The organism is Cryobacterium sp. TMT3-29-2 (genome assembly GCF_004564305.1).
In the GTDB taxonomy this organism is placed as follows: Bacteria; Actinomycetota; Actinomycetes; order Actinomycetales; family Microbacteriaceae; genus Cryobacterium; species Cryobacterium sinapicolor.
In genome coordinates, this window is record NZ_SOGK01000011.1 from 1 (window position 1) to 57,256 (window position 57,256).

Sequence of the window (57,256 nt, forward strand, 5' to 3'; positions counted from 1 at the left end):
CGGCCAGCGGCCAGCGGGTGCGCTGCCGGTCGCGCGCCGGCTCGTTTGCGCGCGTCGAGTCGCCGCCGCGGCTAGCGCAGCTGGCCGACCGAGGCGAGCGCCATCCGAAGCAGCGCTCCGCGCCCGCCCTCCATCTCGGCTGCCACCGCGTCGGAGGCAGCCTCCTTCGGGGTCATCCAGGTGAGTTCGAGGGCGTCCTGGCGCGGGTCGCAGGTGCCGGTCACGGGAACGACGTAGGCCATCGAGACGGCGTGCTGGCGGTCATCCGTGAACGCGGTGATGCCCGGCATCGGGAAGTACTCGGCGACCGTGAACGGCACCGGACTGATCGGCAGCTGCGGGAAGGCCATCGGGCCGAGGTCCTTCTCGAGGTGGCGGAAGAGGGCGTCGCGCAGGGTCTCGCCGTAGAGCACGCGGCCGGACACGAGCATCCGGGTCATCTCGCCGGTCGACCGGGCGCGCAGGAGCACGCCGACCTCGACGACCTGGCCGAGGCCGTCGACGCGCACGGGCACCGCCTCGATGTAGAGAATCGGCAGTCGGCGGCGCACTTCGGCCAGCTCGATGTCGCTCAGCCAGCCCGGGTTAATATTGGGCGGCCCTGCGCCCTCGGGTCCAGGCGTCCAGTCCGGATCGGGGTCAGGGGTGCGCACGCTCATGAAACTATTCTGTCTTACCCTGCGCCCGGATGCGCCACGAGTGCCGATGTGACGGCAGAGCGGGCGCGGGCGGGGCGCTTGCGGCCACGGGGACGGGGGCGGGGACGGGGACAGCTACAGCTACAGCTACAGCTACAGCTACAGCTACAGCTACAGCGACAGCTACAGCGACAGCGACAGCGACAGCGACACTTACAGCGACAGTACGGAAACGGAAGCGCGGCCATGGCCATCACCCCGTGGGGATCGCGATAGGGTCCGCTCCCCTCGCCGGTGGACCAGCTGGTGCGGACATCCGTCGCCGCGCAGGAGTCGGTGGTCGCCGCGCAGGAGTCGGTGGTCGCCGCGATCACCGTCGCGTCCGTCGCGGAGACTCTGACTCCTGCGACCGCTGCCGGGGGCTAACTCAGGAGAAACGCGCGGACGGTTCCGACTCTCCGCAGAACTCCGCAGCGCTACGCGGAACTCTGCGCGGCCGTGGCCTCCGTTTCCGGGATCTCCTGAGTTGGCCACGGGCTGCGACGGATGCCGCCAACCATTCGGGAGTACGGCCGGCTGTGTGCGTAACTCCTGCAATTCGGCGGAGCGGCGGCCCGCTTCCGCGGAATTCGGGGCGGTCTCCGCCCTCCCACGGCAGATTGCAGGAGTTATGCACGGGTAGCGACGGACGCCGACGGATACCGCCGGCTAACGACAACTGCCGCCTCCTGTCAACCGATCCCGACGCTCCCTCGGGGAGTGGAAAGATTGATGCGTCGGCGTTTCCCGGTGTCGACCTCGAACAGGAGGACCACCATGGGCCAGAACGACAGCACCCCCACCGGCAAGGATGGCGCCGAGAGCAACAACACCGACGGCACCGAGGCCGGCGGCCGCACCCCCGGAACCCCCGTCCCGCGCGCCGAGCCCATCGACCCGGCTGCCGTGCTGTGGAGCGCGTCGGCCGCCGACCGCACCGGGCGACCGCTGCTGCTCATCCTGCACGGCTACGGTTCGCACGAGGGGGACCTCTTCTCGCTGGCGCCACATCTGCCGCTGCATCCGGTGATCGCCGCCCTGCGCGCGCCACTGCCTGCCGGACCGGGCTGGGCCTGGTTCCCGATCGGCGCCGCCGGGGCCAAGGTCAACCCGGGCTCGCCGAGCGCCGACGCCCTGGATGCGGCCGCCGGCGGAGTGCTCGACTGGCTGGACGGTCTGCCCGAGCAACCCTCGTCCATCGGGCTGCTCGGATTCTCGCAGGGCGGTGCGATGGCGCTCCAGTTGCTGCGGCAGTCACCCGACCGATTCGCGTTCGCAGTTCAGCTGTCCGGCTTTGTGGGGCGCAGCGAGCACCCGGGTGACGAGCGCCTGCTCGAGCGACGCCTCCCAGTCTTCTGGGGCCGCGGCACGGCCGACCAGGTCATCCCGCAGGATGCCGTCGACCGCACCCAGGCCTGGCTGCCCGAGCACTCCACGCTCACCGAGCGCATCTACGAGGGTATGGGCCATTCCATCTCGCAGGCCGAACTCGGCGAGATCGTCACGTTCCTGCGCGCACAGTACGACGCCTAGGGGGCCGGAGGCGCAGCATCCGTCGCCGCGCCGCCCGGCGGCTCAAACGAATTCGACGGAGATTGTGGCCAGAACAGGCCCTCCAGGCCGGATCCGGCCTCGAATGAGCAAAATCTCCGTCGAATTGGTGAGTAGACGAGGTCGACAGGGGAGGCAAGGACGACGGGGAGGCCGTGACGACGAAGCGGCAGGGGGCGGCGAAGCGGCAGGGGGCGGCGAAGCGGCAGGGGACGACGAAGCGGCAGGGACGGCAAGAGCCACGCGCGGTGGCGCGACCGGCGCAACCGGCGCGACCGGCGCAACTGGCTAGCGGCCGCGGCCGGCCTTCTCGTTCTGGGCCGCCTGGCGGGCGACGTGCGCGATCTTACGGGCGCGCTCGGCGTCGCGGTCCTTGACCCGGATCTGTTCCTCGCGCACCTCGTACTGGGTGGCACGCTCGGTCACGAGCCACGCCGGCGGCTGCTGCAGCAGGGCCTGGATCTCGGCCGAGGTGAGCGGCTCCGTCACGGCGCCGCGCACGAGACCGGAGATGGAGACGCCGAGCTTGGCGGCGACGACCTGCTTCGGGTGCGGGCCGTTCGCGCGCAGTTCGACCAGCCAGGCCGGCGGGTTGGCTTCGAGCGCGGCCAGCTCGGTGCGCGACACGGTCGCGTTCTGGAATTCTTCCGGGGCTGCTTCGAGCAGAATCCCAAGCTTCTGGGCCGCCGTGGCGGGCTTCATGGTTTGGGTCTTCTTCTCGCTCATCAGTCAAGCGTATAGCCTGAGAGCACCCGCATAGCCTGAGAGACCGCCGTTCCCCACGGATCTCCGTTCGCAGTGCCATCACGAGAAAGGATGCCGGTGACCTTTTCCATTGCCTTCGTCGCCGGTGTGACCCCGACCAAGTGGACCCGCACCTGGGCCGATCGACGCCCCGACCAGCCCCTCGAGGTCTTCCGCACGGAACCGTCCGAGCAGGATGCCGTGCTGCGCGACGGCCGCGCCCAAGTCAGCCTGGTGCGCCTGCCCGTCGATGAGACGGGCCTCAGCCTGATCGCCCTCTACCGGGAGATCCCGGTAGTTGTCGCCGCCAAGGACCACTTCATCGCCGATGCCGACAGCGTGCTCGTGGCCGACCTGGCCGACGAGCACCTGCTGCAAAACCCCGACGACGTGCCCGAGTGGCGCCTCGTGGCCACCGAGATCAGGGACGGCGCCCGCCGCCCGCTCCCGGCCATGCGCGACCTCGACGACGCCATGGCGCAGGTCGCGGCCGGCGTCGGCATCCTGATCGTCCCCCACTCGATCGCGCGCCTGTACGGCCGCAAGGATGTCGTCTCGCGCCCGGTCGAGGACGTCGCCGAGAGTCAGGTGTCCCTGGCTTGGCTTTCCAGCGAGACCACGGAAGACGTCGAGGAGTTCATCGGCATCGTGCGCGGCCGCACGAAGGACAGCTCGCGGGTCGACTCGCTGCCCGCCGGCACCGAGAAGGTCAGAAAAGAGAAGAAGACCGACAAGGCCAAGGCGGCGGCGAAGGCCGTGCGGGTCGCGGCGGCGAAGTCCAAGCCGGCCGTGGCTAAGAAGGCCACGAGCGCCCCCGGCCGCACCCGCAACACCCCGAGCCCCCGGGCCGGCAAGCGCCGCGGCGGCCGTTAGCGTCCGTGCCGCACCTCCTGCGGTGGATGCTGGCGCCCGCCCTGATGATCCAGACCGAGCTCAGCCGGCATCAGGAGTAGGCGACCGGCTGCCTCACCACCGTCCTCAGCTTCGCGGGCGCTGCACGGCGCGGGTCGCCGAGGTAGATCTCGTGGTGCCGGCCATTCAGCCGCAGCCCGTTGTTCGCCAGGAACTCCCCGTGCAGTCGCGCGAGCGCGGGTGCCTCGTCGTCGTACGGCCCGACATGCAGCAACTGTGCCGACAGCCCCTCGTCGAGCATCTCCACCCGCACCCGGACGAGTGCGGGCAGCTTCTTCTTCGCGAGCGCGCCGGCGACGGCCTCGGCGATGAAGGCATCCGTCACCCAGTCCGGCTCGGCCATCAGCAGCGTCCACTTCCACTCCGCCTTCGCGCCGGCCGTGAAAACGGATGCGTCGTCGGCGTACCAGAGGCCCTCGAGCGGTGCCACGACCATCTCCCGGCCCAGCGCGCGTTTGGCGGCGAACTTGATCGCGTAGGCGACCGCGTAGAGGGACTCGACGGCCTCGGCGTGGGCCGGGGCCGTATTCGGGTCGCCGGCACCGTCAAGGGCCAGGAACCGCTGGGCCGGCACCTCGACCAGCTCCCAGTCGCGGTTGACGGGCCCGTAGAGCGGCGGGTGGACACGCTTCACGTCCCAGGGACCGGCCCCGACGGGTGCGGTGTTGCGGGGCGCGCGCAGCTTTCCCGTGCGCCGGTCGGTACGGAACGGCACAGCGTCACTCATGGGGACTCGTCACGAGGCTCACGAGGCTCACGGGGTTCATGGGATTCATGGGATTCACTGACTCCTGCTAGCGGGAACTGATGGACGCGAACTTGCGAACGCACAGCGGAACGAACAGGACCAGCATGACCGTGATGCCGATCAGCACCGTGGCGATCGGATTCTGCATGGTCCAGATGTCGGGCACCGGGGCTGTGCCCTCGTTGCCGAACAGTTCCCGCGCGGCCTGCACCAGCGACGATACCGGGTTCCACTCCGCGAAGACGCGCAGCGGGGTCGGCAGGGTGTCGCTGGGCACGAAGGCGTTCGAGATGAAGGTCAGCGGGAACAGGATCAGGAAGGAGGCGTTGTTGATCACCTCGGGGGTCTTCACGCTCATGCCGAGCAGCGCCATCACCCAGCTGAAGGAATAGCTGAACAACAGCAGCAGCCCCACCCCGGCTAGGAATTCCGGCACCGAGGAGTTCACCCGCCAGCCCACGAGCAGCCCGGTCAGCATCATGATCACCATGGAGATCGTGTTCAGCACCAGGTCGCTGTTGGTGCGTCCGATCAGTACGGCCGAGGAGCTCATGGGCAGGCTGCGGAAGCGGTCGATGATGCCTTCCTTGAGGTCCTGAGCCATGGCGGAGCCGGAGAAGGTCGACCCGAACACGACGGTCTGGGCGAAGATGCCGGCCATCAGGAACTGCACGTAGTCGGTGCCCTCGACGGAGATCGCGCCCGCATAGACCTGACTGAACAGCAGCACGAACATGATCGGCTGGACCACCGCGAAGACGAGCATGTCGGGCGAGCGCTTGATCTTGATCAGGTTGCGCTTGGTGACGGTCCAGCCGTCGGAGTACCAGAGCGAGAGCGGGTTCCAGGTGGGGAGGGTGGCTGCGGCGGTCATTTCGCCTTCTCCAATTCAACGTCATCCGCCTTGTCAGACGCCTGGTCGGCCTTGTGCCCGGTGAGTTTCAGGAAGACGTCGTCGAGCGTGGGTCGGCGCATCCCGGCGTCGTGCAGACGGATGTCCGCAGCCCCCAGCGCCGCCAGCACCTGCTGCAGCGCCCGCGGCCCGTCGATCACCGCGACCTCGAGTCCGCGGCCGTCGCTGGTGATCGCCGGCTCCCCCGCCCCGTAACGGGCGAGGATCTCCCGGGCCGCCTGGCCGTCGCCGGCCTCGACCAGGGCCACCTCGACGCGGTGGCCGCCGATCTGCGCCTTGAGCTGGTCGGAGGTGCCCTCGGCGATCACCCGCCCGTCGTCGATCACCACGATGTCGTCGGAGAGCTGGTCAGCCTCTTCGAGGTATTGGGTGGTGAGCAGCACGGTGGTGCCGTCGGCGACCAGGCGCTTGATGACGTCCCAGAGCGCGATCCGGCTGCGCGGGTCCAGGCCCGTGGTCGGCTCATCGAGGAACAGGACCTTCGGGTTCATCACCAGCGCCCCGGCCAGGTCGATCCGGCGGCGCATCCCGCCGGAGAAGCCCTTGACCGGGCGGTTGCCGGCCGCGGTCAGCTCGAACAGGTCGATCAGCTCCTGGGCTCGGCGCCGTGACTCGGCGGCGCCCAGGTGGTAGAGCCGCCCGACCATCTCCAGATTCTCGAAACCGGTCAGGTTCTCGTCGACGGCGGCGTACTGGCCCGACACGCCGATGATGCGCCGCACGCCCTTGGGGTCGGCGACGACGTCGATCCCGTCGACGAACGCGGTGCCGGAGTCCGGCCGGATCAGCGTCGTCAGCATCTTGACGACGGTCGTCTTTCCGGCGCCGTTCGGGCCGAGCAGCGCCTTGACGGTTCCGCGCGGAACCGACAGATCAAGCCCCGCGAGCGCGTGCACCGGCCCGGACTTGGAGCGGTAGACCTTGGTCAGAGCTCTGGCCTCAATGATGGTCATGGGACATCCCTGCCTGGTCGAGGGGAAAACGAGGGGAAATTCAGCGGAGCCACGAATTCAACACTTTAATGACCTTCGCCGGCACGTACAAGCGTCACACGTGATCGCGCACCGGCAGGCGCCTGACTATGGTGTGCGCATGGACCAGGCACGGTGGGAGAAGATCCTGCAGTGGCCGCTGCTCGCAGCATCCGTGCTCTTCCTGATCAGCTATTCATGGCGGGTACTGGCAGACCTCGACGGCCCCCGCTTTCTGCTCACCGCGCTCGTGCTGGTGACGGCCTGGCTGATCTTCGCGTTCGACTATCTGGTCAACCTCTACCTGGCGCCCGACCGCGGGCACTGGTTCGTCACGCACCTGTTCGACCTGGTGGTGGTGTTCCTGCCGGTGCTGCGGCCGCTGCGGCTGCTACGGCTGGTGACGATGCTGCCGATCTTTCAGCGTTCCCCCGGTCAGGCCGTGCGCTCCCGGGTCGGCCTCTACCTGGTCGGGGCATCCAGCCTGCTGATCTGGATGGGATCGCTGGCCGCGCTCGACGCGGAGCGGTCGGCCCCCGGCGCGAACATCACCACCCTGGGTGATTCCGTCTGGTGGGCCTTCGTCACCGTCTCGACGGTCGGCTACGGCGACTACTTCCCGGTCACCGGCGCGGGCCGGCTCGTGGCCGTCGCCCTCATGCTCGGCGGCGTCACGCTCGTCGGTGTGGTCACCGCCACCCTGGCCTCGTGGATCATCGACCGCATCGCGGCCTTCGGCCAGGACCGCTGAGCCGTGCTCGGTCAGCCCAGCCGCACGAGCTGCCGCAGGTCGTCGCGCGGCAGCTCGTCGACGACGGCCGAGACCGTGAGGGAGTGCAGGAGCACGCCCCCGCCGATGGTCGTGAGGAACGCCGTGTCCGCCGCGTCACGGCCCGTGGCGATGCGCACCAGCGACTGCCGGGGCGCCAGCAGGGTCGCGTCGACCACCTGCCAGGCGTGGTCGACGAAGGCCTCGGCCACGGCGTGGAAGTCCATCGGGGCCAGACCGGGAGCGTAGACGGAGACCAGCCGGGCCGGAACGTCGCGCGCCCGCAGCAGCGCCACGACCAGGTGCGCGTAGTCCCGGCAGACGCCTTGGCGGGCCAGCAGGGTGCGCACGGCTCCGTCCGTGGGCAGGCTGGAGCCCGGCACGTAGCTGAGCTTCTGTCCCACCCAGGAGCTCACCCCGTTCAGGAGATCGGTGCCCTCGAGGCCGGCGAACTCGGCGTGGGCTGTCGGCCCGAGGCTGTCGGATTCGCAGTACCGGCTGGGCCGCAGATACCGCACCAGGTCGATGTCGGCGGTCGGCGACGGATGCGCCCGGCCGACCAGGTCCGCGTGGTATTCCACCTCGACCGGTCCGGCCGCGACGTCGGCCAGGTGCAGGAGGGTGCCGTGCTCGTCGGAGATGCGCCGCACCGGCACGGGCGCGCCGGCCTGCACGACCGTGAGGACCTCCGCCCGATCGGTGCCAGCCGGGTCGGCGGCATCAGCGGGATCGGCGGCGAAGCTGCCACCCGGACCGGCCGCGGGATCGGCAGCGACGGCGATCGACAGCACGAGGCGCGCCGGCGCGAGGGCCTCCAGAGAGAGCTGCGCGGATGCGGTGCGTTTCATTCCACGATCCTGCCACGCACCGGCCGACCTCGGCCACAGCGACTGGTGCCGCATCCGGGCCGGGGCCACACTGAGGGCCATGCTGGGTGAACTGAATGACCAGGAGATCGACAGTGTGCTGCATGATGCCGTGATCGGCCGGATCGGCTGCCACGTCGCCGGCCAGATTTACATCGTGCCGGTCTCCTACGCCTATGACGGAGAACACGTCTACGGGCATTCCGGCAGCGGGCGCAAGGTGGCGATGATGCGGGAGAACCCGTCGGTCTGCTTCGAGGTCGAGCAGGTCGACGACCTGGGCAACTGGCGAACCGTGATCGCCTGGGGCACCTACGAGGAACTGACCGGCACGGATGCCGCGGCGAGCCGGCAGATCCTGCTCACCCGGTTCGCCCCGCTGCTCGGTCCCGTCAGTGCCGCCTCCAGCGCCTCAGCCGTGCCGCGTCTCGGGCCCGACGGCACTCCGCTGCCCTACCGGCAGTCGCCCGACCCGATGCCGGCCCCGGTCGCTGCCCCGAAGCCGGGGCCGGGGCCGGCGCGCGCGCATGCCCCGCACCCCTCCGCCCCACGTCCGACTGACCATGCGGCCGGCGATTCCAGAGCGGAGGCGGTGCTGTACCGCATCCGTCTGACCCGGAGAACGGGCCGGTTCGAGCGCAGCTGAACGGCCGGGCCGGTTAGCCGGCTGCGAGGATGTCGACGACGAAGACGATCGTGTCGGTACCCGAGATGCCGGCGTCAGGCTGGCCCTCGGCGCCATAGCCGAGTTCCGGTGGAATCACGACCAGGACCTGGGAGCCGACCGTCTGGCCGACGAGACCCTGGGCGAAGCCGGGAACGACGGAGGCCAGGGAGATCGGGGTCGGACCGCTCTTGCCCCAGGTCTGGTCGAAGACCTCACCGGTGGACCAGACGACGCCCGAGTAGTGCATGACCACCGTGTTCGCGTCAGTGACCGTGGCGCCGTCGCCCTTTTTCAGGACCGAGGTCTTCAGCTCGGTCGGAGCGTCGGTTGCCGGGATCGTCACGGTGGGGGCACCGTCCTCGGCCAGCTCGACGGTCGGGAAGCCGTCTTCCGGCTTCTGCTCCTCGCCGTTCGCGCGGGGCGGGATTTCGCTCTTCACGTCGATGACGAAGATGATGTTGTCCTCGGCCCCGACCTTGAGCTCCTCGTTGCCGGCTTCGCCGAACGCGTCGGCCGGCGGCGCCACGACCGCGACGCGCGATCCGTAGGTCGCGCAGGCGACGCCCTTCATCAGCGCCGGGAAGACGCTCGATTCCTTGGCCATGGTGATGGGAGCTCCGAGGTCGTCACCGAAACCGCCGGCGTTCATCTTCTCGCCCGTCTTCGCGTTGTACACGGAGAACCCCAGTTCGACGATGTCGTCGGTCTTGACGGCGTCGCCCTTGCCCTCGGTGACGACGGAGACCTCGGTGGCCTCCGTGGTCAGCGGGGACTCGAACTTCACGGTCGGCTCCGCGCCGGCCTTGCCGGCGACCTTCACGGCCTCCGACGTCTTGCCGGAATCGACGCAGGCGATCCCCGCCGCGCCGGTTTCGTCGGAGGGAGACCCGCTGCACCCGGCGAGGGCGAGCACGGAGACCGTGGCAATGGTGATGAGGGCAGGAAGTTTACGCACGCTGATCTTTCTATTCGAGTGATCTGGTCGACATGATCCCAGGCACGCACCGGACCGAGGTGTAACTGAGTCGAAGGGCATCCGTTGGACCCTGGTCAGTATGCCCGACCGAGATCAATGCCGCCTGAGTTCCGGCTGCCGCCAGGTCAGAGGCCCTCGGCGATCGCTGCCGTGGCGACGAGCCACGCCTCACGGGTGCGTGGCGCGAGAGCGTCGTAATTCAGCGATCCACCGGCCACGAGTGCAGAGTCATACGGCACGTCCACGACCGTGCGGGTGAGCTGGCTGAAATGGTCGTGCAGTCGCAGGGACAGCTGACGATCGGCCGTCTTGGCCGGCGAAGCCAGGATCGTGACCGCCTGCGCGACCTTGTCGGCATGGCCCTTCTGACGCAGGCCGTCCAGCAGTGAGGCCGCGCCGTAGGCGGTGTCCTCGCGAATGGTGGACACGACGACGAGCTGATCGGCCGCGTCGACGGCCGCCTCCCAGTTGGAGGCCCGCATGTTGTTGCCGGTGTCGATGATCAGCACCCGGTAGAACCGGCTGAGCGCGGCATGCAGTTTGCCAAAGGCTACGTCGTCGATGCTGGCCGCGCCGGCCGGGTCGAGGTCGGAGGCGAGGGCGTCGAACCGGGCGTCGCCCTGGTTGCGCACGTAGTTGTCGAGGTCGCCGACCCGGGCGGAGCTCGAGTACGCGAAGTTGTCGAGGTCGCGGAGCAGGTCGACCGCGGTGTTGGTGTGGGCGGCGGTCTGCGCCCGCACCCCGAGCGTGCCCATGGTCTCGTTGTTGTCCCAGGCCAGGGTGTACCCGCCGCGATGGATGCCGAAGGTCGCGGCGATGAGCAGGGTGGCGGTGGTCTTGTGCGCGCCGCCCTTCGGGTTCAGAACGACGATGGTGCGCGGGCCGACCAGGCTGCGCTGCACGGAGGCGACCGCCGCGCGGTGCGACATTTCGCCGGCGCCGGGGGCCGGGGAGACGAGTCCGCCGGTGAGTCGCCGAACGGTGCCCTGCCAGCCCAGCACGGCAGGCCCGGCCACGAGCGGCGGTCGGGAATTCATGAAGTCGGCGAGGTTCGGGCCCCCACTCTCGGACGTTGCGAGGGCGAGCGAGGGGTGGTCGGTGACGCTGGCCGACGGCGCCAGAGGGGTCGACGACGTGTGGGTGTCCACCTCGGCGAGAGCGCCTCCCGACCCCGGTGCCGGGCCGACGAACTGCGTTGCGGAGCGGGGAGTGGAATAGGGGGCGGCCGTCAGGTCCAGCTCTTCGTCGTCCTCATCGTCATCGGCGGCGAGATCGAGCACGAGGCCGTCGAACGCGGTGACCGGCCGGACGTGAGTCCGTGCCACCGGTGCCGGTTCGATCCGGAGGGCTTGAGCGTCGGCGTCGGTGTCATCGGTCTCATCGGCGTCGGCGTCGAGCATGTCGCCGTTGAGAATGTGGGCATCGAGCATGTCGGCATCGCTCATCGCGTCGTCCAGCCCGACCGTGTCGACCCCGGCCGTGTCCAGCCCGGCCGTGTCCAGCCCGGCTTGCCCGAGCCCGGCGGCCTGCAGCTCCGCGGTTTCGAGGCCCGATTTCTGCTCGTCCGACGGTACGACCAGCGCGATCAGTTCGACGACCTCGGTTTCAGAGACCGCGGCTGAGACGGCGGCAGGCCCGGCGGGCCCCGACTCTGACTCAGGCTTCGATTCAGCTTCGGCTTCGGCTTCGGCTTCAGGCTGGGGATGCGCGGAGGTCGGGATGAAGGCCCCATCGTCTTCCACATCCCCGTTGGGGTGCACGATCAGCGGGGACTTGCCCTGCTCGTCTTCCGCGGTCAGGCGCACCGCACAATCGATGGCGCGCGCGGCATCCGTGACCCGGTTGATGATCTCCTCACGCACGCCGGCCTCGTCGGCCGCGGTGATGTGCGAGGTGACACCGTCGATGACCAGCTCCCCCGTGCCGTCGCTGCGGATCATCGCGCGGATGCGGGGAAGTGCGGAAACGTTCTGCGTCATGTTCGGCCTTTATTCGTCGAGCTCAGCTCAGCTCATCAAGCGTGAGCACGTCGTAGATCCGTCGAGCGTGCCCTCTTCAGCCTACGGGGTAGCGGAGTCCACCCCTCGTTTGGCCGCGCCAGGGCCACCAGGGGACCCGACGGGTGGAATCCCCGGTGAGCCGAGCCAGTGGGAACGTCAGCCGTTCGGCGTCGAACGAATTCGACGGAGATTTTCTCGACAATGTGGGTTTTCGAGGTTCTCAGGGCCGTTTCGGGCAGAATGTCCGTCGAATTTGTTCGGCCGCGATCGCGTCGGCGACTAGGCCACGTGCGGCTCCGGCATGGACCAACGGATGGCGCGCAGGCCGGCCCTCGTGGCGTGCGTGTCGTCGTGGCCGCTCTGGCGCCGGCATTCCACGAGGTCGTTCGTCGGGGTGATGTGCGGGTCGCGGCACGAGCTGGCGTAGCTGGTGTAGTCCGTTTCGAGCAACAACTGGTCGTCGGTGAGGTGCCTGTGGGTCATCGGTCTGCGTTCCTGGTTCAGGCGCACGAACCGCGTCCCCACGACGGTTGCGCGCGGTGCTGCACGTGTTCTCTAGCTCGTTCTGGTGCGGCCGGGCTGGGTGATTGTGTGACAGCGTACGTTGACTCGTGGTCATTAATCGAGTTTTGGTCACTTTGTTAACGTGATCGAAACCGCGGCGCCGCACAGGAATCCGCTCAGGGTTCCGGTCAGCGGAAAGCGCTGATCCCGGTGAGGTCCCGCCCGATCAGGAGCGACTGCACGCTCTCGGTGCCTTCGTAGGTGTGGATGGACTCGATGTCGGCGAGGTGCTGGATGACGTGGTTTTCGAGCAGGATGCCGTTGCCGCCGAGCATGTCGCGGGCCATCGACGCGATCTCCCGCGCTGCCCGGGTGTTGTGGTACTTCGCCAGTGACGCCTGGATCGGCCGAAGCGTTCCGGCGGCGTCGAGCTCGGCCAGGCGCAGGCAGTGCAGCTGCATCGATGTGAGCCGGGACAGCATCATGGTCAGGCGCTCCTGCACGAGCTGGAAACCGGCGAGCGGCTTGCCGAACTGGATGCGCTGGGTCGAGTAGTTCAGCGCCGCCTCGAACACCGCCGTTGCGTGGCCGAGGGCCGACCAGGCCACTCCGAGCCGGGTAGCGAACAGCACCGCGGAGGCATCCTTGAACGTATGGGTGCCCGGCAGCACGGCGTCCAGCGGAATCCGCACATCCGTCAGCGTGATCCGGGCCTGGTGGATGGCCCGCAAAGACCCCTTCCCGGTGATCGTCACGCCGCGGTACCCGGGGGTGTCCTGTTCCACCAGGAATCCGCGCACATTGCCGTCGTCGTCACGGGCCCAGACCACCGTCACGTCGCCGACCGAGCCGTTGCCGATCCACTTCTTCTCGCCGTTGAGCACCCATTCGTCGCCGTCGCGCTGCGCGGTGGTCTCCAGGCCGACCGAATCGGATCCGTGGTCGGGTTCGGTCAGGGCGAAGGCGCCGAGCTTCTCGGCGCGGGCCAGCGGCACCAGCCAGCGCTCCTGCTGCTCCGGGCTGCCGAACAGCGCGATGCTGCGCAGGGCCAGCCCGCCCTGCACGGCGACCACGGTGCCCATCGAGCCGTCACCGCGGGAGATCTCCATGTTGACGAGCCCGGCCGCGAGGGGCGACATCGGGGTCAGCCCGGGACCGACAACGCCGTCGGTGAGGAGGTCGAGTTCGCCGAGCCGTCGGGCCAGGTGCAGTGGGTATTCGGCCTTGTCCCAGGCCACGGTCAGTTCGTCCAGTGTCTCGGATGCGAAGCTGCGGGCGCGGTCCCAGAAGGCCCGGTCGACCTCGGGAACGTCGGCGAACATGCCGTAGTAGTCGGTGTCGAGGGGCCTGGAGACGTCGTAGTCGGGCACGGTTTCCCTTTCGTGGAGGTCGGATTCGAAGGTTTCGGGCCGACCGTACCGGCCGGGTGGAGCAGGCACCCGCGCGCGGCCGTCGGGCCCCCCGAGATGTCGAGCCGTCGAGCCGTCAAGCCGTCGAGCCGTCGAGCCGTCGAGCGCACCACTCACGGTGCCCCTGTGCGCCGGTCGGAAAATACCCAGACCCAAGTTCTATCTGACACTCAGTCTCAGGTCAAGCGGCACTCAGTGTCAGCAAGGGCGCGTCTGGGCGCGAAGGCGTTCCTCGATGGCGCGAGCCAGTTCCAGGGGATCCGTCGCGGCCGGGAAGACGGCGACGACCACGTCGCCCGAGGGCCGCGCCTCGGGGCCTGGCGCCGCGGCATCCGGGCGGAAAAGCCGTTGCACCTCGGCGAGCTCGGCGGCCAGCGAGAACGGGCCCACGCTGTCCGACGCCCGGATCAGGCGCCGAAGCACGAAATTGTGGGTGGCCGTCACGGCGGCGGCGAACCGGATGGCAGTCAGGGGCGACACGCCCGGCACGGTGCTGCGCAGGTAGCTGGCGAACATCCGTTCGTACCGGATCGCCATGATGGTTTCCCGGTCCCGCAGCACCGGTGTCTCCCGCACAACCCGGTCCCGGATCCGCACGATCTCCAGTCGTTCGCGGAATCTCTCGAAGACCATGGCGGCTGCCTCGCACACGGCCAGCCACGGATCCGGGTGCGGCACAGCGAAATACTCGTCGATGCGGGCGACCAGTTCGTCGTGGTCGGCAAAGATCACGTCGTCTTTGGACCGGAACTGCCGAAAGAAGGTGCTGCGCGAGACGCCGGCCGCCTCGGCGATGTCCACGGTGCTCGTGGACTCGTAGCCGTGCTTCTGAAACAGGCGAACCGCGATGTCGGCGACCTCGATCCGAGAGAGCGGTCGCGACGGCCCGGGCGGCCCGGCAGGCCGGGAGGGAGCAGCAGGCAGGTCTGGCATGGTCTGGCGAAATTATCACGGAATGCGAACGAACGGATGCCGCGAGCAGGCCGGCCCTCGCTTGTCCGGAGCGGCACGGACGGGCAGTCTGGCGGCGACGAAGGAGCGACCCGGTCCACTTCAGGAACGAGCGCCGGCGCCCCGGCAGGGCAGGCACCGCGCAAAGGGCTCCGTGCCCGTATCGCCGCCTGGCTCTCCGTGGCGCTGTGCCGGAGTCTCTCGCCGTAGCGATGGTCCTGGGCGATGCCCTGTTGAGGCTCAAGGGCTACGAGAGCGTCGGCGCCGAGCCGATCCCGCTCGGCAGGGTGGCGCTGGCCGGCCTTGCGGCCGTTCTCGTGCTGATCACTCCGACTATTCCGGCCACTATGCGCGGCCTGCGGGCACGACGCCTCGGCGTGACCTCAGGCATCTTGCCCGCGATCATCGGAGCCGCCGCCCTGGGGTACGGGCTGCTGACGAATACGCTTCCGCTGCTCCTCGCGAGCCTCGGCCGGTAGCCCATGCCGAAGCCGCTCTGTCAGCTCTTTTCTGGTCGCAGGACCTGAATCGGAGTAATGTTCCCGTCACGGTCAATACAGACGGCACTATTGCCGCGCCGAGAGAGAGCGCTTCACACACATGGACTTCCATCCCCACTGCCCGCAGCGTGCCTGTGTCGGAATCATGCGAACCCGGGCCCTGGCAACCGACACCCTGGCGGATGAAGAGATCTGGTTCCAGTGCGAAGATTGCGGCTCCGAGAAGCACTGGACGAACCTCGGCGAGCCGGACGCTACGCGGCACTAGGTGCCTGAGGCCTCGACGTATGCTCGTGGCGCTGCCCAGGGAATCAGCGCCGGCTGACGCGGTTGCGGTTGCGGTTGCGGTTGCGGTTGCGGTTGCGGTTGCGGTTGCGGTTGCGGTTGCGGTTGCGGTTGCGGTTGCGGTTGCGGTTGCTTACACGGAGTCCGGCATCGAACGAATTCGACGGAGATCTTTGTCTGCAACTGCATTTTCGGTGATTTCGGGGTGGGTTCGGCCAAAATCTCCGTCGAATTCGTTTAGCGGCTTTGCCGCTCGGCTGCCCGGCCCAGCCTGGTGCCGAACGTAGAAATAGATTACGAATAAACTTTTCAGGTAAGATGACAGACCTTCGATTACTTGTTCTATTTCTGGTAAACTCGGGTCTGTGAACAACCCCACCGATACTCCCGCAGCGAATGCCGTACCCGGCTCGTCTGCGGCGGCGTGGGCGGTCGCTGAGCTGCAGGCTCTCGCGGCGGGGCTCGCGGGGTCGCTGCGGTGTTCGGTGGTGGGCGGCTTCGATGACGATGGCTTGCTGCAGGTGACGACCGCGGTCGAGGTCCTTGGCCGGCGGGTCGACGCGTTGCGGGTGGCTACGGCGGCGGAGGTCGCGGACCGGTCCCGGCCCGAGCTCGGCACCGGCCGGCTCTCCGCGAGGCGCGGCTGCCGCACGCCCGGGGAGCTCTTGGAGCGGGTCACCCTGGTGTCGGGGCCGACCGCGCAGCGACGGATGCGGCTGGGCAGGCAGCTCCGCACCGGCCGCTCCCTGGCAGGCGAACCACTACCACCCCTCTTCCCGGCAACCGCGATCAGTCTGGCCACAGGTGCGATTGGCATCGACACCGCCGACGCGATCTTGACCGCGTTGACGCCGACGCTGCGATGCACCGACCTCGACTCGGTACAGGCCGCCGAGACCGAACTCGTGGCTGCGGCCACCGGCACCAGCTCGGAGACCCCCGTGCCCGCATCGGCGGAGGAGATCCGGGTGCAGGGCGCGGTCTGGAAGGCCGTGCTCGCGCCCGACGGGTCCCGGCCCGACGACCACGCCATGACCGCCCGCGGCATTCGCCTCGGCCGGGAACGCGACGGCATCGTTCCCCTCTCGGGGGCGCTGATGCCGGAGATCGCGGGCAAGCTCCGCCGCCTCCTCGACGCCTACCTCTCACCGAAAAGCGCCCCGGTCGCCTTCCACCAGGAAGAAGAAGCCGCCCAGGAACAGGAGCTGACACTGGAACAGGAGCTGACACTGGAACAGGAATTGACACTGGAACAGGAGTTGACGCCGGAACAGGTGCGGGAGGAGGCGCTGCTGGAGCGCGACGACCGCACCCCCGACCAGCGTCGGCACGACGTACTCGCCGTCATCCTCGACGTCGCCTCCCGCGCCGGCGAATCCCCGACCATCGGCGGCGCCCCCGCCACGGTCCTCGTCAGCGTCCGAGAGCAAGACCTGAACGCGGACTTCGGTCAGGGTCACGGCGTCGGCTGGATCGACGGAGTCGAAGCACCGATCACGATCAACGCCGTCACGGACCTGATCAGCACCGGCGGCCAACAAAAAATCGTCATCAACGACGAGGGACGCATCATCGCCCTCGGCTCCCCCGAACGCTGCTTCACCCCCGCGCAACGCCGAGCGATCCAACTCCGCGACGGCACCTGCATCATCCCCGGCTGCACAATCCCCGCCGGAATGACCGAGATCCACCACGTCATCCCGCACTCAGAAGGCGGACCCACCCACACCGACAACGGCGTCTGCCTCTGCTGGTTCCACCACCGCTACCTCAACGCCTCCGGCTGGGCCATCCGGATGGTCCGCGGTGCCGCGCAGATCATGGCACCACCCTGGCTCGAAACCGGGGTGCGCAAATGGCGCACCGTCACCAAGTCCCGCACCCGGATGACCGACGCAATCGAGCGGAAGAACGTGACCCACGACGACGAGTAGATGCTTCCCAGCCCCCGGGCTCGACAGCTCGACCACCGACCGGGGAACCTCCCCACGTCAGACCGCCAGATCTCGACAGACTCGACCACCGACCGGGGAACCTCCCCACGTCGGGTCGCCCGGACTCGACAAGCTCGACCACCGACCGGGGAACCTCCCCACGTCGGGTCGTCCGGTCTCGACAGGCTCGACCACCGAAGCTCGACCAGTGCCGCATGAGCCCTGGCGAGAAAGTTCTCCGGGCCCGGGCCGGCTCACTCGACCTCATCCGGAAACCCGTCTTGAGCCACGAGAGCGGGTGAAACGTCGGTTTCGGCCCCGCAGAACGACGAAGCACCCGCTCCCGCGGCCAGGCAGGGTGGGGAATGTGCGGGGCAGTGATGATGCCGGAATTGCTCTGGCCCACCGGGTGCCGTAACTTCTGAATCGGTGTTGCTCGCGGCCGCACCGAGTCGGACCGGAGTTGAACATGACCACAATCGAGCTGCTCGTCTATGCCGATCGCCTGGGCGGTACCATCCACGATCTGCAGACCCTGCTTGACGGCCCGCTCCGGGCCTACGGCAGCGTGCACGTGCTGCCGTTCTATGTTCCCTTCGACGGTGCGGATGCCGGCTTCGACCCGATCGACCATGCCGCGGTCGATTCCCGCCTGGGCAACTGGGCCGACATGCGCAGCCTCGCCGGCACGCGCGGGCTCACTGCGGACCTCATCGTCAACCACGTCTCCTCCTCTTCGGTCGAGTTCATCGACTGGCTTGCACGCGGCACCGACTCCGACTATGAGGGCATGTTCCTCACCTTCGACACGGTTTTCCCGAACGGCGGCACCGAGAAGGACATCACGGCGTTCTACCGGCCGCGGCCCGGCCTGCCCTTCACCGCCTATCAGGGCGCCGACGGCAGCCGCCACCTGGTCTGGACGACTTTCATGCCCACCCAGGTCGACCTGGACGTGAACCACCCCGCGGCGCTCGCCTACCTGCGCCGCGTTCTGCAGACACTGGCCGGCGGCGGCGTCTCGACCGTGCGGCTCGACGCCGTCGGCTACGCCGTGAAGACCCCCGGGACCGACAGCTTCATGACCGCGCAGACCCTCGAGTTCGCCCGCACCGTGGTGGCTCTGGCCCACGAGGAACACCTCGAGGTGCTCGTCGAGGTGCACGCGCACTACAGCCAGCAGCTCGCGATCGCCCCGCTGGTCGACCGTGTCTACGACTTCGCCCTGGCGCCGCTCCTGTTGCACTCGCTCGGCACCGGAACCGTCGACCGCCTCGCCGACTGGTTCCGGATCCGCCCCGCCAACGCCATCACGGTGCTCGACACCCACGACGGCATCGGCATCATCGATGCCGGCCCGATCGGCGACAAGCCCGGCCTCCTGACCCAGTCCGAGATGGTCGACATCTTCGCCCGCGCGGAGCGGGCCACGCACGGCCACTCCACCGTCGCATCCGTCGTGCCCGAGTGGTTCACCCTTCCACATCAGATCAATGCGACCTTCTACAGCGTGCTCGGCGGCGAGGAGGTTCCCTACTTCCTGGCCCGCGCCGTGCAGCATTTCCTGCCCGGCCGACCGCAGGTGTACTACGTGGGGTTGCTCGGCGGCCTCGACGACACCGAGCTGTTCGGGCGCACCGGCAACGGCCGCGACGTCAACCGCCACGTCTACACGGCGGAGGAGATCGAACAGGCCCTCACCACCGACGTGACCCGCGCGCAGCTCGGCCTGGCCCGCATCCGCAGCACTCACCCGGCCTTCGCCGGCGACTTCTCCTGGGCCGGGCTCGCTGCAGACCGGATCGAACTCCTCTGGACGGCTGCTGAAGCGAGCGCTCGGCTCACGGTGGCCACGACGCTGGGCTCCCCGACCATCCGCATCGAGCTGACGGATTCCGGACGCACGCAGGTGCTCGACACGGTCGTATCCGTCGCCGACTGGGAGCCCGCGCCGCGCTGACCTAATTCGATCGCGGGCGATCGGGCTTGACTGCGGTGTGCGCAAACCCCGAACCAGCTACTACTGCGGCGGCCCTGTCCGCGTATTCCATCAGCCTCGAGCCCTCCTCGGCGAAAGTGACCACGAACGAAATCGCTGCCTTCCTCACCGACCGGGCACTGGTGACCGTGCACATGAACGGAAATTTCACTCTCATGCGGTTGCGGACGCTGCGGCGGATCATCCTCCCTCTGAGAGAGGTCGTGAACGCGCTGCCGCGGCGAGACCTGCATTTGCTTCAGGACGAGATGGGACCGTACCTCCAGGACGTGTACGAGCACGGGCTGAGGTAAGCCACCCGGCTTTTACGCGGCCGCAGCACTGATCGTGGGACTTTCAGCGCTGCTTTGCGTTCTCTTCCGGCGCAACGACTGGATCTGCAACCGAGGGGACGATTCAGACCTCGGTCGGATTCACGCTCAGCGACAGCCCTTGTCGCTGGTGTCTCGTGGGCGGCAGCCACGCGCGCGTGCGCCAGACAAATGCAGTCGCAGCCGTCGGGTCCCCGGCAGCCGAGTCCCCGGCACCGCCATCAGCTTCGGCCGGACCGAGAAGGAGTGCATCGAACGTAGGCCGGACGGCACTGCTGGCTGTGGTGTCATCGATGGAGGGAGAATAGAACATCGTGCATCCTTCGGGGTCTGCGGCTGACAGAGGCTGTCACCATTGGGACGCCGGTTGTGACATATTTGTCACGGAATTGTGAAATGTTTTTTCTAACGGCAGAGGAAGGGCGGAGCGTCGATGCCGAATACCCCGACCCGGGCTCCGCTCGCGTCTCCGCTGGAGTCGTTCCCCGACCAAACTTTGGCGGATCGTGCCGCTGACGGGGACATTCGGGCATTCGAGGTGCTCGTGCGCCGCTACGGCCCGCTGATGCGGGTGTATGCCAGCCGTGTCCTTGGGTCGAACGACGAGATGGACGACGTCGTGCAGGAGTCCTTCATCACCGCTTGGCAGCAGTTGCCCACCCTTGAGAACGGTGCCGCCGTGAAGAGCTGGTTGATGCGTATCGTCAGCCGGAAAAGCGTCGACCGGCTCCGCGCCCGGCGGCACCATGTCGACATCGACCTCACCGACGCTCCGGCCCCAGAGCGTCATTCCCCGCATAGACTGGCGGAAGCGGAGTCTCAGACGGAGGCCCTGACGCGTGTCCTCGCCGATCTACCTGAGGACCAGCGCCGCTGCTGGATGTTGCGAGAACTCGCGGAATGCAGCTACGGCGACATTGCGGAAGAACTGGAGCTCCCCGTCTCGACCGTTCGCGGGCTTCTCGCCCGTGCACGGAAAACCCTGCTCCAGGAAATGGAGGAATGGCGATGAAATCCTCCGACAAGCTCGCCGGGCACACTTTCGAGGAGCTGAGCGACTACCTCGACCGGGACCGGTCCCCGGCCGACCCGAGCATCGACGGATCCCCCGAGTGTGAGATCGCGCTGCGCGGCATGGAGCGGCTCCGGAACACGCAGCGCGCCCTGCTCAAGAAAGACGTGGAGCTGGAATCCGAGCGCGAGGACAGCTGGGTCAGCACGATTCTGCAGGCCATCAGCATCGAGGCGCGCGCCGGCCGTGACATCCCGATCAGCCACCCCTCATCGACCGCCCGGCTGAGCGTGACGGAGGGTGCGGTGCGCGGCATCCTGCGTGCCGCCGGTGACAGCATTCCGAACATCATCGTCGGACGGTGCCGCCTCGACGGCGACGTTAGCGAGCCGGGCGCACCGGTCACCGTGCGGGTGGATGCCACGGTCCTGGAGGGCGAGATCATTCCATCGCTCGTCGTTGCGCTCCGGGAGGCGCTTTACGTCGCGCTCCACCAGCACACGGAACTCGCGGTCGAAGCCGTCGACATCACCATTCGCGACCTGTACCAACCCGTGCCCCCACGTGCGAAAGCGAGCAGTGATGAGTGACGCCCCGGCACCGGAAAAAGTGACGCCCGACCCTGCCCCCGAATCCCCGCTGCCCAGGCAACTAGACGAGCTGGTGCTGGCCGTTCCCGGCGTGGACGCGCTGTACTCGGCGGCCCCGCTCGTGGCGACCGTGGTCGCTTCCGTAGTCGCCTCCGCCGTCGAAGCCGTGACCGGCCAGCCGAAATCGAACAGCTCCGTCTCGGTCAGCGAGAAAAAAACCGGCCTGGAGATCGCGGTGAAGATCGGCGTCACCGCCCCCTACGCGGCCATCGATGTGAGTCGCCGCGTACACGACGCGATCACGGAGCAGCTCGACCAGAACGGGAGCCCGGCCGCGACCGAGATCGCGGTCACCGTGGCCCGGATCGACTGACCTGGTTCGCCGGCCAGTCCGGCAACGCCAGTGCTCGGTCGCGCTTCTCACGGGGGCGTCCCACCGCGGGTGTGTAGCGTGAAAACCCACACGACCTAAGGAGTCATCAGTGAGTCAGACAATCGACATCGGCATCCCGGACCAGCAGCTCGAGAAGATCGTTCACGGTCTGTCCCGAGTGCTGGCGGATTCGTACACCCTTTACCTCAAGACTCACAGCTACCACTGGAACGTCGTGGGCCCTATGTTTCACTCGCTGCACACCATGTTCATGGACGAGTACACCGAGCTGGCTCTGGCCGTCGACGACATCGCGGAGCGCATCCGCGCCCTGGGCACCCCGGCGCCAGGCACCTATCGCCAGTTCACCGAGCTCGCCGTCGTGCGCGAGGACACCGACCTGCCGGATGCCCCGGAGATGCTCCGTCGACTGGTCGCCGCCCACGAGGCCACAGCCCGCACCATCCGCGAGGTGCTACCCGTCGCCGAGAGCGCACCCGACCAGGTCTCCACCGATCTGCTTGTGCGCCGCCTGGACGTGCACGAGAAGACAGCCTGGATGCTGCGCAGCATGCTGGCCTAAGCCTGCGGTGCGGGCTGGATACCTCGAGCCGGCGATCAGGCGATCCGTCCCCGTTCGATCCGGTCGATCACCTGGCCGACCATCACTTGCGGTTCGCCGTCGCCGAATACGGGCCACCAGTACACATCAGCGTTCGCCGCCGCAGGCAACTAGTCCGCGATCTGAGGGGACTACACCTCGCGTCGGGCTGCCGCCAACGGGCTTCCCGCCACCGGGTCCCAGGTCGCACCCGGGCGACCCAGCAGGTAGCCCTGGGCGAGCACGGCGCCGCTGGTGCGCAGGCTGTCGAGCTGTTCCGTGGTCTCCACCCCCTCGGCGATCACCTCCACGTCGAGCTTGGCAGCCAGCGCCAGGATGCCCTGCACGAGCGACACGGAGGAGGCTCCGGGAAGACCCTGGATGAAGCTGCGGTCGATCTTGATCTGGTCGACGGGCAGGGTGTTGAGCCAGGCCAGGGTCGAGAAGCCGGTGCCGAAATCGTCCAGGGAAATGCGGATGCCCAGACGGCGCAGTTCCACGAGGCGCTCGACGATTCCGGGGAGATCGATGAGTGACCGGCTCTCCACCACCTCGAGGGTGAGCCGTTCCGGTGCCAGACCGTTGCTGTTGAGAGCCGTGCGAACCGTCGACACGAGCCTGTGATCCAGCAGCGTGGCGGCGTCGAGGTTTACCGCGACGCCCAGCGGCCGGGCGCCCAGCTGCGGCCAATCGACCACGTCCCGGCAGGCGGTCGCGATCACCCACAGGTCCAGTTCGGTGATCAGGCCCCGTTCCTGCGCCAGCGGCAGGAATGCGCCCGGGGCGAGAATGCCCAGTCGCGGGTGCGCCCACCGGATGAGGGATTCCGCGCCCACGACCGTCTCCTCACCGAAACGGGAGATGTCCACGACGGGCTGGTAGTACAGTCTCATCTCGTTCGCCTCCACCGCACGGGACAGCTCCACGAGTAGCGACGTGTCGGCGTCCCCCGGTGATTCAACGCCCATCGATATGCTGCCGTGCGCCTCGGCGCCGGCCACGGCGATCTGATTTCGGCCCGTTCTCTTTGCGTCGTACATTCCGGCGTCCGCCGCGTCGAGGAGCTGCTCGCCGCGGCCCCCCGGCCCCCGGTGCGAGGCCACACCCACGCTGGCGGAGATCCGCACGTGCTGGCCGGCCAGGTGGAAGGGGGGATTCAGGCAGCCCACGACGCGGCGGGCCAGCTCGATGGCCGAGTCTTCGCCGTCAAGGTCGGTGACCAGCACCGCGAACTCGTCTCCGCCGAGTCGGCCGATGGTGTCGATGCTGCGGATCTCGGCGCGCAGGCGAGCCGCAACCTGTCGCAGCAGCTCGTCTCCGGCACGATGGCCCAGTCGGTCATTGACGCGTTTGAAGTTGTCGAGGTCGCAGAACAGCACCGCGGTGCGGCTGTTCGGCTGGCACTCCGCCAGTGCGGTGTCGAGCAGCAGGGCGAACAGGGCCCGGTTGGGCAGGCCGGTCAGGCCATCGTGCTGGGATTGGTACCTTACGGTCTCGAGCAACCGGGCCTTCTGCATGGCCGTTTCACCCTGGCGGCTGACGCCTTCGATCAGCGTGATCGCCTCGGCCAGGACCTCGGGTGCCACGGGGGCGACCCAGCTGGCCGTCGCGACACCCATCAGCACATCCCCGGCGAGGAGGGGCACGACGACACCGTTGTTCACACCGATGGAACGCAGCAGCGCCGCCAGGGCCGGGCTGGCGTTGTCGGCGCTGATCAGAACGCGTTCCTGGCGTCTGAGAACGCCGAGGAGCTCCGGGGTCTGCTCCACGGTCAGCGTCGTCCGGAGGAAGAACTCGCGATCGGCCGGTGCGAGGCCGCTGGCCGCAGCAGGCCGCAGCTCGCCGACCTCGGCGTCCCACAGGAGCACGGATGCCGCGTCACTGCCGACGATCGTCGCCAGTGCCGACGCGACGACGTCCGCGATCGCCTCGACGCTGTCGCTGGTCGCCAACTGCTGGGCGAGGCCGAGCAACGCGGCCGTGCGCAACCCTTCCCGGCGGGACTCCTCGAGAGCCGTGAACAGGTCGAGGGCTGCAGCAGCGTGTCCGGCGTAGGCCTCGAGCAGGGCCCGATCCCCGAGCATCGCCGTGTGCCCCTCCGCGAACACGGCGGCCAGATGCCCGTGGATCTTGCGGTTGGAAGCGATGTCGACGACCAGCGCGCGTTCGTCCAACAACTCACCACTCAGCATCCGTGTCACGAGATCGGCGGCACGTTCCTCACTGAGCCCTCGATGGCGAACCAGCGGAGCGCCGCCCCCGGTCGGTTCGACGATGAGTAGGTACGCCGGCGCGAGCACCGCGGAGGCGGCGCGATCGACGATCCGAGCCAGCACCTCATCGACGTCGTCGCTGTTGACGAGATCAGCGGCGGCCAGCTGCACCTCCCGGACCTTGTCGCGCAGAACGCCGAGGGATGAGTCCACCCAGCGGCTCCGCGATCGCCACGACCACCAGCGCACCCGTGTCGACCAGGTCAGCACGTAGTCGCACGCCGGGAAGCCGTCCGACTGGCACTGCGGGTGGCTGATCTGTGCGGGGCCGAGGCCGAAGATGGCCGGCACGGACGAGAACAGTCCCTGGGCGTATTGGCAGTCGAGTCGGGACGGGCGATAGTCGTCGTGCAGACGGTAGCGCACGGTCGCCCTGGTCTTGCCGACGTACAGGGCATCGATCGTCGACGTCGTGGTGAACTTCGGCACCATGCGCGGTAACTGGCGATAGATGGCCCCGGGCGAGGCGAACACGCTGAGCAATTGCACGAGAACAGGCTGGATGTCACCCCGGACCGCGCCGGTGCCCACCGTGAACATGGTGTTCGGGTCGCCGAGCACCGCGGTTGCGGCCTCGAACAGCCGGATACGGGTGTCGTAGCTGACCCACGTGGACGTGTTCTGGAGAGTCGCGGCATCCTGCTGCACGCCCGCCCGGGAGAGCACCTCTGTGACCGCTCCGTCTCCGCCGCGCTCGCGCACATGGCGCAGAAGCAGGCCGATCGTCGTACTCGCAGTTTCGCGCGGCTCTGCATCCATCGTCTTCCGTCCCTCCAGTACTCTATCGACGGGTTTCGACGCTAGGTAAGCGGGACGCAACAACAATCGCCGCCCAGCGCACTCGGTGCGGTGAACGGCGATCGTGCGGGTCTCGGCCGGTCAGCCGTTGATCACCTGAGGCACTCCGAGCGCCTTGAGACCTTCGACGCCGAATTCCAGGCCGTAGCCGGACTGCTTGGAGCCGCCGAACGGGATCATCGGGTGCACGCCGCCGTGCCCATTGATCCAGACAGTTCCGGTCTCGAGCCGGGCCGCAACCTCGCGGGCCTTCTCGAGGTCGGCCGACCATACCGAGCCGCCGAGCCCAACGTCCACGCTGTTCGCCTCCCGGATCACTGCGTCGAGATCGGTGTACCGGATGATCGGCAGCGCCGGACCGAACTGCTCCTCGGTGACCAGGGCGTTGGCGCCGTCGATGTCGGCGATGAGGGTGGTCGGGTAGAAGTAGCCGGGCTGGTCGAGGTCGGGGTTTCCACCGATCAGCACGCGGGCACCGGACTCCTTGGCCGATTCGACGAGGCGGGACACGATGTCGAACTGCGCCTGGTTCTGCAGCGGCCCCAGGACGTTCTTCTCATCGAGCCCGTTGCCCATCGGCATGGCAGCGGCGACGGCGGTGAGTTCCTCGCAGACCGCGTCGTAGACATCGTCGTGCACGTAGAGCCGCTTGAGTGCGGCACAGGTCTGACCGGTGTTGATGAAGGCACCCCAGAACAAATCCTGGGCGATCGCCTTCGGGTCGACGTCAGGCAGCACAATGCCGGCGTCGTTGCCACCGAGCTCGAGGGTGAGTCGCTTGACGGTGTCGGCGGAACTCCGGATGATCGCCTTGCCGGTGGCGGTCGAGCCGGTGAACATCACCTTGCCGATGTCCGGGTGGGTGGACAGGCGCTCGCCGATCTCACGGTCGCCCGACACCACCGTGAGCAGCCCGGCCGGCAGAACCTGGTTCATCACCGCGACGAGGCCCAGAACGCTGAGCGGGGTGTGCTCCGAGGGCTTGACCACGACGGCATTGCCCATCCGCAGCGCCGGCGCGATCTGCCAGACTGCGATCATCATGGGCCAGTTCCAGGGGCCGATCGCGGCGACCACGCCGATCGGGCGGTAGTGCATCTCGGCGTGGACCTGGCCGTCGTCGACGACGATCTCAGCCCCGAGCGGTGTCGCCGCGGTGGCACGCAGCCAGGCGGATGACGCACCGACTTCGAAACGGGCGTTCGGCCCGTTCAGCGGCTTGCCCTGTTCGCGGGAGAGCAACTCGGCGAGCGGCTCGGCCGCGGCATCGATCGCATCCGCGACCCGGTTCAGCATCTCGCTCCGTGCAGCGTGACCCAGGGCCGCCCAGGCCGGCTGAACCGCGCCGGCCGTGGTGACCGCGCGGTCGAGGTCCCGAGCGGTGTCCACGGGGGCCAGGCCCACCACCGCTCCCGTTGCGGGATCGAATATTTCTCGCGTCGATCCCGACTGCGGCGTGATCGTCGCAAGGAGATTGTCGTAGGTGTCCATGGGTCCTCCACTGTGAGTCCGTTAGTTCTCTGAACCTATCCAGCGGATGCCGGGCCCGTTTGTTTCAGCGCGCAGGGCGGTTGTTCTCTGGCGCAGGACCGTCATCCTCTTGCCGCACACCTCCAGTCGTGCCACCCTGACAGGCACTGTGGGCCCTGCCGAAAAAACGTGACGCGCGAATGGAGACCCGATGAGCGAGCGTTACCCCGTCATCTATGTGCGTGGTTTTGCCGGCGGCCAGAATGCCATGGACGACGCGGCGGATGATCCGTTCTACGGTTTCAACGAGGGTTCCACCCATGTGCGGGTGGGGGCCGGCGGCCAGCCGCGGTTCTATCAGTACGAGGGTCCACTGCTGCGGCTGGTCAAGGACCAGCAGTACCGGATCGAAGTGGCCGGCAGCCAGCAGAACGTCCTGATCAATGCCGATCCCGGCTCGCTTGAACCGGACTCCGTGTGGATCTACCGGTTCTACGACGCCGCGGCGGGCACATTCGGCGTCGAGCCGCAATCGTACGACATCGGCCGCGCGGCCAAGGGGCTCGTCGATTTCATCGACCTGGTGCGGGCCAAGACCCGCGGCGGACCACCCGTCTACCTCGTGGCCCACTCCATGGGCGGGCTGATCTGCCGCACCGCACTGCAGCGCGAACTGGCCGACCCCGCCGAATCCGTGTCGAAGCTCTGCACGATCGGAACCCCGCATGGAGGCATCTCCCCCGAGCTCGGCGGGCCGATCGGCGGCTGGATCATGGACCGGTTCGGTCCGTTGGGCAGCGATATCTTCGCCCCCCGGCATATGCAGGAATACATGCTGCCGGACGGCCACGACTTTGCCCGGGAGACCGACCCGAAGACGGGGCGGTGGGACCCCCGTCGCATGGTGGGCGCTTTCCCACCCTCCCGCATCCTGAGCATCGTCGGCACGAATTCGCGGGACTATTCCGTGGCCGCCGGGCTGTCGTCCGCGGTCATGGGCGTGCAGAGCGATGGCCTGGTCGCGGTCCGCAACGCCTATGTTTACGGGGCCGCCCGGGCCTACATCCACCGCTCCCACTCAGGTCGATACGGCCTGGTCAATTCGGAGGAAACGTACCAGAATCTGTCCCGCTTCCTGTTCGGCGGGTTGCGGGTAGAGGTCGGCCTGCACGGGCTGGAGCTTGATCGCAAGGACCGCGTCTGGCAGGGCGAGGCCAGGCTGGCCATCCGTGGCGTGCCCGTGTTGATTCATGAGCAGACAGCCGATCACTACTGCCCGATTGATTTGAACGCCACGGAGAAGGGCATTTCCGGGCCCATGTCACCGTTGCCGCTGCTGACGATCTTCCTGCAGCCGAAGAACGTGCGCAAATGCCGCTACGCCCTCGACCTCAAGATCATCTCGCTCAAGGAGACGGGCGGCATCCTCGGATTCGGGGACCATCTCGAGCAGATCGCGGACTGGCAGGACACGCTCATCGTCGACGTCGAGGTGAACGACAACGGCGGGGCCAGAAGCGTGACCTGGGAGTGGAACAGCACCCTCGCCGGTCGGATCGCCGAGCAGGCCGAGCTGCCCAACCAGCTCGACTGGGCACCCGGCACGTCCACCGACGGGCAGTGGCAGCTGCCGGTCCCCATCACCCCGATGGGGCAGGCGGTGCTCGGGCCCGACGCGCACCTCCAACTCAGCATCAGCCTGTGGGCCTGAGCGGCCGGCTCCGAGTCATCAACCCGGGACCTGCCAGCCGCAGTGGCGGCGACGCTCGGCCGCTAGGCTTCCCCGCATGGGCAACGACGCAGACCGGCCTGCGGGCATCCAGCGGAGCAGCCTGCTCACCCGGCGGCTGCTCGCACCCAACGCCGGCCCCATGACCCTCGACGGCACCAACAGCTACCTCATCGCCGCGCCCCGCTCCGAATCGGTTGTGGTGGTCGATCCCGGGCCGATCGACGACGCCCACCTGGCCGCGCTGGCCGGGGCCGGTTCGATCGACCTGGTCCTGATCACGCATCACCACGCGGACCACACCGCGGCGAGCGAGCGCTTCGCCCGGCTGACCGGCGCTCGGGTGCGGGCGTTCGACCCCGCATTCTGCGTCGACAGCCGGCCGCTGACCGACGGGGAACTGATCGAGGCCGGGGGAACGCGCATCCGTGTCATCGCCACGCCGGGGCACACGGCGGACTCCGTGAGTTTTCAGCTGCCCGCCGACGGACCGGGCGGGTCGGTGCTCACCGGCGACACGATTCTCGGGCGCGGAACGAGCATCATCGCCCACCCCGACGGCACGCTCGACGGCTACCTGCGTTCGCTCTCCACCCTGCAGGCGCTCGGGCCCGCGACGGTACTCCCCGCCCACGGCCCGGTGCTGCCCGACCTCGGGGCGGTCTGCGCCGCGTACCTTGCGCACCGCCACCAGCGTCTCGGCGAGGTGCGCCGCGCTCTCGCCGAGTTGGGGCCCGACGCGACGGTCGCGATGGTCACCGATCGCGTCTATGCCCACACGGATGCCTCCGTCCGGTTCGCCGCGGAGGCGTCGGTTCACGCGCAGCTGGCATACCTGCGCGCCGCGAAGCCGGCCCCCGGGACGTAGCCCGCCCGCCGAGGCGCGGCAGTCCAGCCCGACGGCGAACGAATTCGACGGAGATTTTGCTCCGAACGGCCTGTTCCAGCCTGGAAAAGCCTGCTTTCCGCAAAATCTCCGTCGAATTAGTTAGGGGCGGACGGCCGGTTGTGGACTAAGGCGCGTGCGGGACGGGCGGCGACGGGGCGGCCCGGGAAGGGCAGGCAGGGCCCGGGCAGGCAGGACCGGGGCAGGCGGTGCCGGGGCAGGCAGGGCGCTGGCAGTTCAGCGCTCGGGCAGATAGCGCCGAGGCACGAAGGCTTGGGCGACCAGGGAGCGCAGACTCTCGAGGCTTCCGGTCACGAGCCCCTGGGCGCGGGCCTGCACGAGCACATTCCCGATCGCGGTGGCCTCGACGGGGCCGGCCAGCACGGTCAGCCCGGTTCGATTCGCGGTGAGCTGGCAGAGCAGCTCGTTCTGCGACCCGCCTCCGACGATGTGCACCGTACGGATGCTCCTTCCCGACAGCTCGCTCGCGGCCCGCAGGGTCTCCGCATAGGCGGCGGCGAGGCTCTCCACGATGCTGCGCACGAGCTCGACCGGCGTTTCCGGCACCGGCAGGCCGTGCTCGCCGCAGTACGAACGGATGCGCGCCGGTATGTCCCCGGGCGCCAGGAATCGGGGGTCGTCCACGGCGAAGACCGCGACCGGGCCGGTCACCTGAGCAGCCTGGGCCAACAGGTACGCCAGCTCGAACGTGGTGCCCTGCGCCTCCCAGGTGCGCAGCGACTCGCTCACCAGCCACAGGCCCATCACGTTGCGCAGGTACCGCACCCGGCCGTCGACGCCGCCCTCATTGGTGAAGTTGGCGGCGCGGCTGGCCTCGGTCAGCACCGGCGAGGCCAGCTCGACCCCCACGAGCGACCAGGTTCCCGAGGAGATGTAGGCGTCGGTGTCGCCGGTCATGGGCACGGCGACGATGGCGGATGCCGTGTCGTGCGACCCGACGGCGACGAGATCCAGGCGCGTGGCCGATCCGATCTCGGCAGCGACGCCGGGCAGCAGGGACCCGATCCGCTCCCCCGCGCTGACCAGCCGCGGGAAGATCGCGCGGGGCAGGCCCAGCCGGCCGATCAGGGCATCGTCCCAGTCCGCGGCCGCCGAGCAGGCGGCGGCGGCAGCAGCGGTGGCCGGCGCGGCAGCGTCCACCGTGGCGGGCGTGGCCCCTGTCAGGGCGGCTGTCGCCGCTATCCTCGATACCGCGCCGGTTCGGCCAGCCGGGGCGCCCGGGCCGGACCCGACGCGCAGCAGCCCGGTCGTCGACGCGTTCGTGCGCTCGGCGACCTGCTCCCCGGTGAGCCAGTAGCCGAGCAGGTCCGGGATCAGCAGCATCGTCTCGGCGCCGTCGAGGCCGCCGGCCAGACGGTCGGCCGCGAGCTGGTAGAGCGTGTTGAACGGCAGGAATTGGAGGCCGTTGCCTGCGTAGAGGTCGGCCGGGGCGACGAGGGCGTGGGTGGCGACTACTCCTCCCCCAGTGCGGTCGTCGCGGTAATGGTAGGGGTTGCCGAGCATCCGTTGGCCGCGCAGGAGTGCGTAGTCGACCGCCCAGGAATCGATCCCGGCGCTGACCAGTTCAGGTTCCTCCCGAACGGCGGAATGCAGGCCACCGAGCACGTTGCGGTAGAGCTCGACGATGTTCCAGTGCAGCCCGTCGATGGTGCGCACCGGAGTGTTCGGAAAGCGGGCAACCGGTCGCAGGCGCAGCTCGCCCGGACCGACGTGGCCGAGCATGACCCGGCCGCTGGACGCGCCGAGGTCGATCGCGGCGACCGTGCCCGCGCTGGTCAGAGGCCTCACCACGAGCCAAGCCCTGCCGACCCGGGCAGGCCCGCGCTGCCCGCGCCGCCCGCGCCGCCCGCGCCAAGATCACCAAGTTCGCCGAGATCGCCGGTTCCGGTCGAGTGCGACAGGCGAAACCGTAGGGCTCGACCACGAGAGCCGAACTCGGCGGTGCTCATCGCAGGAACGCGGCGGCGACGCCGGCGTCGACCGGGATGTGCAGCCCGGTGGTGTGGCTGAGGTCGCTCGTGCAGAGCACGAAGACCGCATTGGCGACGTTCTCCGGCAGCACCTCGCGCTTGAGCAGGGTGCGCTGCGCGTAGTACGTGCCGAGCTCCTCCTCCGGCACGCCGTAGACGGCGGCGCGCTTGGCGCCCCAGCCTCCGGCGAAGATGCCCGAGCCGCGCACGACCCCGTCGGGGTTGATGCCGTTGACCTTCACGTCGTACTCGCCGAGCTCGGCCGCGAGCAGCCGCACCTGGTGCGCCTGGTCAGCCTTGGTTGCCGAATAGGCGATGTTGTTCGGGCCCGCGAAGACCGAGTTCTTCGACGAGATGTAGACGATGTCGCCGCCGAGCTTCTGCTCGATCAGCACCCGGGCAGCGGCTCGGGAGACCAAGAACGAGCCCTTGGCCATCACATTGTGCTGCAGGTCCCAGTCGGCGACGGTGGTCTCCAGCAGCGATTTGGAGAGCGAGAGGCCGGCGTTGTTGACGACGAGGTCGAGGCCGCCGAACGCGAGCAGGGCCGCGTCGACGGATGCCTGCACCTGGGCCTCGTCGGTGACGTTCGCCTGCACGCCGATCGCGACATCGGCCGACCCGATCTCGGCCGCCGCAGCCTGTGCCTTCGAGAGGTCGAGGTCGGCGATCACGACGCAGGCTCCCTCGGCCGCGAGGCGGGTGGCGATGGCCTTGCCGATGCCGGATGCCGCCCCGGTCACCAAGGCGACGCGGCCGGCGAGTGGCCGGGGCGCGGGCATCCGCTGCAGCTTGGCCTCTTCGAGCGCCCAGTACTCGATCTTGAACTTCTCGGCCTCGTTGATGGGCGCGTAGGTGGAGAGCCCCTCGGCGCCGCGCATCACGTTGATGGCGTTGAGATAGAACTCGCCGGCGACCCGCGCGGTCTGCTTGTTCGCGCCGTAGCTGAACATGCCGACGCCCGGGATGAGCACGATCAAGGGGTCCGCGCCGCGGATCGCGGGCGACTCGGGCCCCGCGTTCCGGTCGTAGTAGGCCTGGTAGTCGGCCCGGTACTGCTCGTGCAGTTCCTGGAGGCGGGTGAGGGAGTCGTCGACGGATGCGCCGGCCGGCAGGTCGAGCAGCAGCGGCTTCACCTTCGTGCGCAGGAAGTGGTCGGGGCAGCTCGTGCCGAGGGCCGCCAGGCGGGGGTGCCCGGCCCGGGACAGGAAGTCGAGCACCTCGGGGGCATCCGTGAAGTGCCCGACCTTGACGGCATCCGTCGACACCAGACCGCGGAGCGTCGGGGCGAGGGCGGCCGCCTTGGCGCGACGCTCCGCGGGCGCGAGCGGGATGAAACCGGCCAGTTCCGGGCCGAACGGCTCGGCCTGGGAGTGGTGGGCGATGAAGGCGGCGGCGGTCTCGATGATCCGGAGCGAGTTGGCCTCGGCCTCATCGCTCGTGTCGCCCCAGGCGGTGATGCCGTGGCCGCCGAGGATGCAGCCGACGGCCTGCGGGTTGGCATCCCTGATCGCGGCGATGTCGAGGCCGAGCTGGAAGCCCGGCCGGCGCCAGGGCACCCACGCCACCCTGTCGCCGAAGATGGTGGTCGTGAGCGCCTCCCCGTCGGCGGCGGTGGCGATCGCGATGCCGGAGTCGGGGTGCAGATGGTCGACGTGCGCGGCATCGACGAGCCCGTGCATGGGCGTGTCGATGGAGGGGGCCGCGCCTCCCTTGCCGTGCAGGGTGTAGTCGAGGGCCGCGACCATCTCGTCCTCCCGGTCGAGTCCGGGATAGACGCCGGCGAGGGCGCGCATCCGGTCGAGGCGCAGCACGGCCAGGCCGGACTCGGTGAGGGTGCCGAGGTCACCCCCGGACCCCTTGACCCAGAGCAGCTCGATCGTCTCTCCCGTGACGGGGTCGATCTCGGTGCCCTTGGCGGAGGTGTTGCCGCCGGCGTAGTTCGTGTTTCGCGGGTCGGCGCCGAGGCGGTTGGACCGGGCGATGAGCGCCGCAGCGGAGGGATTGATGGTCATGATCTGCTTTCCAGGGTCTGAACGAGGAGTGAGAGGGCGGAGGAGGGTCGAGCCGTCCCGTGCGGCGAGTGCGAGTGTTCCCGTTCCGATCGAGAGTGACCGGCGCAACGGGCACTCTCGACCGGAACGGGAACTATCAGGAGAGTTGTCAGGCGCCCCAGCCGGCCTGGGTGCCGCCGACGCGGTCGGCCGCGACCTGCTGCTGGTAACCGGATGCCGCGTAGGCGACCATGGGGTCGGCCGCCAGACCTCGAGACTCGCGCCAGGCGGCCAGGTCCCCGCGCACATCCGTGTAGAAGGCGTCCATCAGCAGGCCGTTGGCGCCGAGCACGTCGCCGGATTCCTGAGCCGCGGTGAGCGCCTCGCGGTCGATTAGCAGCGCGCGCGCCGTCATCTCCTGCACGTTCAGCACCGAGCGGATCTGGCCGGGGATCTTGTCCTCCACGTTGTGGCACTGGTCGAGCATGAACGCCACGGTGGAGTCGGGGCCGAAGCCGTCACCGCGGATGACCTCGTAGAGGATGCGGAACAGCTGGAACGGGTCGGCCGCACCCACGATCAGGTCGTCGTCGGCGTAGAAGCGGGAGTTGAAGTCGAAGGAGCCAAGCTTTCCGAGGCGCAGCAGCTGAGCGACGATGAACTCGATGTTGGTGCCGGGGGCGTGGTGGCCGGTGTCGAGGCAGACCAGGGCCTTGTCACCGAGGGCCGCGACCTGGGCGTAGCTGGTTCCCCAGTCGGGGACATCCGTGTGATAGAAAGCCGGCTCGAAGAATTTATACTCCAGCACGAGACGCTGGCTGTCCCCGAGCCGGGCGTAGATCGCGCCGAGGGAGGCGGCGAGGCGGTCCTGCCGGCCGCGGATATCACCCTGGCCGGGGTAATTGGTGCCGTCGGCAAGCCAGATCTTGAGGTCGGCGGATCCGGTCGCGTGCATGATGTCGATGCACTCGAAGTGGTGGTCGATAGCCTTCTGCCGCACCGCGGCATCCGTGTGGGTGAGGCTGCCGAACTTGTAGGCATCGTCCTGGAAAGTGTTGGAGTTGACGGTTCCGAGCGCCAGCCCGCGCTCGCCGGCGTAGTCGCGGAGCGCCGCGTAGTCGTCGACCTTGTCCCAGGGGATGTGCAGCGCGACTTTCGGCGCCAGCCCGGTGTATTCGTTCACCTGGGCGGCGTCGGCGATCTTCTCCTGGATGGTGCGCGGCGTGCCGGGGGTGGAGAACACCTTGAACCGGGTGCCCGAATTGCCGAAGGCCCAGGAGGGCAGCTCAATGGCCTGCGCCGCGAGCTGGGTGGTGATGGTGTCGAATCTCGTCATCGTCGTGTCACTTCTCTGTGGGGGTCGGTGTGAATTCCAAATGAATCGTGTCAACCGCGTCAAGAGCGGCGAGCTGGTCCTCGAGGTGGAACACCTCGGCAAGACGCACGAAGCCCTCGTCGGGAGAGCCCTCGAGATTCTCGAAGAACTCGGCCATCTCGGCCTGCCAGCGGACATTCACCTCAGTGGCCGCCATCCCCGCCTGCGCCGCCGCGAGGGAATCGGTCTCGAAATACCCGATCAGGATGCCGTCGGGGCGGAGGAACAGAGAGTAGTTCTGCCAGCCGGTCTCGTGAAGGGCCCGTAGCATCTCCGGCCAGACGGAAGCATGTCGTCGGGTGTATTCCTCTATGCGGTCCGGTTTGACCTGCAGCTGGAAGCACACGCGCTGCACGGGCTACCGCCCCCCGAGATCGACGTGGCGGTGTTCGAGGCCGAGCAGGCTCGCGGCGGCCTTGATGTCGCCGGCGCGGTGCCCGAGGCAGAGGGCCCAGTGATGACCGATGCCGCTCTGGCTCCACTCATCCACCCAGACGCCGGGGTCGCCGCCGAAATCGACGCGGGAGGTGGTGTTCCCGATGGCGAGCAGCGGCCCGGGCACGACCTCGCCCTCAGCGGTGATGAATACGTAGCGGCCGTCGGGGTCCTGCCCGATGCCGAAGGTGGTCACCGGGCCCGGCGTCACGTCGAACTCCACCGAGACCCCCCAGCCGCGCTTGCCGTGGTAGATGCCGAGCCCACGCAGCAGCGGGTCCCGTGCGCTGACCGCGAGGTGCGCGGGACCGTCGTGGCCCATCTCAACCACGCCGTCAAAGAAGTTGAGTGCCTGGATCTCGGTGAACGAGCCACCGGCGCCGATCGCGTGGCTGGCGAGCATCGCGATCGAGGTACGGAGTTCGTACTCCCCCGCCATCGGGATGCCGCGGGCCGTCAGGATCGAGGCGCCGAGGATCATGCCGGCACCGAGTCGCTCGTGCTGCTCGCCGGCGAGGCCGCGATGGTAGTAGGCGAGCGAATCGAGATCGAAGTCCGCCACGAGCCGGTCAAGGCCCACGGAGACCTTCGCGCCCCAGGCGAAATCCTCCTCGTTGACGGAGGCGTCAACCTGGAACAGCTCCCTGGCGAGGAGAATACGGTCGGCGATCTGGGCATCCGTCACCTCGTTCACACGCTCGCGGAGGTCGTCGAATTCGAGCACCTCGACATGGGAGCCGAAGGTCGCGGAGACGCTGCTGAGGTCGGTGGAGACATCCAGCATTCCGGGGTAGAGGTGGCCCATCAAGCCATGCCGGGCGGTGCGGAGCGTGGCGCGCACGCCGGCCGCGTGCACCCACGAGATGATGCGGTCCCAGGCGCTCTCCTGGCGGAGGTATCCGGACACCGAACGAAACGGGATGCCGGCCCGGCGGAACACATTCGCGACCTCGGGCACCGGGCACTGGCCGCAGTAGGCGAGCCACTGTCCGGTGTCGAAGGCGGAGTGGTCCATGGCCTCGGTCGGCTGCAGGTCGATCACCAGCACGGGCGTCTTCGCCCGCTGCGCGATCGGCAGCACCATGGACGAGGTCAGGTAGGTGGCGAGGAACACCACGATCAAATCGCAGTCGGCCAGCCGCAGTTTCTCGGCGGCAATGCCCGCTTCCTGCGGGTCGGAGATGAACCCGACGTCGACCACCTCGGCATCGAGCCGGGTGAAGCGTTCGGTGACATAGCGGGCGGATGCCTGCAGCTCCGGCAGCAGGTCGGGGAACTGCGGCCAATAGGCGCCGAGCCCCCCGGAGACCAACCCGATCCGGGTGGGTCTGCGCTTCTTCGGCGCCAGCAGTTCGCTGGCCGAGCGGCGAAAATTCTCGTTCATGGCTGGCTCCTGGTGAAGGTGAGGGGGTGAGGGACGGATGCCTGGGCATCCGCCCCTCACGGGTGCTGCGGTTCGGTGCGAGGACGACCTAGAAGTCGTACTCGTCGATGTTGGCGGCGTCGAAGACCGTCGGCGGGCCGACGATGACGATGCCGTCGGCTCCGACCTCGCGCTCGCCCAGCTCGCCGGCCTCGAAGGTGTCACCCTCGGCGCCGGTCATGTCGCCGTCGGCGAGCGCCTTGCCGGCGAACGCGGCGACGTAGCCGAGCTGTGCCGGGTCCCAGAGGGCGAACGCGGTGACGGTTTCGTCCTTGACGAAGGGGCGCATCTCGTTCGGCAGGCCGAGCCCGGTCAACGCGACCTTGCCCTTGTACTCCGAGGTCGAGAGGTAGCGGGCCGTGGCGGCGATGCCGACCGTCGTGGGCGAGATGATGCCCTTGAGGTTCGGGTAGGCCTGCATCAGGCCCTGGGCCTCCTGGAACGACTTCGTGTCGTCGTCGTCGCCGTAGACCTTCGCCACCAGGGTGATGTCCTTGTACGCGGGGTTGGCGGCGAGCTCCTCCTCCATGAACTTGATCCACTCGTTCTGGTTGGTGGCGTTCGCGGTGGCCGACAGGATCGCGATCTCACCGGAGCCGCCGATCTGTTCGGCGATCAGCTCGACCTGGATCAGGGCGACGTCCTTGGCGACGACCTGGCTGATGAACACGTCACGGTATTTCGGGTTGGTGTCCGAGTCGAAGGCGACGATCTTGGCGCCCGCGGCTCTGGCTTCTTCGAGGGCCGGGCCCACGGCATCCGGGTCGTTTGCGGCGATCACGATGACGGATGTGCCGGCCTGGGTCTCCGCGTTGATGAAGGACACCTGGCTGGACGCGCTGGCCTCGAGCGGGCCGACGACCTCGGTCGCGGCGAAGCCGGCCTCTTCGGCGCCGGCCTCGCCGCCGCCGAGCACCACGTCGGTGTAGGGGTTGTTGAGCTGCTTGGGGATGAAGGTGATGCTGAGGTCGCCGTCGGTTCCGCCGCCGGCGCCCGAGTCGGTGCCGGTGTTGGTGCCGGTGTCGGAGGCGCAGCCGGCGAGTAGTGCGACGGCCGCGACGACCGCGGTCACCGACGCGAGGCGCCGGGCTGACGCACCTTTCCGGGTGTGATTGCGAATGAACTCCATTGTCATTTCCTTTCCTGGACGCCAGGTGCGGTGGCGCTGGTTGCTCCCGAGGCAGGTACCTGGGGAAGTGTTTTGTGCATCCGGCGGCCGTGCCGCCAGCGTTGGAGCGCCTCGAAAACGCTCGGTGCGACAACGGATGCGATCAGCAAAGATCCGGTGACGATGATGAGCACCACGTCGGAGATCCGCTCAAGCCGAAGGGAGAAATTGATGGTCCCGATCAGGAGGACGCCAGCGATGACCCCGGGGATCGAACCCTTGCCGCCGAAGATCGACACCCCGCCGAGGAGCACGGCCGCGATCACCGTGAGCTCGAGCCCGCTGGCGTTGTCGCTGCGGGCGCTGGAGTAGCGCAGGGTCCAGTAGATCCCGGCGAGCGCCGACACCGACCCGGTGCCCACGTAGAGCCAGAACTTCGCGCGGGCCACCCGGATGCCGACGAAGGTCGCGGCCTCCTTGCTGAAGCCGATGGCGTACAGGCCGCGGCCGAACGGGGTCAGGTGCAGCAGCACCCCGAAGAACAGGGCCACGGCGACGACGCCGATCATCACGGTCGGGATACCCGTGCCGCCGATCTTCGAGGTGAAGAACGCGGTGAGCCCGGGCGGGAAGTTGGCGACGGCGTTGTCGCCGATCACCACGAGCGCCAGCCCCCGATAGAGCGCCAGGGTGCCGATGGTGACCGCCAGAGACGGCAACCCGACCACCGCGATCAGGAACCCGTTGAACGCTCCGGCCACCACACCGGCGAAGAGGCTGATCGCCAGCACCAGGCCGATGTCGAGGCCGGAGGCCCAGAGCACCCCCATCAGCGCGCTCGTCAGCCCGGCGATGCTGGCCACGGACAGGTCGATCTCGCCCGTGATGATGACCAGGGTCATCGGCATGGCGATCAGGAGCACCGGGATCACGTCGAGCAGCAGGAAGCCGACCGTGACCGGGGATGCGAAGCGGGGAATCGCGATGCTGGCGTAGAGCACGAAGGCGAGCAGCAGGTAGATCATGATCGCGTCGCGGCCGAGCAGGATGCGCGCAGCCCCGGTGCGGCCCTTCGGCTCGGTGGTCAGGGTCTTGGTGGTGTCGATCAGCCGGGTGTCGAGGGAGGAGATCTTGTCCGCCGGCGGCAGCGGCGAACTGCGGGTGACGGGAGAACTGGGCTCAGACATTACGGGCCTCACTGATTCGGAGCTTGCGGGCCGATCGCACGCTGGCGATCCGGTCGATGATGATGGCGCTGAGGATCAGCACGCCGACGATGGCCTCCTGCCAGAACTTGTCGACCCGCAGGGCCGTGAGAGCGCTGGTGATGGTGGTCAGGAGCAGGGCTCCCATGGCGGCGCCGACGACCGAGCCGCTGCCACCGAAGATGGCCACGCCGCCGACGACCGCCGCGGCGACGACGGCCAGCTCGAGTCCGCTGCCGGTGGTGGCGCCGACCGAGTTGAACCGGCTGGCGTAGAGCACCCCGGCGAGGCCGGCCAGAACACCGTTGGTGAGGAAGGCTAGAAACACCCGGCGGCTGACCGGGATGCCGAACAGTTTCGCGGCATCCGGATCGGACCCGATCGCATAGAGGTCCCGGCCGGGCCGGGTGCCCGCCAGGTAGACGGCCACGATCACGACGACGACGACGGCGATCAGGGTGATCAGCGGGAAGCCGAGCACGGTGTCGACCGAGAGCGAACCGAACGCGTCGGGCCGGTCGCCGGCGAAGTACTGCGTGCCGCCGGCCCAGGCGTTGTTGAGGCCGCGATAGATATAGAGCGTGCCGAGGGTGATCACGAGCGCGGGAACCTTGGCGACCGTCACCAGGAGGCCGTTGATGGCGCCGAGCAGGGCGCCCAGGAGCATCCCGGCCAGGAACACGACGACGATCGGGATGCCCGGCACGGTCGCGAAGAGGGTGCCGGTGCCGAAGGCGACGAGGCCGAGGATGGAGCCGACCGAGAGGTCGACGTTGCGGGTGATGATCACGAGGGCCTGGCCGACGGCGAGGATGATCACGATGGTCGCGTTCAGCAGCAGGTCCTTGACCCCCTGGGGACTGAGGAACAGCGGATTCACCACGGTGGTGATGATCACCAGGGCGATCAGCGCCACGGTGACCGGCAGTTCCCGCAGGCGGAGGAAGGCGCCCAGGCGGGACGGCGCCGCGGAGGCGATGCGTTCGGCCTTTCCGGGCGGCCGGGTCGGGGCAGTGGTCATTGTGTTCGCTCCAGTGATGCGGTGGCCGCGTGCATGATCGATTCGGGAGTGGCTTCGGCGCGGCTCAACTCGGCAGTGATGCGCCCCTCGTGCATGACGAGCACCCGGTCGGCCATGCCGAGAACCTCGGGCAGTTCGCTCGAGATCATCAGGATGGCGATCCCCCGGTTGGCGAGGTCGGAGATGAGCCGGTGCACCTCGCTCTTGGTGCCCACGTCGATGCCGCGGGTGGGCTCGTCGACGATCAGGAACTTCGGGGCGGTGGCCAGCCACTTGGCGAGCACGACCTTCTGCTGGTTTCCGCCGGAGAGGGTGGAGACGGCGTATTCCTGCGAGGTGGTCTTGACCTGCAGACGGCGGCCCCACTCGGCGGCGGCGGCGCGTTCGGCGCGGCCGTTGATGATGCCGAAGCGGGCGACCCGGTCGCGCAGGGTCAGCGCGGTATTGCGGCCCACGGACAGGTCCATCACGAGTCCCTGCTTGCGGCGGTCTTCGGGCACGAAGCCCATACCGGCGTCGATCGCGGCCTTGGGGCTGTGCGGCTTGAGCAGCGTGCCGGCGAACTCGACCGTGCCGCGATCGTAGGGGTCGATGCCGAAGACGGCCCGGGCCACCTCGGTACGCCCGGCCCCGACGAGGCCGGCCAGGGCGACGACCTCGCCGGCCTTGACCTCGAAGGTCACGTCAGCGAAGACGCCGGCGCGGCCGAGCCCCTGCACCGAGAGCACGGTGTCGCCCACCGGGGCGACCTCCTTGGGGAACAGCGCCCCGACGTCGCGTCCCACCATTTCGTGCACGATGGCGTCGACGGTCACCATGCTGGTGACATGGGTCGCGATGTAGCGCCCGTCCCGCATCACGGTGATGCGGTCGCAGAGGGCGAAGACCTCGTCGAAGCGGTGCGAGATGAAGAGGATGCCCGCACCCTGGGTCCGCAGGTTGCGGGCCACCTGGAAGAGGCGCTCCACCTCGACGCCCGACAGTGCGGCGGTCGGCTCATCCATCACGAGCACCTTGGCGTCGAGGGAGATGGCCTTGGCGATCTCGATGATCTGCTGGTCGGCGATCGACAGTCCCTCGGCGACCCGGTTGGGGTCGATGCGCACGCCGAGCTGGTCGAAGAGGTCACGGGCGGCCGTGCGCATGGCGGCCCGGCTGATCAGGCCCAGCCGGCCCTTCGGCTGGCGCCCGATGAAGATGTTCTCGGCCACCGTGAGGTCGGGGAAGAGAGTGGGCTCCTGGTAGATCACGGAGATCCCGGCGGCCTTGCTGTCGGCCACGGTGCGGAATAACACCGGCTGCCCGTCCACCTGGAACTCGCCGGCGTCGAGGCGGTAGAGCCCGGCCAGGATCTTCACGAGGGTGGACTTACCGGCCCCGTTCTCACCGACGAGGGCGTGGATCTCACCCGGCAGGATCTCGATGTTCCCATCGGCCAGGGCGACGACCGGCCCGAAGGCCTTGACGGCACCGGACAGGGTCAAGCGGGGTTCGGGTGGCCCATCGTCAGCGGTCATGGATTCGGTTTGCATGGCGTCGTGGGCCTCCACAGTGAGGGATGAATCGTTTCAGAGAACGTGTACTCAGCGAATATAGGGTGAGACGGGGGCATCCGTCAACGGTCAAAAAACTGCAATTGCCGAAACGTGACTCAACCGACACCTCAGGAGGGTCAGAGGGGTTGATTCGTTTCAATTTTGAGGCGGTGATCTACACTTCACCTAGGGGCAGGCAACGCAGGGCGAAAGGTCGACGATGGCAACGGTGAGTGTGCGCGAGGTCGCGGCCCGCGCCGGGGTGTCGGTCGGCACCGTCTCCAACGTGCTCAACCGTCCCGCTAAGGTCTCCCCGGCAACCGTGGAGCGGGTGCAGGCGGCGATCTCCGATCTCGGATTCGTGCGCAACGACGCGGCGCGGCAACTCCGGGCCGGCCGCAGCCGCAGCATCGGGCTCGTCGTGCTCGACGTCGCCAACCCGTTCTTCACGGATGTCGCCCGCGGCGCCGAGGACCGGGCCGCCGAAGAGGGTCTCACCCTGCTCCTCGGCAACAGCGACGAGAACATCGACCGCGAGAGCGCCTACCTCGACCTGTTCGAGGAGCAGCGCGTGCACGGCGTCTTGATCTCCCCGCTCGGCGAGGTCGGGGACCGGCTCGTGCGCCTGCGCGCCCGCGGCACCCCCACCGTTCTCGTCGACCGGCAGACGGCCGACCACAGTTTCTCCTCCGTGGCCGTCGATGACGTGGCCGGCGGGCACCTCGCCGCGAAGCACCTGGTCTCGATCGGGCGCACCCGGATCGCGTTCGTGGGCGGGCCGCAGGGCATCCGTCAGGTTGCCGACCGACTGGAGGGCGCGCGCCAGGCCGTTCGGGAGCATCCGAACGTGTCGCTTGAAGTGATCAGCACGGAGTCCCTCTCGGTGCTGCAGGGACGCTTCGTGGGCGAGCAGCTGCGCGCCCGCAACCCGGCCGACCGGCCGGACGCCGTGTTCGCGGCGAACGACCTGCTCGCCATCGGCGTGCTGCAGGCCCTGAGCATGCTGGGTGATGTGCGAGTTCCCGAGGATGTCGCGCTCATCGGCTACGACGACATCGCCTTTGCGGCGGCGGCCATCGTGCCGCTCTCCTCCATCCGACAACCGAGCGCCCTGATCGGCCACACTGCCGTCGACTTGCTGCTGCGCGAAGCCGCCGGCGGCGACGATTTCGTGCACGAGCAGATCGAGTTCCAGCCGGAGCTGATCGTGCGGGAGTCCACCGGCGGCTGACCGCTCCCACTCCGCGCTCTCCCCCTCCGCCGCGCCTCCCGCCGCCCAGAACCTCGCCGGTCTCGAACCGCTTGCGGCCCGCTCCTAGACTTGAGCCCATGACGTCGCAGCCCCTGCTCAACAAAGACACCCGCCTGTGCATCTCCCTCGCCGCCAGGCCGAGCAACTTCGGCACCCGCTTCCACAACCACCTCTACGCCGAGCTGGGGCTCGATTTCATCTACAAGGCCTTCACCACGACGAATCTCGCCGCCGCGATCGGGGGCGTGCGGGCCCTGGGCATCCGTGGCTGCTCCGTGTCGATGCCCTTCAAGGAGGATGTCATCGCCCTGGTCGACGAGATGGACGCCTCGGCGAGCGCCATCGCCTCGATCAACACCATCGTCAACGACGACGGCTACCTGCGGGCCTCGAACACCGACTACATCGCCGCCGCCGATCTGATCCGCGCGCGCGGCATCGACCCGGCCACCCCGTTCCTGCTCCGCGGCAGCGGCGGCATGGCGAAGGCCGTCGCCGCGGCCTTCCGCGACTCCGGGTTCGAGCACGGCACCCTGATCGCCCGGAACGAGGCACGGGGGCAGGCCCTCGCCCACGAACTCGGCTACCGCTGGGCGGCCGAGCCGGCCGGACTCACCGCACCGCTGCTCGTGAACGTCACCCCGATCGGCATGACCGGCGGGGCCGAGGTGAACGACCTGTCCTACTCAGCCGAGGCGATCGCCGACGCGACCACCGTGTTCGACGTGGTCGCGCTGCCGGCGGAGACCCCGTTTGTTCTGGCCGCGCGGGCAGCCGGCAAGGTCGTGATCACGGGGGCCGAGGTCATCGCGCTCCAGGCTGCGGAACAGTTCGAGCGCTACACCGGGGTGCGCCCGACGCCGGAGCAGGTTGCCGCGGCATCCGCCTTCGCCCGCACCCACGCGGGGTAGCGCGAGCCCGAGCCAATTCGACGGCATTGCCGGCATGGCGACTGCAGCCTTCGCTATCCGCGACGCCGGGGTACCCGGCGAGAACATCCACATCCTCGAGGAGCTGGGGCACGTTGGCGGCGCCATGGATGCCGTGGACTCTCCGGCAATTCGTGGCGCCATGGTCACGCGCGGGGCCCGGATGTTCTGCGAAGAGGTGTACCAGACCACGTGGGACCTGTTCTCCACCATTCCCTCGCTCGAGGACCCGGATGTCACTGTCCGGGAGGAGATGTTGGATTGGAATGACAAGCACGAGACCCATGGCCGGACCCGGCTGGCGGATGCGCGGCACCGCGTCCTGGACGCCACCGGCTACGGCCTGGACACGCGCAACCGTTTCGAGATATCGCGCATGCTCGCCCTCCGCGAGAAGACTCTGGGCGCCCGCCGCATCGAAGATCTCTTCAGTGAGCACTTCTTGCAGACCAATTTCTGGCACATGTGGCGCACCACGTTCGCGTTCCAGAAGTGGAATTCGGCCGCCGAGCTTCGCCGCTACTTCCTGCGATTCATCCAGGAGCTCGAAAACCTCGACACGCTCTCCGGGGTGCGGCGGACCACGTACAACCAGAATGACTCGATGATCGTTCCGCTCCAGCGCTGGCTTGTGTCTCAGGGCGTCGACGTGCGCTTCGGCACGCGCGTCACGGATGTCGACGTCACGAATTCTCCCCAGCGGCGGCGCGCGACGCGCCTGCACGTGGAGGACTCGGCCGGTAGCAGCGAGATCGACCTCGGCCAGAACGACCTCGCCTTCATCACCATCGGCTCCATTGTCGCCGACACCACCTACGGCGGCAACGACACCGTGCCGCCGCTGATCCGGGACCGGGTGGACGGCAGCTGGTCACTCTGGGAGAAGTTGGCCAAGAAGGCCCCGGACTTCGGTCGCCCCAACACCTTCTGCGGCAACATCGACGAGAGCAAGTGGGAATCGTTCACCCGCACGATGCACAGCGACACGCTCGTCAAGCGGTGGGTCGAGTACACCGGCAACGAACTGGGTACCGGTGCCATGACGACGTTGATCGAATCGGGCTGGTACATGTCGGCCGTCGTGGTGGCGCAGCCGCACTTCGCCAATCAGACCGAGGGCACCTACACGATGTGGGGCTGGGGGCTGGAGATCGACAACGAGGGCGACTACGTCAAGAAGACCATGGCGCAGGCGACCGGAACCGAGATCCTCACCGAGCTCATGCACCAGTTCGGCTTCGAAGACATCCTCGACGAGGTGCTCGCCACGACCGACGTCACGACGTCGATGATGCCGTACGCCTCCGCACTGTTCGCCCGGCGAGTTCCGGGCGACCGCCCCAAGGTCATCCCCGACGGAGCGCAGAACTTCGCTTTCCTCGGGCAGTTCACCGAACTCCCCGGCGACGTCGTGTTCACCGTGGAGTACTCGATCCACGGGGCCATGCGCGCGGTGTACGAGTTCCTCGGGGTCGACCGGGAGATCCCGCCGATCTTCAAGGGTCTGCACGACCCGAAGGTCCTGGTCAAGGCACTTCAGGCTGCCTACTGAGCGGCCCTCGCAGTCCCGCTAGTTCGCCCGAGGCCGCGATCTGGATTCCAGCCCTTCAACACGCATCGATAGAAAGGTCTGAACGAGGGCGACTTCGTCAAGACTCGGAGGCCATTCGTTGTGGGACGAGTTCCAGGAACAGAATCACCCAGTTTTCTGAACACCACTGTGGCGGGTAGTTCCAATAACTCACAGGCCGCTGAATCACCGGGCAATTTTCGGCACTTTGGCATACATCCTCTGCGCTCTGCCAAATAATCCTCTACCGGCCCAGCAACGTGGCCACCTCGTCGAGCGACTCCCCGTATTCGTGAACTACTGGGTGACACCCTCGAGCAGGATCGCGAGCTCGTCGAGTTCGACGTCCCAGCCCTCACGGTTCTGCTCAAGACGTTCGCGACGGTAGCGGGTGCCGCCGGGGAGTGTGTCGAAGCCCGATTCGATCACCGTGACATCCGTCCCGGCACCAGCATCGGCGATGGTGAAGCGCACGTGCGTCGAGTACTCGTCGAGCTCCTCGGCGGGGATTCCCGACCAACGGAAGCCGAACGAGCCGTCGGGCACCACCTCGGTGATTTCGATCGGGAAGCTGCCGTAGTCATCCCAGTCGATGCTGCCGGTAGCACCGGGCTCGAGCGCGGCGAACCCAACACCGTCTCCAAACCACTTGGCCATCACCTCGGGGTCGGTCAGCGCCTTCCAGACGATCGCGCGCGAGGCCTCGATGTGCACGGTGCGGGTCACGGTGTGGCCCTTGATTCTTGCGTGATCAGACACGGTGATTCCTTCACGTTCGAGCTGAACGCGACGGGACATTGCCCGCCGAGCGGCACGTCAACGAGTTCTGCAAACGCACTTCATCGAGCGTACCCATGATTGCGTATCTGTTCACGGGCGGGAGAAGTCCGGGCACGCGAGTGGCACCGCATTAGAGGTCGGTCTGTGGGGATCTCCGGAGCCCGGAGCGCATGGACGCCGCACGAGCCCAAGCGTTCCGGCAGCTCGACCTGCCGCGCCTAGACCGCGGTATGACGCTCAACCGGGCGACGGAGGATCCAAGCCTCGGGCAGACATGTGACGGCCCACGTTTGGTTGGCGGACGGTAGTGGCTTGACCCTCGAGGCTCCAAGCTCCGGCCAGGGCCCGAGTCTTCGCGTTGGACATACGCAGTGTGGCTGCAGAAACGAGAAGTGCCGCTCAGCTGGTGGGCTACGCGGCACTTGATGGTGCTGGTTGGGGACGGCTTAGCTTGCTCCCTGTAGTTTCCGAAGCTCGATCCTGATGTCTTCCAGACGGTCCGCGGCGTTTGCATCTAAGCTCTGGAAGTGCTCGCGGATCTAACGGAGCTGGTACCAAGACTCGATCTCGTCGACCGCCATTTCTTTGCCACCAACCAGCATCGTGGATTCACCGATCAGGTCAGACCTCGGGGTGCCGCGGCAGACGCTCTACGCCGGGCTAAACAGTTTCGGCGAATACGCTCCGTTTGCGGCCGTCTGAGAATGAACATGGGAGTGCGCCAGAACAAAGCGACTCCTCGAGAGGCCGCCGCGGACGAGGCGTCACTCAGAACGTTATGCTTCCCAACAGAACCCCTGAAGTCGGAGGACCAGCATGAATGGTGATGGCACACAGAATGAACCGATCCAAGACCAGCATTCTCAATCGGACGAGGACAAGGTGGCGGGGATTCTCGCGCAAGTGGAAGCTGACCTCGCCGGCCACAGCGAACCGCAAGTCCTTGAAGCGCTGCGTGAACGATTCGCAGATGCTGGACACACCGTGAGTGACGAAGCACTCCAAGACCATGCGCGTCGAATCGTCGGTCTCGACCCGAACGCTTTCTCCGGCAAGACACTATGACTTCCTAACAGCGATGCGGCACCACCATCGCCGATACCGACAGGATGCTGCTCGGGCACTCAGGAACGGCGTAGGAACCGGATCAGAACCGCGGACCCAGGCCAGCGACAAACAATAGCGTCGCCGCCGCCGGCCGAGGACCCCTCGACCAGTGCGAGACATCAGCGCACCGGCGGCTGAATCTGGACGGGGAGGACTGGGTGGAAGCCCCTTCGGTCAACTCACTTTCGGGCACTGTCATTTAGTCAGGATCAGCTACATGGGAAGAGGCTACCCGCGGCGTCATTCACCGGGGGCAGCCTCCGCCGCTTACCAAGTTCTTACTCGGTGATGCGCTCCACCTTTCCCACCAGGAAGACGTACGAGCAGATACCGATGGCAGTGATGACGGTCATGTAGACGAATGCAGGGGCAAAGTCCGTCTTTGAGACCAACAGCCCGATCACGATCGGCGTCGCTATTGACGAAAGGTTGCCGATGAAGTTGAACATGCCCCCGGTCAGGCCCATCAGTCGTGCAGGAGCCATGGCTGAGACCAGCGACCACGTTATTGATGCGAGCCCATTCCCGAAGAACGCGAGGCACATGAACGCGATCACCAATGTGGTGTCGTCCGTGAAGTTGGCCCCGATCATCATCATCGATAGGAGTAGTCCGGTGATGATGGGAAACTTCCGGGCCGCTCCGAGACTGAAACCGCGCTTGACCAGATTGTCCGACAGCACCCCGCCGATGAGGACACCGACGAGTGCGGCGAGGAATGGGAGCGAGACCAGAAACCCACTCTTGATGTAGTCCATTTGGCGATAGTTCACCAGGTAACTCGGGAACCAGGTCAGGAAGAACCACAGCGTGGAGGTCAGGCAGAATTGGCCGAGGTAGATACCCCAGAGCTTGCGGCGGCGCAGGACGATGAGCATGTCGGTCCAGGAGATCTTTTTCCGGCCCGTCTTCGGTGCTGGCGCCAAGTCAACTAGCCCACCACCCTCGCGGATGTAGTCAACCTCGGCGGCGTCTGCCTTGGAGTCCTTCGGGTCCCGGTAGGCCACGTACCAGACGAGACCCCACACCAAACCGACCGCTCCGGTGAGCACGAAGACCCAGTGCCAACTGAGCACGTACTGCAGCCACGTCAGCACAGGGGTCAGCAGCGCCAAGCCGATGAACTGGCCGGAAGTGTAGAACCCGATCGCCGTCGCGCGTTCCTTCTCAGGGAACCAGCGCGTGGCCACCTTGTTGTTGATCGGGTAGGCGGGAGCCTCGAAAACTCCGACGGCCATCCGCAGAACGATGAGCGCCGCGAAGCTTCCGACGATTCCCATGAAAATCGTTGCCAGTGACCACAGAACTAGGCACGCCGGGTACAGCAGGCGTGGGTGCACTCGGTCAACGAGCCACCCGCCTGGCAGCTGAAGCGCGGCATACGTCCAGCCGAAGGCGGAAAGCAGGAGGCCTTGCTGGGCGGTGTCGAGACCGAACTGTTCGGATATCAGCGGTGCTGCAACGGAAAGGTTGGCCCGGTCCATATAGTTGATCACCACAGTGACGAAAAGCATCAGCGCGATTGCGTATCGGGCCTTCGTCGAGCCTGCCAAGGCCGTCGTCGTATCGGGCCGGGATTTCACTGTGTTTGTCATCGGTTTACCACTCCGCGAAGGAGCCGTCGGCGTGACGCCACACCGGGTTGCGCCAGCGCGCACCTTCTTTGGCGCGTTCGATCACGTAGTCCTCATTCACTTCGATTCCGAGGCCAGGCCCGTCGGGAATCGACACCATTCCGTCGTTGTAGGCGAACACGGAGGGGTCTACGACGTAGTCAAGAAGGTCATTGGACTTGTTGTAGTGAATACCCAGGCTCTGCTCCTGGATGAATGCGTTATAGAGGTTCGCGTCCAACTGCAAGCAGGCAGCGAGGGCGATCGGCCCGAGCGGACAATGCAGTGCGACGGCGACGTCGTAGGCCTCGGCCATGGCTGCAACCTTGCGGGTTTCCGTGATGCCGCCACAGTGGGAGGGATCGGGTTGGATGATATCCACCGCGCCGCTGGAAATGATGTCCTTGAAGTCCCAGCGAGAGAACAGGCGTTCGCCGAGGGCAATGGGCGTGGGAGTATTCCGCATGACGTCTAGAAGGCTGCTCACGTTCTCGCTCAGAACCGGCTCCTCGATGAACATCAGCTTGAACGGCTCTAGCTCTTTGATGAGCACCTTCGCCATTGGCTTGTGAACGCGACCGTGAAAGTCCACGCCGATACCGACATTGGTTCCGACGGCTTCCCGAACCGCTGTCACGTTAGCGATGCATTTCTCGACCTTGTCCCAGGTATCGATGAACTGCAATTCCTCCGTGCCGTTCATTTTCACAGCAGTGAAGCCACGTCCGACTGCATCCCTTGCGGCGGCGGCCGTGTCGGAGGGTCGGTCTCCGCCAATCCAGGAGTACACGCGGATCTTGTCCCGGACCTTGCCGCCGAGCATTTCGTGCACGGGAATGCCGAGTGCCTTGCCCTTGATGTCCCACAGGGCCTGATCGATGCCGGCGAGGGCGCTCATGTGGATGCCGCCACCACGGTAGAAGCCGGCGCGGTACAGCACGGTCCAGATGTCCTCAATGTTGCGCGGATCCTTGCCGATGACATAGTCGGAAAGCTCTTCCACAGCGGCTGCGACGGTGGCCGCTCGACCCTCCAGGACGGGTTCGCCCCACCCGACGATTCCTTCGTCTGTCTCAATCTTCAAAAAGAGCCAACGCGGCGGAACCGAGTAGGTGGTGAGTTTGGTGATCTTCATTCTGACTTCCTTGTCGAGTCGAGCGACGATGCCCAGGCTGCAATCATGGCGATAGCGCGCTGGCGAAGTTCTTCGACAGCGATGCCTGGTTTGTACAGTGACGAGCCGATCCCAAAGCCGGTTGCTCCGGCGGCCATCCATTCCCCGATGTTGGCGGCATCGACGCCACCTACCGGGATGAGACCGATTTCTTTGGGTACGACTGCAGTCCAGGCCTTGAGCCCGTTGATCCCCACTTGGTCTGCGGGGAAGATTTTGACGCTTGTGGCGCCGGCGCCGATCGCAGCGAACGCGTCACTCGGTGTGGCGGCGCCCGGGAAACTCAGCATTCCCAGGCGAATCGTTTCGGCGATGACAGCGACATCCGTGTTGGGAGACACGATGATCTGTGCGCCGGCTTCGTGACACTGCCGCACCTGCTTGACGGTGAGGACCGTGCCTGCCCCGACCATGCAGTTCGCGGGCAGCGCCTCTTTAAGGGCACTGATGGTTAGAAGCGGGTCGGGGGAGTTGAGCGGAACTTCCAGCGTTCTGAAGCCGGACTCGTAAAGACACTCGCCGACGGGGACGGCGTCTGAGACGGTAAGCCCGCGGAGGATGGCGATCAGGCCGATGAAGGTGCGTGGCAGTGCGCTGGATGATTCTGTCAATTTCCTGGCTCTCGATAGGTGGTTGATGCGGAGCGATGCTGTTGCCTGGCGGAGACAGGGGAAGCCTGCGGAGTGGGATGGGATGGATCAAGCTGCCCGACCAATCCGGCTGCGACCGCAAGGCGCCACATGCCGGTGGCGGCCGAATCGCTGATCCCACGCGGCGTGGGCAGATCAAACTTGACCAGCGCGCGCCTGTAACGTTCGCTGAGATCCGCCTCACCGCAAATGAGAACCTCATCGACGTCGACTTCCCGCCATAACGTCGAGGCCGAGGCCACCTCGTCGCCGATCAACAGACCCGAGAGGTAATCCTCGACTTCGTCGGCGGCGATCCCCCCGGTCATGGCGAGGGTACGGGCGGAAAACGCGGTGCCCAGAATTCCCCCGCCAACTGACGCCGAAGCGGCAACATCCAAGCCCTTGCCAAACGCTTCCCAGTTGGCATTCCCGGAGGGCGACGCAAGTTGGGACAGTGTGCTCTCAGTCGTCAGCAGGGCAAAAAACTCACCCGTCATAAAGGTCTTGAATGCCCTGACCGTTGTTCCGGCAACGCGCACCCATTTCGAATGCGTTCCCGGCAGAAGGACGATCCGATCTATGTTGGAGTTATCAGAGGTCCACGAGCTCTCACCCAGCGCACCTAGAACTTGCGTCTCTTCGCCGCGAATTACGTCAGGCACACCCTGGTCAGCGATCAGGCCGGGGATGATGTGGACCACCGATCCATCCCGTGCCGGAACCGTCGTCATCACAAAACCGTTGTCGACGAGATCAACCGGTAACGAACGGTAGGGAGTTTCAACCCAACCCTGGTTACTGCCAACCATTCCGCAGGCAACGACCGGGAGTTTCGGCAAGGTCTCGAGCCACTCCCCGCACAGCTGCTCATAAGCTCTCTCAAAAGCTTCGGTTCGCGGCGTCCCTGCGGACACGGCGGATGCTGTTAGCGCCTTCACGCCAGACTGTTGGCGGCGTTCGGCCAGTACTTCGCCGTCGTCACCCAGAAGGAACGCCCGGCACGAGGTCGTACCCCAGTCCAGCCCAATCATTCGTGCGCGGCCTTGACTCGTCATTGATTCGTGTTCCCTCAGATTCGGTTCGCGGCGATTGTGCTTCCGCTCTCGCACATCAGACTGACCGAGCTATCCCTATATATCAAATGGTGTTCCACATATCGGGATATACTGAAAATTCACTAAGCGGAGGCGTTCGCATGAGCACACAGGAACCAACGGATCGTTCGGGTCTGCGGACCCCACCAGCCGGAACACAGACGCTCGCACGAGGGTTGGAGATTATTCGTGCCATCAGCGATGGCGCGACGGATCTCCGGTCAGTCTGCGAGGCCACCGGCCTGGGTCGCAGTACGGCGCACCGCCTCATTCAGCTGCTGCAACAGTTCGGTTACGTCCGCAGCGCACTCGGCGCCGACTACTGCCTCGGGCCCACGCTGATAGAACTCGGCTTCCAGGCCTTGTATCAAAGTCCGGCGTCGACTGTCGCACGACCGTACCTAGAGTTGCTGTCCCAGAAATACCTCGACACCGTGCACCTTGCCGTCGAGGAAGAGGGGCAGGTGCTCTACGTCGACAAGATATCGGGCTCCCGCGGCGCTGAAATGCGTTCGCGTATCGGGTATCGAATGCCGCTGAGCCAGACCGGAATCGGAAAAGCGCTTCTCCTCGACGAACCCGGCCGATGGAGCAGCGTCTTCGACAAAGAACATCACGCCCCCGACACACTGCCCGAGATCAAGGCACTCTTCTTGGAACGGATGGCAGAGTATGCCACGGTCGGAACCACCTTGGACCTTGAGGAGAATGAACCCGGCATCCGGTGTGTGGCAGCCCCCGTGCGCAATGGAAGCGGAGCCGTCGTCGCGGCGATCAGCATTTCAGCCATAACCCCGTACATGCCCATGGAACGAATGCGCGCTCTCCAACCCGTGATGAAACAGGCGGCAGCTGAGATTTCCAAGAAACTCGGACACTCCGGGGCAGGCGCTGCATAGGGCTTGGACTGAGATGATCAACGAGTCCCTGCAGCAGCCCCCAGCGCGACCGCGTACTGAAGGCCTTCAGCCGAGCGAATTCGAATCGCCGACACTGCAGTCGCTACTCCCTTCCGTTCGCCGGCCGGATAAGTTCAGGATCCTCGCGGTCCAAGGTGCGGACATTGTTGGCTTTCCGGGACACCGCGTACGGCGCCACGGTCTTGGCGATCGCAACGGAGCTGCGATCAAGCATCGAAAGGGCATGCTCCTTGACCCTGATCTTCTCCGGGCGAGCACCATCACGGAGAAGGACCTCAAGCGAGCCGAACGATGCGGCATTCTGGGCAGCACCAGTAGGGGCCTTCATCTGTGCCCTCGATCACCATAGGCACCAAGCAGCGTTTGCAGTTCGGCGCACCCAGGTCGTCGTCCATGACGGCCCCACTACGCGCGCACCGGGGGTTGGTCTTTTGGAGGGAGCGGAACCGGACGCGGTGTCTTCCGCGTCGCGAATGACGCGCCATTTCCATTTTCGTCCCGTGGACACCATTCTCCGTCTCAGCTGAGGCCAATGACGCGGCTCACACCGATGCCAGCATCTCCCGCCATGCTTCGTCAACCTGATCTGTGAGATCAATGCCGTGCCGTCCTGCCTGGCCGACACGGATCGCAATCCCATTGGTGTGCTCGCGGTGGACTCCGAATTCCTTAACCTCAGCAGCCGTCCACTCAAAGGCGCCCTGCACCCGATCATTCAGGGTGTCGATGAGCACGAAAATGCACGCGTCGAATCCGAATGAGCGGATCACTGAGAAGACAGCCGACGGGCTCGTCTCAGGTCGGATGTTCCGAACCTTGACCTGGACACGTCGGCCGTCTAATGCGATGAGGTCGTAGGCCTTCTCAGAATTCGGTGCCAGCGTGCCTCCGTAGACAATTGACGCCGCGTACTCCGCCAGATCGCCGACGGGAGCGTTGTTGGTCCGGACAAGTCCACGCTTGCGGAGTTCTTCGAGGATTGAAGCGTAGGTGCCAAGCAGCTGTCCGACGGTCCAGCTCTCCCCGATGAAGGCCGGCCGCGATTCTGCCTCGGCGGCCCCTGCGCTTCCGAAGTGCTGGCGAACGAGGTCAGCCTGATCGTCGGTGAGGCTCCAAGGCTGCCACCGTTCTACCTCTGGGCGGATTTGATTCGCGCGAAGCCACCCACGCACCTGACGCGGATCCACTCCGAGCTCGCCGGCGAGAGCGGTGGGCGTAATCGTGTCGTCATCGAGCAGCATGGAGTCGAGCCTAGCGAACTGTTGACGGGCCAAACGTTGTCATCGGGAATGCGCCATACGGTGGGGGCAGGACTGGCTTTCGCGCCTGGCAAAAAGACGGTGATCTCTCGGGTTAGCGACCGAGATCCCCCCAAATCAGAGATGAAAGCAGCGGTATTCGTATGGACGGGCCATCGCATCAACCTCCAAAGGGGTGGTGGATGAGGGCGAGCACTTCACCCGCAAGTGACGATTGCGTACGCCCCAGTTGATGCGAGCTCCATTACGACCTTGCCATCCACAAGCATCTGACAGGTGATTGTGTCGCCGTCATGCATCTGCGCACTGAAATTGCCTCGCCCATATGCGCCGAGCGTTGAAAAGGTTTCATACGTCTGGCTCCAAGGAAGGGCCGCACCGGTCGCCTGTTGTCAGCGACGGTTGAATACCCAGCCAGAATCGACGGTTGAAAACTAGTCCACTCGACCACGATTGGATGGGTGATCACAGTGGAAGATTGGGCGTTGATTCGTCCCCTTCACAAGAGCGAGGGCGTGTCGCCTCAACTCGCACTTGCTCACACCCGCTCACAAGGTGTTCCGTTACTGCGGCGTTACCGCTGGGTCAATCCCGGCAAGAAAAAACCCCCCGCTTCCCAGTGAAACAAAGGGATGCAGGGGGATTTCTGTGGCGGGTTGTTCCTATAACTCACAGGCCGCTGAATCACTGGGCTGTTTTTCGGCTCCTTCGCGAACATCCTCTGCACTCTGCCAAATAATCCTCTGGGCACCTCGCGTCCCCGGAGTCCGGACGTCCCACATCGGCACCCAAATGGCAGGAAGCCTAGAGGCCGAGCCACTGGCTTGCGCGGTGAATTCCGATTCCGATTGCAGCCTCCACGAGCTCCCGCATCTCTGCCGGGTCCGCCCCCGCATTCTGCAATTTGCCCACCAGCTCTTCGAGTTCGTAGGCAACATGGAAGTCTGGATTTGGCGTCAGCAGAGTTCGCTGCCGGACGGCATGCGCAATTAGGTTGGCGTTTGCTCGGCTGAGCTCCTCGGACAGGTCGTCGAATGTGGTCTTCGCGCCGAGCGGGCCAGGAATGGCCTCGGTTAGGGTCAGGGCATCCACGACGGCAGGACCGCATCTGAGGGCCAGATCCCCCCATGCTGCCTTTTCGAAGCTGGAGAGTGATCCTGGAAGGAGCTCTGATCGCAGCCGAACGATCTCACGTAGCCAGGTTTCCCACACCCGCATCGCTTCAGCCGAGTCCAGCTCGGAGAGGGCATAGGCGAGAGCATCAAAGAAGCTTGCAAGGTCAGCTACTTCTCCGGCTGCTAGGAAGTCGATTAGCCCTGGCCGGTCGACAGAGCTGGCCGAAGACTGCGTAGCAATCGATGCGAGCAGTTGCCAGTATTGGCCTTGCACTCGGCTGTCGATGGCGCCGGGAGCTAGGGTGCTGGCTTTGAGCAGCAGCTCCCAGAATCCGTCGTCGAGCATCCGGTCGTCGAGCCGAGCGCGATAGAGAAAGCTCGTCCAGGCCTGATCCGCATGCGCAGCGTTCACGCTGTCGAAACGAGGAAAGACTTCCTGTTTCGCGTACGCCGGATCCGCTGCGTAGAGGAAGAAGACCTCGCTGGCGATGATTGCGAGGGGGCCATGGCCTGCCGCAGTCGCTGTCCCGAGCATGTCTGACAGGGCCGCGCGCTCATCATCGGAGAGCCCATCCCAATCGTCCCGCGACGCACGCCACCGTAGTCGTATCCGGTTGACCCAGTACTGCGCGATGAATCCTGGCCAGGTGTTCAGGCCTACAGACATCCAGTCGTCGGTATCTGGGTGGTCGAACGCTTCAACATTCTGTTCCCAGAGTTGTCGGCAGATTTGGTCGAGTCGTATGAGTTCGTGCGCGGGCCGCGAGTCGATTTTGTGATCCACTGCCCCCAACGCGAACTCGGCGATAGCCAGGGCGAGGTCGCTGTTGCCGCTGAGGAGTTCGACCCTACTGGTAGCTGTTTCGAGCTCGGAGTCGCTGAGTGTGCCGGTCGCCCACCCTCGCACGACAGCGGCGGCAATGTCAGTCTGGTGGTCGCCGGAGGGCGCCGCAATTAGGTCCGCGCCAAGATCCGGATTCTTTTCGACTACCTGGCGGACTAGCGACAGGGCATCGTCCCAGCTTGGTTGGTCGAAGTCCCGCTCGCTATAGTCGCGATTGAGCAACGCGCTCATCGCCGCCTCTGCGCCCGAAGAGCCTATAAGTTCAACGAACTCGTCCACTTCGAACGGGAGGGTGCCGCCCCAAACACCTGAGGTCATAAAGTGGTCAAAATCCGGGTGCGGGTGGGCGCTCATGCCTGGCTCTTGAAGGAGAATCGCATCGACAGCCGCCAGGAGCTCCGGCCAGTCAGCGACGTGACGCGTCAACCATTCGAGGATGTCGAAGATGCCTTGTCGGTGGAACCTCTCGCCATCTGTGAAGTCGAACGGCGGCGGGCCTTCGAGGAGTCGATTCAGGAGTTTCTCGCGGCGTTCGATGTCCAGGTGCGGAACTATCTTGGCGAGAAATCTGAAGATCTCGTGTTTGGTCTGGTGGTCGTACACAGAGACGGCGGACAGTAGGAGGTCGACTTTGTCGTTGCTGTCCAATTGCGCGTCTTCTGTCAGCGCATGAACGGCCAGGCGCCGGAAGATCGGGAGGGGATCTTTCAGCCAACGAGTCAAGTGGGAGCTGTCGGAGGCGCCGAGCAGCACACTTGCGTCGCGCAAACCATCAATCAACGTGTTCTCGAAATTGCGCATGCTGTTCTGCGCATCAGGCTCAATTGCTGATCGGCTGAAGGACCAGCTGTCCCAAGTGGAGTCAGGTTTGAAGCTTTTCAGAAGTTCGTACCCGTCGCGCAGCGCTTGTTCAAACGCGTGGAGCACATTCACTGCCACCGCTTCGAAGTCGGTGTGCGCAGCCTCCAACATCACCTTGACATCCGGTTCGGAGCTTGACCAGACGATCTTGGCGGCAATGGTAGGTGACTCGTCGGGGTTCGGCGACGCGAGCCATGAACGGGCTTCGGCAAGCACGAGCCGAGGGAGGACAGCTCGACGCAGGAACGGCATTACGGATGCGCTGTCCAGCGGCATCCTGTGGATGATCGTCCAGCTGTGCCCGGGCGCGACGTCGTCCGTCTGTAACGACGCCGAGATTATCGTCGAGACTCGGACGGACAGAGCTGGACTGAATTGACGGAGGTGGTAGGCGCCAAACGACAGTGCTTGCATAAGCGCGTGGCTAGCAACTGGCCCCAAGCGGGCAATCGTCCCAAACGCCAGCTGAACAGACGATTCGTCACGAAGGTAGTTTCGAGCGAACCATTGTGCTAACTCCTGAGACGAGTCTGAAGCGAGACCGTTAGCGGAAAACAGGGCGACGAACGCCGGCTGCTGTTCAGCCCAGGAGAGCCA

Annotated in this window: 49 protein-coding genes and 1 pseudogene (1 of these 50 cut by a window edge); 20 read left to right on the forward strand and 30 right to left on the reverse strand. The window is 66.7% G+C overall.

What is annotated here, in order from left to right; genetic code table 11:
- Positions 1-71: 71 nt before the first annotated feature.
- Positions 72-659 (reverse strand): NUDIX hydrolase family protein, encoded by a 588-nt coding sequence (locus tag E3O67_RS01315; protein ID WP_134427330.1) that lies wholly within the window; start codon positions 657-659, stop codon positions 72-74.
- 273 nt (positions 660-932) lie between these two features.
- Between E3O67_RS01315 and E3O67_RS17585 the strand changes: the two genes are divergently transcribed.
- Positions 933-1,064 (forward strand): hypothetical protein, encoded by a 132-nt coding sequence (locus tag E3O67_RS17585; protein WP_255575481.1) that lies wholly within the window; start codon positions 933-935, stop codon positions 1,062-1,064.
- A gap of 390 nt (positions 1,065-1,454) precedes the next feature.
- A complete protein-coding gene (locus E3O67_RS01320) occupies positions 1,455-2,210 on the forward strand; it encodes an alpha/beta hydrolase (RefSeq protein WP_134427327.1) in 756 nt (251 codons plus the stop codon).
- Between the two features lie 306 nt (positions 2,211-2,516).
- On the opposite strand, the gene E3O67_RS01325 is transcribed toward E3O67_RS01320, so the two are convergent.
- Positions 2,517-2,954 carry a DUF5997 family protein gene (locus E3O67_RS01325; RefSeq protein WP_134429685.1) on the reverse strand — a complete coding sequence of 146 codons (438 nt, stop codon included), beginning with the start codon at positions 2,952-2,954 and terminating at the stop codon, positions 2,517-2,519.
- Between the two features lie 96 nt (positions 2,955-3,050).
- Here E3O67_RS01325 and E3O67_RS01330 point away from each other — a divergent pair, with 96 nt between their 5' ends.
- Positions 3,051-3,845 carry a LysR substrate-binding domain-containing protein gene (locus E3O67_RS01330; protein ID WP_198418941.1) on the forward strand — a complete coding sequence of 265 codons (795 nt, stop codon included), beginning with the start codon at positions 3,051-3,053 and terminating at the stop codon, positions 3,843-3,845.
- A 70-nt stretch (positions 3,846-3,915) separates the two neighbouring features.
- Here E3O67_RS01330 and E3O67_RS01335 read toward each other — a convergent pair whose 3' ends face one another.
- The 3 genes from E3O67_RS01335 to E3O67_RS01345 all read right to left on the reverse strand — a co-directional run bounded on the left by E3O67_RS01335 (position 3,916) and on the right by E3O67_RS01345 (position 6,498).
- Positions 3,916-4,611, reverse strand: coding sequence for a GyrI-like domain-containing protein (locus E3O67_RS01335; RefSeq protein ID WP_135101542.1), 696 nt, complete (start codon positions 4,609-4,611; stop codon positions 3,916-3,918).
- Positions 4,612-4,678: 67 nt separating this feature from the next.
- Positions 4,679-5,506: an ABC transporter permease gene (locus E3O67_RS01340; RefSeq protein WP_134429679.1), complete on the reverse strand. Its 828-nt coding sequence runs from the start codon at positions 5,504-5,506 to the stop codon at positions 4,679-4,681.
- Positions 5,503-6,498, reverse strand: a complete 996-nt coding sequence (locus E3O67_RS01345; protein WP_134429678.1) for an ATP-binding cassette domain-containing protein — start codon at positions 6,496-6,498, stop codon at positions 5,503-5,505. The genes E3O67_RS01340 and E3O67_RS01345 overlap by 4 nt, the downstream gene beginning before the upstream one ends.
- 139 nt (positions 6,499-6,637) lie before the next feature.
- On the opposite strand from E3O67_RS01345, the gene E3O67_RS01350 reads away from it, so the two are divergent.
- Positions 6,638-7,267 carry a potassium channel family protein gene (locus E3O67_RS01350; protein WP_167726399.1) on the forward strand — a complete coding sequence of 210 codons (630 nt, stop codon included), beginning with the start codon at positions 6,638-6,640 and terminating at the stop codon, positions 7,265-7,267.
- A gap of 11 nt (positions 7,268-7,278) precedes the next feature.
- On the opposite strand, the gene E3O67_RS01355 is transcribed toward E3O67_RS01350, so the two are convergent.
- Positions 7,279-8,133, reverse strand: a complete 855-nt coding sequence (locus tag E3O67_RS01355) for a transglutaminase family protein (RefSeq protein ID WP_135101545.1) — start codon at positions 8,131-8,133, stop codon at positions 7,279-7,281.
- 79 nt (positions 8,134-8,212) lie between these two features.
- On the opposite strand from E3O67_RS01355, the gene E3O67_RS01360 reads away from it, so the two are divergent.
- Positions 8,213-8,797: a pyridoxamine 5'-phosphate oxidase family protein gene (locus E3O67_RS01360; protein WP_135101546.1), complete on the forward strand. Its 585-nt coding sequence runs from the start codon at positions 8,213-8,215 to the stop codon at positions 8,795-8,797.
- A 13-nt stretch (positions 8,798-8,810) separates the two neighbouring features.
- Here E3O67_RS01360 and E3O67_RS01365 read toward each other — a convergent pair whose 3' ends face one another.
- The 5 genes from E3O67_RS01365 to E3O67_RS01385 all read right to left on the reverse strand — a co-directional run bounded on the left by E3O67_RS01365 (position 8,811) and on the right by E3O67_RS01385 (position 14,640).
- Complete coding sequence (locus tag E3O67_RS01365) at positions 8,811-9,773, reverse strand: FKBP-type peptidyl-prolyl cis-trans isomerase (protein WP_167726401.1); 963 nt, start codon at positions 9,771-9,773, stop codon at positions 8,811-8,813.
- 146 nt (positions 9,774-9,919) lie between these two features.
- Positions 9,920-11,773 carry a chromosome partitioning protein gene (locus tag E3O67_RS16745; RefSeq protein ID WP_166786965.1) on the reverse strand — a complete coding sequence of 618 codons (1,854 nt, stop codon included), beginning with the start codon at positions 11,771-11,773 and terminating at the stop codon, positions 9,920-9,922.
- Between the two features lie 300 nt (positions 11,774-12,073).
- The gene (locus tag E3O67_RS01375; RefSeq protein ID WP_134429668.1) at positions 12,074-12,277 is read right to left on the reverse strand and encodes a hypothetical protein; all 204 of its coding nucleotides are present in this window, start codon (positions 12,275-12,277) and stop codon (positions 12,074-12,076) included.
- A gap of 209 nt (positions 12,278-12,486) precedes the next feature.
- Positions 12,487-13,620, reverse strand: a complete 1,134-nt coding sequence (locus E3O67_RS01380) for an acyl-CoA dehydrogenase family protein (RefSeq protein ID WP_134429689.1) — start codon at positions 13,618-13,620, stop codon at positions 12,487-12,489.
- Positions 13,621-13,905: 285 nt separating this feature from the next.
- Positions 13,906-14,640, reverse strand: coding sequence for a TetR/AcrR family transcriptional regulator (locus tag E3O67_RS01385; RefSeq protein ID WP_134429666.1), 735 nt, complete (start codon positions 14,638-14,640; stop codon positions 13,906-13,908).
- Between the two features lie 206 nt (positions 14,641-14,846).
- Here E3O67_RS01385 and E3O67_RS01390 point away from each other — a divergent pair, with 206 nt between their 5' ends.
- The 8 genes from E3O67_RS01390 to E3O67_RS01430 all read left to right on the forward strand — a co-directional run bounded on the left by E3O67_RS01390 (position 14,847) and on the right by E3O67_RS01430 (position 22,245).
- Entirely contained in the window at positions 14,847-15,137 is a 291-nt protein-coding gene (locus tag E3O67_RS01390; RefSeq protein WP_134429664.1) for a hypothetical protein, read from the forward strand.
- A gap of 671 nt (positions 15,138-15,808) precedes the next feature.
- Positions 15,809-17,377, forward strand: a complete 1,569-nt coding sequence (locus E3O67_RS01400) for an HNH endonuclease signature motif containing protein (protein ID WP_135101552.1) — start codon at positions 15,809-15,811, stop codon at positions 17,375-17,377.
- A 469-nt stretch (positions 17,378-17,846) separates the two neighbouring features.
- On the forward strand, positions 17,847-19,337 hold the full coding sequence (gene gtfA, locus E3O67_RS01405) for a sucrose phosphorylase (RefSeq protein ID WP_134427880.1): 1,491 nt from the start codon (positions 17,847-17,849) through the stop codon (positions 19,335-19,337).
- A gap of 116 nt (positions 19,338-19,453) precedes the next feature.
- Positions 19,454-19,669, forward strand: a complete 216-nt coding sequence (locus tag E3O67_RS01410) for a hypothetical protein (RefSeq protein ID WP_134427879.1) — start codon at positions 19,454-19,456, stop codon at positions 19,667-19,669.
- A gap of 451 nt (positions 19,670-20,120) precedes the next feature.
- Entirely contained in the window at positions 20,121-20,699 is a 579-nt protein-coding gene (locus E3O67_RS01415) for an RNA polymerase sigma factor (RefSeq protein WP_134427877.1), read from the forward strand.
- Positions 20,696-21,289 (forward strand): hypothetical protein, encoded by a 594-nt coding sequence (locus E3O67_RS01420; RefSeq protein ID WP_134427875.1) that lies wholly within the window; start codon positions 20,696-20,698, stop codon positions 21,287-21,289. Before E3O67_RS01415 ends, E3O67_RS01420 begins: the two co-directional genes overlap by 4 nt.
- Complete coding sequence (locus E3O67_RS01425) at positions 21,282-21,662, forward strand: hypothetical protein (protein ID WP_134427873.1); 381 nt, start codon at positions 21,282-21,284, stop codon at positions 21,660-21,662. Before E3O67_RS01420 ends, E3O67_RS01425 begins: the two co-directional genes overlap by 8 nt.
- Positions 21,663-21,771: 109 nt before the next feature.
- Positions 21,772-22,245, forward strand: a complete 474-nt coding sequence (locus tag E3O67_RS01430) for a Dps family protein (protein WP_134427871.1) — start codon at positions 21,772-21,774, stop codon at positions 22,243-22,245.
- Between the two features lie 170 nt (positions 22,246-22,415).
- On the opposite strand, the gene E3O67_RS01435 is transcribed toward E3O67_RS01430, so the two are convergent.
- Complete coding sequence (locus tag E3O67_RS01435) at positions 22,416-25,298, reverse strand: bifunctional diguanylate cyclase/phosphodiesterase (protein ID WP_135101554.1); 2,883 nt, start codon at positions 25,296-25,298, stop codon at positions 22,416-22,418.
- Between the two features lie 120 nt (positions 25,299-25,418).
- A complete protein-coding gene (locus tag E3O67_RS01440) occupies positions 25,419-26,828 on the reverse strand; it encodes an aldehyde dehydrogenase family protein (protein ID WP_134427869.1) in 1,410 nt (469 codons plus the stop codon).
- A gap of 190 nt (positions 26,829-27,018) precedes the next feature.
- Here E3O67_RS01440 and E3O67_RS01445 point away from each other — a divergent pair, with 190 nt between their 5' ends.
- Complete coding sequence (locus tag E3O67_RS01445) at positions 27,019-28,518, forward strand: triacylglycerol lipase (RefSeq protein WP_134427867.1); 1,500 nt, start codon at positions 27,019-27,021, stop codon at positions 28,516-28,518.
- Between the two features lie 76 nt (positions 28,519-28,594).
- Positions 28,595-29,404, forward strand: coding sequence for an MBL fold metallo-hydrolase (locus E3O67_RS01450; RefSeq protein ID WP_134427866.1), 810 nt, complete (start codon positions 28,595-28,597; stop codon positions 29,402-29,404).
- 255 nt (positions 29,405-29,659) lie between these two features.
- Here E3O67_RS01450 and E3O67_RS01455 read toward each other — a convergent pair whose 3' ends face one another.
- The 9 genes from E3O67_RS01455 to E3O67_RS01495 form a co-directional block, all read right to left on the reverse strand.
- Positions 29,660-31,165 (reverse strand): rhamnulokinase family protein, encoded by a 1,506-nt coding sequence (locus E3O67_RS01455; RefSeq protein WP_241979140.1) that lies wholly within the window; start codon positions 31,163-31,165, stop codon positions 29,660-29,662.
- A 223-nt stretch (positions 31,166-31,388) separates the two neighbouring features.
- Positions 31,389-33,428, reverse strand: a complete 2,040-nt coding sequence (locus tag E3O67_RS01460; protein WP_135101556.1) for a bifunctional aldolase/short-chain dehydrogenase — start codon at positions 33,426-33,428, stop codon at positions 31,389-31,391.
- A 148-nt stretch (positions 33,429-33,576) separates the two neighbouring features.
- On the reverse strand, positions 33,577-34,743 hold the full coding sequence (gene rhaI / locus E3O67_RS01465; protein WP_134427862.1) for an L-rhamnose isomerase: 1,167 nt from the start codon (positions 34,741-34,743) through the stop codon (positions 33,577-33,579).
- Between the two features lie 7 nt (positions 34,744-34,750).
- On the reverse strand, positions 34,751-35,137 hold the full coding sequence (locus E3O67_RS01470; protein ID WP_135101558.1) for an L-rhamnose mutarotase: 387 nt from the start codon (positions 35,135-35,137) through the stop codon (positions 34,751-34,753).
- A gap of 3 nt (positions 35,138-35,140) precedes the next feature.
- Positions 35,141-36,601 carry an L-fucose/L-arabinose isomerase family protein gene (locus tag E3O67_RS01475; protein WP_135101560.1) on the reverse strand — a complete coding sequence of 487 codons (1,461 nt, stop codon included), beginning with the start codon at positions 36,599-36,601 and terminating at the stop codon, positions 35,141-35,143.
- Positions 36,602-36,689: 88 nt separating this feature from the next.
- Positions 36,690-37,769 carry a rhamnose ABC transporter substrate-binding protein gene (gene rhaS, locus E3O67_RS01480; protein ID WP_134427856.1) on the reverse strand — a complete coding sequence of 360 codons (1,080 nt, stop codon included), beginning with the start codon at positions 37,767-37,769 and terminating at the stop codon, positions 36,690-36,692.
- A gap of 2 nt (positions 37,770-37,771) precedes the next feature.
- On the reverse strand, positions 37,772-38,935 hold the full coding sequence (locus tag E3O67_RS01485) for an ABC transporter permease (RefSeq protein ID WP_135101562.1): 1,164 nt from the start codon (positions 38,933-38,935) through the stop codon (positions 37,772-37,774).
- Entirely contained in the window at positions 38,928-39,974 is a 1,047-nt protein-coding gene (locus E3O67_RS01490) for an ABC transporter permease (protein ID WP_134427852.1), read from the reverse strand. Before E3O67_RS01490 ends, E3O67_RS01485 begins: the two co-directional genes overlap by 8 nt.
- A complete protein-coding gene (locus E3O67_RS01495) occupies positions 39,971-41,491 on the reverse strand; it encodes a sugar ABC transporter ATP-binding protein (RefSeq protein ID WP_135101564.1) in 1,521 nt (506 codons plus the stop codon). The genes E3O67_RS01490 and E3O67_RS01495 overlap by 4 nt, the downstream gene beginning before the upstream one ends.
- Positions 41,492-41,729: 238 nt before the next feature.
- Between E3O67_RS01495 and E3O67_RS01500 the strand changes: the two genes are divergently transcribed.
- From E3O67_RS01500 to E3O67_RS01510, 3 genes are all read left to right on the forward strand, one after another.
- Positions 41,730-42,740 (forward strand): LacI family DNA-binding transcriptional regulator, encoded by a 1,011-nt coding sequence (locus E3O67_RS01500; protein WP_135101566.1) that lies wholly within the window; start codon positions 41,730-41,732, stop codon positions 42,738-42,740.
- A 98-nt stretch (positions 42,741-42,838) separates the two neighbouring features.
- Positions 42,839-43,672, forward strand: a complete 834-nt coding sequence (locus E3O67_RS01505) for a shikimate 5-dehydrogenase (RefSeq protein ID WP_134427846.1) — start codon at positions 42,839-42,841, stop codon at positions 43,670-43,672.
- Between the two features lie 34 nt (positions 43,673-43,706).
- Positions 43,707-45,242 carry an oleate hydratase gene (locus E3O67_RS01510; protein ID WP_135101568.1) on the forward strand — a complete coding sequence of 512 codons (1,536 nt, stop codon included), beginning with the start codon at positions 43,707-43,709 and terminating at the stop codon, positions 45,240-45,242.
- Between the two features lie 315 nt (positions 45,243-45,557).
- Here the strand turns inward: E3O67_RS01510 and E3O67_RS01515 are convergent, their stop codons facing one another.
- Positions 45,558-46,019 (reverse strand): SRPBCC domain-containing protein, encoded by a 462-nt coding sequence (locus E3O67_RS01515; protein ID WP_166786909.1) that lies wholly within the window; start codon positions 46,017-46,019, stop codon positions 45,558-45,560.
- Positions 46,020-46,856: 837 nt separating this feature from the next.
- Between E3O67_RS01515 and E3O67_RS01520 the strand changes: the two genes are divergently transcribed.
- Complete coding sequence (locus tag E3O67_RS01520; RefSeq protein WP_134427840.1) at positions 46,857-47,105, forward strand: hypothetical protein; 249 nt, start codon at positions 46,857-46,859, stop codon at positions 47,103-47,105.
- A gap of 320 nt (positions 47,106-47,425) precedes the next feature.
- On the opposite strand, the gene E3O67_RS01525 is transcribed toward E3O67_RS01520, so the two are convergent.
- Genes E3O67_RS01525 through E3O67_RS01540 form a run of 4 tightly spaced genes read right to left on the reverse strand, consistent with a single transcriptional unit; the run spans position 47,426 to position 51,597 of the window.
- A complete protein-coding gene (locus E3O67_RS01525) occupies positions 47,426-48,742 on the reverse strand; it encodes an MFS transporter (RefSeq protein ID WP_135101570.1) in 1,317 nt (438 codons plus the stop codon).
- A gap of 4 nt (positions 48,743-48,746) precedes the next feature.
- Positions 48,747-49,895, reverse strand: coding sequence for a galactonate dehydratase (gene dgoD / locus E3O67_RS01530; protein WP_135101572.1), 1,149 nt, complete (start codon positions 49,893-49,895; stop codon positions 48,747-48,749).
- Positions 49,892-50,545, reverse strand: coding sequence for a 2-dehydro-3-deoxy-6-phosphogalactonate aldolase (locus E3O67_RS01535; RefSeq protein WP_135101574.1), 654 nt, complete (start codon positions 50,543-50,545; stop codon positions 49,892-49,894). Before E3O67_RS01535 ends, dgoD begins: the two co-directional genes overlap by 4 nt.
- Positions 50,542-51,597, reverse strand: coding sequence for a 2-dehydro-3-deoxygalactonokinase (locus E3O67_RS01540; protein ID WP_166786908.1), 1,056 nt, complete (start codon positions 51,595-51,597; stop codon positions 50,542-50,544). Before E3O67_RS01540 ends, E3O67_RS01535 begins: the two co-directional genes overlap by 4 nt.
- Before the next feature lie 164 nt (positions 51,598-51,761).
- Between E3O67_RS01540 and E3O67_RS01545 the strand changes: the two genes are divergently transcribed.
- Positions 51,762-52,559 carry an IclR family transcriptional regulator gene (locus tag E3O67_RS01545; RefSeq protein ID WP_134427831.1) on the forward strand — a complete coding sequence of 266 codons (798 nt, stop codon included), beginning with the start codon at positions 51,762-51,764 and terminating at the stop codon, positions 52,557-52,559.
- Between the two features lie 563 nt (positions 52,560-53,122).
- Here E3O67_RS01545 and E3O67_RS01550 read toward each other — a convergent pair.
- The 3 genes and pseudogenes from E3O67_RS01550 to E3O67_RS01560 all read right to left on the reverse strand — a co-directional run.
- Positions 53,123-53,821: a hypothetical protein gene (locus E3O67_RS01550; RefSeq protein WP_198417141.1), complete on the reverse strand. Its 699-nt coding sequence runs from the start codon at positions 53,819-53,821 to the stop codon at positions 53,123-53,125.
- A gap of 215 nt (positions 53,822-54,036) precedes the next feature.
- A pseudogene (locus E3O67_RS17695) lies at positions 54,037-54,216 on the reverse strand (MmpS family transport accessory protein); the annotation flags it as partial.
- A gap of 427 nt (positions 54,217-54,643) precedes the next feature.
- A protein-coding gene (locus E3O67_RS01560; protein ID WP_135101576.1) for an SIR2 family protein crosses the window boundary here: on the reverse strand, positions 54,644-57,256 show its 3' portion. Its footprint extends 930 nt past the window's final position; 2,613 of the gene's 3,543 nt are visible here — the last part of the coding sequence; its start codon lies off the right edge, out of view; it ends in the stop codon at positions 54,644-54,646.

What these genes read in the sequence shown, in the direction of transcription:
- E3O67_RS01495 (WP_135101564.1), bottom strand. Translation starts at nt 41,491, where the DNA reads ATGACCGCTGACGATGGGCCACCCGAACCCCGCTTGACCCTGTCCGGT.
- E3O67_RS01520 (WP_134427840.1), top strand. Translation starts at nt 46,857, where the DNA reads ATGAATGGTGATGGCACACAGAATGAACCGATCCAAGACCAGCATTCT.
- E3O67_RS01455 (WP_241979140.1), bottom strand. Translation starts at nt 31,165, where the DNA reads ATGCTCGGCCACGTCGGTCCGGGCGAGCTGCGCCTGCGACCGGTTGCC.
- E3O67_RS01345 (WP_134429678.1), bottom strand. Translation starts at nt 6,498, where the DNA reads ATGACCATCATTGAGGCCAGAGCTCTGACCAAGGTCTACCGCTCCAAG.
- rhaI (WP_134427862.1), bottom strand. Translation starts at nt 34,743, where the DNA reads ATGACGAGATTCGACACCATCACCACCCAGCTCGCGGCGCAGGCCATT.
- E3O67_RS01510 (WP_135101568.1), top strand. Translation starts at nt 43,707, where the DNA reads ATGGCGACTGCAGCCTTCGCTATCCGCGACGCCGGGGTACCCGGCGAG.
- dgoD (WP_135101572.1), bottom strand. Translation starts at nt 49,895, where the DNA reads ATGAAGATCACCAAACTCACCACCTACTCGGTTCCGCCGCGTTGGCTC.
- E3O67_RS01315 (WP_134427330.1), bottom strand. Translation starts at nt 659, where the DNA reads ATGAGCGTGCGCACCCCTGACCCCGATCCGGACTGGACGCCTGGACCC.
- E3O67_RS01325 (WP_134429685.1), bottom strand. Translation starts at nt 2,954, where the DNA reads ATGAGCGAGAAGAAGACCCAAACCATGAAGCCCGCCACGGCGGCCCAG.
- E3O67_RS01360 (WP_135101546.1), top strand. Translation starts at nt 8,213, where the DNA reads ATGCTGGGTGAACTGAATGACCAGGAGATCGACAGTGTGCTGCATGAT.
- E3O67_RS01475 (WP_135101560.1), bottom strand. Translation starts at nt 36,601, where the DNA reads ATGAACGAGAATTTTCGCCGCTCGGCCAGCGAACTGCTGGCGCCGAAG.
- E3O67_RS01415 (WP_134427877.1), top strand. Translation starts at nt 20,121, where the DNA reads ATGCCGAATACCCCGACCCGGGCTCCGCTCGCGTCTCCGCTGGAGTCG.
- E3O67_RS01440 (WP_134427869.1), bottom strand. Translation starts at nt 26,828, where the DNA reads ATGGACACCTACGACAATCTCCTTGCGACGATCACGCCGCAGTCGGGA.
- E3O67_RS01490 (WP_134427852.1), bottom strand. Translation starts at nt 39,974, where the DNA reads ATGACCACTGCCCCGACCCGGCCGCCCGGAAAGGCCGAACGCATCGCC.
- E3O67_RS01550 (WP_198417141.1), bottom strand. Translation starts at nt 53,821, where the DNA reads ATGCTGCTCGATGACGACACGATTACGCCCACCGCTCTCGCCGGCGAG.
- E3O67_RS01525 (WP_135101570.1), bottom strand. Translation starts at nt 48,742, where the DNA reads ATGACAAACACAGTGAAATCCCGGCCCGATACGACGACGGCCTTGGCA.
- E3O67_RS01460 (WP_135101556.1), bottom strand. Translation starts at nt 33,428, where the DNA reads ATGACCATCAATCCCTCCGCTGCGGCGCTCATCGCCCGGTCCAACCGC.
- E3O67_RS01485 (WP_135101562.1), bottom strand. Translation starts at nt 38,935, where the DNA reads ATGTCTGAGCCCAGTTCTCCCGTCACCCGCAGTTCGCCGCTGCCGCCG.
- E3O67_RS01350 (WP_167726399.1), top strand. Translation starts at nt 6,638, where the DNA reads ATGGACCAGGCACGGTGGGAGAAGATCCTGCAGTGGCCGCTGCTCGCA.
- E3O67_RS01425 (WP_134427873.1), top strand. Translation starts at nt 21,282, where the DNA reads ATGAGTGACGCCCCGGCACCGGAAAAAGTGACGCCCGACCCTGCCCCC.
- E3O67_RS01505 (WP_134427846.1), top strand. Translation starts at nt 42,839, where the DNA reads ATGACGTCGCAGCCCCTGCTCAACAAAGACACCCGCCTGTGCATCTCC.
- E3O67_RS01355 (WP_135101545.1), bottom strand. Translation starts at nt 8,133, where the DNA reads ATGAAACGCACCGCATCCGCGCAGCTCTCTCTGGAGGCCCTCGCGCCG.
- E3O67_RS01545 (WP_134427831.1), top strand. Translation starts at nt 51,762, where the DNA reads ATGAGCACACAGGAACCAACGGATCGTTCGGGTCTGCGGACCCCACCA.
- E3O67_RS01340 (WP_134429679.1), bottom strand. Translation starts at nt 5,506, where the DNA reads ATGACCGCCGCAGCCACCCTCCCCACCTGGAACCCGCTCTCGCTCTGG.
- E3O67_RS01375 (WP_134429668.1), bottom strand. Translation starts at nt 12,277, where the DNA reads ATGACCCACAGGCACCTCACCGACGACCAGTTGTTGCTCGAAACGGAC.
- E3O67_RS01540 (WP_166786908.1), bottom strand. Translation starts at nt 51,597, where the DNA reads ATGATTGGGCTGGACTGGGGTACGACCTCGTGCCGGGCGTTCCTTCTG.
- E3O67_RS01420 (WP_134427875.1), top strand. Translation starts at nt 20,696, where the DNA reads ATGAAATCCTCCGACAAGCTCGCCGGGCACACTTTCGAGGAGCTGAGC.
- E3O67_RS01320 (WP_134427327.1), top strand. Translation starts at nt 1,455, where the DNA reads ATGGGCCAGAACGACAGCACCCCCACCGGCAAGGATGGCGCCGAGAGC.
- E3O67_RS01450 (WP_134427866.1), top strand. Translation starts at nt 28,595, where the DNA reads ATGGGCAACGACGCAGACCGGCCTGCGGGCATCCAGCGGAGCAGCCTG.
- E3O67_RS01445 (WP_134427867.1), top strand. Translation starts at nt 27,019, where the DNA reads ATGAGCGAGCGTTACCCCGTCATCTATGTGCGTGGTTTTGCCGGCGGC.
- E3O67_RS16745 (WP_166786965.1), bottom strand. Translation starts at nt 11,773, where the DNA reads ATGACGCAGAACGTTTCCGCACTTCCCCGCATCCGCGCGATGATCCGC.
- E3O67_RS01380 (WP_134429689.1), bottom strand. Translation starts at nt 13,620, where the DNA reads ATGTTCGCCGACGTTCCCGAGGTCGACCGGGCCTTCTGGGACCGCGCC.
- E3O67_RS01435 (WP_135101554.1), bottom strand. Translation starts at nt 25,298, where the DNA reads ATGGATGCAGAGCCGCGCGAAACTGCGAGTACGACGATCGGCCTGCTT.
- E3O67_RS01335 (WP_135101542.1), bottom strand. Translation starts at nt 4,611, where the DNA reads ATGAGTGACGCTGTGCCGTTCCGTACCGACCGGCGCACGGGAAAGCTG.
- E3O67_RS01500 (WP_135101566.1), top strand. Translation starts at nt 41,730, where the DNA reads ATGGCAACGGTGAGTGTGCGCGAGGTCGCGGCCCGCGCCGGGGTGTCG.
- gtfA (WP_134427880.1), top strand. Translation starts at nt 17,847, where the DNA reads ATGACCACAATCGAGCTGCTCGTCTATGCCGATCGCCTGGGCGGTACC.
- rhaS (WP_134427856.1), bottom strand. Translation starts at nt 37,769, where the DNA reads ATGGAGTTCATTCGCAATCACACCCGGAAAGGTGCGTCAGCCCGGCGC.
- E3O67_RS01385 (WP_134429666.1), bottom strand. Translation starts at nt 14,640, where the DNA reads ATGCCAGACCTGCCTGCTGCTCCCTCCCGGCCTGCCGGGCCGCCCGGG.